Raw genomic sequence first — 57,671 nt, 5'->3', positions numbered from 1 at the left:
GTTGAAAGACGAGCTTCAACTTGTACCCCTGTCCGTTCTGAGTGACCAACAGAGTGAACAATTGGGTCAATCTTCAACATGTAACCTTGGTCTTGAAGGTCCTTAACGATCGCTTCCCGAGCTTCAAAGCGGTCCATACCTTCGTATTTACCAGCATTTTCGTTCATGGAAGCATCTTCGTTCATTGTATTCAGTTCAGGAAGATTGTGACGCTTACCTACCTTGAAGTCGTTTGGATCATGGGCGGGGGTAATCTTAACCATCCCGGTACCAAACTCAGGCGTTACATAGTCATCAGCAATAATCTCAATTTCCCGGTTGACAAGTGGTACCATGACCTTCTTACCAACTAATTCCTTGTAACGTTCATCATTAGGGTTAACGGCAACTGCTTCATCCCCGAACATTGTTTCTGGCCGAGTAGTAGCAATTTCAATATAATCTTTACCGTTAAAAGTAGTTCCATCAGTAAATGGATACTTGACATGGTAGAATGCACCCTTATCATCCTTATGAATAACTTCAATATCTGATAGGGCCGTCCGTGCTTGTGGATCCCAGTTGATGATGTAAGTTCCACGATAAATTAAGCCCTTATTGTAGAGATCAACAAAGACTTTCCGAACAGCCTTATTTAATCCTTCATCAAGGGTAAAACGTTCGCGGTCATAATCCACCGAAATCCCCATCTTAGCCCACTGCTGGTGAATAATATCAGCATATTCATCTTTCCAGTCCCAAACCTGTTGAACAAACTTGTCACGACCAAGGTCATAACGAGAAATTCCTTGTTTACGAAGACGGGCTTCAACTTTCGCTTGGGTAGCGATACCAGCGTGGTCCATTCCAGGAACCCATAATACATCATAACCCCGCATCCGCTTTTGTCGAATAATCATATCTTGTAAAGTTGTATCCCAAGCGTGGCCTAAGTGCAACTTCCCAGTAACATTTGGTGGTGGGATAACAATTGAATATGGGTGAGCCTTTTTGTCACCACTTGGTTTAAAGAATCCTTGGTCAATCCACCATTGATATCGGCCTTCTTCAACCACCGCTGGATCGTACTTGGTTGACATATCTTTTTCTGTCATGGCAGAAACTCCTTTCAGAAAACAATCTTCATTTTTATTTTGTGCATTAACTAAAAAAACGCCCTATCACAATCGATAGGACGAATCATCGCGGTACCACCTAATTTGAGTATAAAATACTCCACTTTATCATTTCATAACGGTAAATGAACCGGACATACCTACTATTAATTTCAGTATATCAGCTCCCGAACTACCTTCATAAAGTTTAACTAATCCTCTCTCACTATCAGGATCTCGCTTTTTAGGTGCCGCTTTACTACTCTTTCGGTCAATGCTTATTAAAGTGTATCATAGCTAAATTATCAAACCTCGTCAAGGCCTAATTAAAGTAATTCAGCAAAAACATCTTCATTTTGATTTAAATAATCTTCACCAGGATGAATTTCCGTAATTTCAATCCCATCAAGAGCTCGTTGCATTAGTCCTTCAATATCAAGTCGTTTTTCGTATTCACGAGCCCGCTCAACGTTTGGCCGGGTTTTCGGCGATGGCGGCGTAAAGACAGTACAACAATCTTCATATGGAAGAATCGAAAGGTCATAAGTATCAATATCTTGGGCAATTTTAATGATTTCAGTCTTATCAAATGACAATACTGGTCGCAATACCGGATAAGAAGTTACATCATTAATCGCTAGCATACTTTCCATTGTCTGAGAAGCAACTTGACCTAATGATTCACCATTAAAGATAGCCAGGCCATGACGCTTAATCATTAAGGCAGCTGCCAACCGAAGCATCATCCGCCGTTGAATTGTCATTAAGTAACCTTCAGGAACTTTTTCCTTGACTGTTTCTTGAATTTCAGCAAATGGCACCTGAATAAACTTAATACTTCCACTATATTTTGCAAGCCGTTCAGTTAGTTGCTTGGCCTTTGCTAAAGCTTGGGGACTAGTATATGGCGGACTAAAGAAGTGAACCATTTCCATTGAAACACCACGCTTCATCCCAAGGTAAGCAGCTACTGGTGAATCAATTCCCCCAGACATCATCATCATTCCTTTACCAGCAGTACCAACTGGCAAACCACCGGCACCCTTAATCGTTTCACTTGAAAGGAAAATCCCATTAAGACGGATCTCAACCCGTAAAGTCAGGTCTGGATGGTGAACATCAACTTTTAATTTATCAGGAAACTTATCTAAGAGGTATCCTCCTAGCTTGTTGTTCATTTCAAAGGTATCAATTGCAAATTGGTGATCTGACCGACGAGTTTCCACTTTAAAGGTAATTGGTTTATCAACTTGTTCAGCGATCATTTGCGCTGCTGCCTCTGCAGTCGCTTCAAATGTCTTATCAACTTTAATTGATGGAGAGAAGTTTTGAATCCCAAACACTAACTTCAAGCGATTCATTACTTGATCATAGTCAGCCCCATTTAATTCAACATGCAACCGATCACGTTGGGCATGCACCTTTACCTGGTCAAAGCTATGAAGGGCCTTTCGTACGTTTACCCCTAAACGATCAATAAAGGACTTTTTATTATGTCCCTTTGTCGAAAGCTCACCATAACGAACCATGATTTCTGTATATTGCACGTTATGTCCTCCTTTCAGATTTTATTCAATAATTTTCTTAAAGCCAGCGTATAATTCATCAAATGCTTTATTAAACTGATCAGCTTCTTCAAGGGTATTTTGATCCCCAAGGCTAATCCGAACTGCACTTGTCGCAACATTTTCTGGAACTTTCATGGCAGCTAATGTTCCGGCTTCGGAATGCTTTTTAGACGAGCAAGCACTAGTAGTTGAGATATAGATATCCTTGTCTTCGAAGGCATGAACAATCGTTTCACCCCGAACTCCTACAATCGCAAAGCATAGTACATGGGAAGCGAAACCTTGATCGCGGCCAGAAATCAATTTTACATGATCAAATTTACTTAAATGGTTGTAAATTCGTTCTTTGACTGCTTGTTCACGTTTTACTGATTCTGCCTCATTTTCTTTTACTGACCGAATTGCTTTTGCCATCGCAACATTACCTGGTGTATTTTCTGTCCCATTTCGTAGTGTCCGCTCTTGGCCACCACCAGCAATCAAGGGTTCTAACTTACGACCGCTCTTAACGTAAACAAAACCAGTTCCTCGTGGAGCATGAAATTTATGACCAGAAAAAGTGGCAAAATCAACGCGATCACTAAATACTTGGTTATCTAATCCTTTACCAATAGCCTGAACAGCATCCACCATAAAGTGAATATTTGGATAATCTTTAAGGATTTCTCCCACTTCTTTAATTGGCTGAATCGTTCCAATTTCATTATTAACGGCCATGATAGACACTAAAATAGTATCTCGGCGAATAGCGGCTTTAACATCAGCAGGATTGATCCGTCCTTCTTTATCAACCGGGAGATAAGTAACCTCAAATCCGAAGTCTTTTAGTTGCTCCAATGCATTTTTTACAGCCGCATGTTCAACACTGGTCGTAATAATGTGCTTGCCAAAACGGTGCTTAGCCATTGCAGTTCCTTTGATTACCCAGTTATCTCCTTCAGAACCACCACTAGTAAAAATAATCTCACTAGGCTTAACCCCGAATAGCTTTGCGATCTGCTGGCGTGCCTGCTCTTGAAGGTTCCAAGCATTTTCACCAAAATTATGTAAGCTGCTTGGATTCCCCCAAATCTTTTGACTCACAGTTTCGTATGTCGACAAAACATCCGGTAGTATCTTTGTCGTCGCACTATTATCAAAATAGATCATACTAATTTCCTTCCTAAAAATAATACACAGGGTTGTTACAAATGGGTAACCTACTCTGATTATGATTTCAACAGTATAGGATAGGCTACTGCTGAAGATTTCGACTCTTCTTAAAACGGTTTTATATTATAACAGAAAATTAGCTATTAGGCATTAATTATCACTATCATTAATAATGAAAAGAGGAAATCAGGATCCTTTGCCTAATTTCCTCTCAAGTCTTTTAATTTTTACCAATTTCACGATAATAAGTATCTTCAATTCGTTTGTAGCTACCAGGTTCAATCTCCTCTAAAACTGTCGCAATTGCCTCTAAACTTGCTGTGTAGTTAAATTGCTTAAAAAGTTCTTGGGATTTTTTAGCGGCTGCTGCAATCTTTTCGTTATCACTAAACCGGTTCGCATATTGTTGGAATCGTTCAGTTAATTCCGCACTATCCCGAAGAATATCAGTCTTGTCATTTAATGTGTCTAGGTCTGATTCAACGATAATTAGTTGCTTCGTAATTTCATCCATATTGATCTTATACTCATTCAATTCATCAGCTAACTTTTTAATCTCATCGCTGACACCAAAGAAGTAATCTAAGTAATCTTTAGGTAAGCCAGGAAGGTTCAACTGTTCTACTTGCCGATGAATTGTACGAATTTGGGTGGAATATTTTTGAAGCATTTGACGGGCGCGTTGCTCATCGGTCTGTAATTTAGCAACTTCATCGTTAAGTTTTTCTTGGCTTTTTTCAATTTCAGTCAAGTTCTTTTGGTTAGACTTTTGTCGATCAAGCACCTGACTATAAACAGCCGTTTTATTGGCAACTGCTTCTGTGTCATCACGATACTGCTTAATAATCGCTTTAATTTGTTCACCAAGTTCACGAACAGTTTCTTGTTCATGATTAGTAAGTGTGTAATTCAAACTTAACCGGTCTAATTCTACACCAAGTTCGTCATTTTGCCGTTGAGCGTGTTTTGTGAAGTCCTTCATCACTTCAATCAAATGAACAGCTTCATTCTTAGCATCAATTTCTTTTTGCATTACCCCGTATAAGTAATCAATCTGGTCACTAAGATCTTTATTAGATTGTTCCACAACATCTAATTGTAAATTGTTAAGTTGGTCAATCGTCTGATCCAGTTTAGCTTGGAGTTGCTCAATTTGCTTATCAATATTTTTCTCCGTAAAGTGGAAATTTTGCTTTACAAGTGTCTCATAACCACTTTTTAGCTCGGATAATTGTTCTGGAAACTCAGTTGCAATTGGCTTATAGAGCTGAGGAATCTTCTTAAGGTCTTGTTCAAATTTGTCGTTTTCAGATTGCAAATTGCTTAAAATTTCTTGAGCCGCCTCAATATCGCCCTTATTAGTTAAATCAGTAAATTGCGCGAATTGATCTTCCAATTCATTTAACCTGCTATTTAACTGCTTTTCACTGTCTCCATATTCGAAGCTCTTCTCATTTAGTTGCCGGTGGAATTGACGATATTTATTTTTAATCTGCTCGACCGCTTGCTTATGGGTATGTTGTTGTTGCCGAAGATGCTGCAAGTCTTTTTGGATCTGCTGAAGAGTTGTCGTTAACTTTGCTAAATCTGCTTGCAGGTCACGAATCTGAATGTTGATTGTCAGTAACTTGCTCGTCCGTGAATCTGCTAACAATTGGGGAGCTCGTTTATTAAAGGCCGTAATTGCTGGTCGCACTTGTTTTTCATACTTGTTTTTAATTGTTTCGAATTGCTTTTTAGCATCCCCGATTAGTTGCAATTCTTCAACATTTTTGATCTGCTGGTCAACTTCTTGATCCGCTAGCTTTTTCTCGCTTTCCATTAAGTCGTTGATCTGTTTAACAGCTCGTCGTTGATAAAAATATACGCAAGCTAATATTGCTACAACAATAATTAAAATACCAATCAATACTTGAAAAACCACTTTTTCCACCTACTACTTTTTATTGTTTATTGCTCTTGCACAATAATTATCCGTATAATCCTATTCAAAATTATAGCATACCACAATGAACGTGCTTTAAAAGATATGAAAAAACATCTACGTTTAATAAACTTTTATATTGTTCATCATTCTGCTAAAAAAGTTACGAGGTTTCTAAAGAAAAGATTGACTTATTATTACGAACCGTTGTACACTATACTTTGTGTAAAATAATGCAGCAGTGAGGAGCAAGCTCGTCAACAGACTGGTGCCAAGCGGTGTTTTTAGTAACCCGGCTGCTAGGGTGAAAGATTCAAATCAGCCTGCACGAATGCCAAGCTCACAATCGGATTATTTTACTCCAACTAAAATTATTGGAGGAATTTATTTATGTCTCGTTACACTGGTCCAAGTTGGCGTGTTTCACGTCGTCTTGGCGTTTCACTTTCAGGTACTGGTAAAGAATTAGCACGTCGGGCTTACGCTCCTGGTGACCACGGTCGTGATCGTCGCGGTAAGCTTTCAGAATATGGTACACAATTACGTGAAAAGCAAAAGCTACGTTTTATGTACGGTATGACTGAACGTCAATTCTCAAACCTTTTCGTTCGTGCCGGCAAGATTAAGGAAGGTACTCACGGTGCCAACTTTATGGCATTGCTTGAACGTCGTCTTGATAACATGGTTTACCGTCTTGGTTTAGCTACTACTCGTCGTCAAGCTCGTCAATTAGTTAACCACGGTCACATCACTGTTGATGGGAAGCGTGTTGACATTCCATCATACGAAGTTAAGGTTGGTCAAATCATCGCCGTTCGTGACAAGTCTAAGAACTTAGACATCATCAAGAACGCTGTGGAAGCTGTTGTTTCTCGTCCTTCATACGTTGACTTTGATGCCGACAAGCTTGAAGGTAAGCTTAACCGCATTCCAGCACGTGAAGATATGAACGCTGATATTGATGAAGCTCTTATCGTTGAATTCTACAACAAGTAATCACTAGGTATTACTTGTTGGTTCAACTCTAAAAAAGGAGGCTGGGAATTAACTATTAAATTCCTTCCTCTGAATATTAAAATCCGAACCATAATTTTTGATTTTCCAGAAATTATGGTTCGGATTTTTCCTTTTTTAATTAATTTTGTCCCTGCTTGAGCTACTAACTTTCCCAATTTTGTTAAATTCATAGCCATTAGTGTAAATCCGGTGTCATTTTCCACAGCGCGTTGCCCACGTAAATGTGTTCGGCGTACGCCAAAATCCCTCTTCATGTGACCGAAAACGGGTTCAACATCGTACTTACGTCGACGATAAATTGCCTTACCTTCGTCACTTGAGAGGGTTGCTTTAACTTTAGCTTTATAGTAATTCCAAGTTGGATTAACTTGCATATAGCGTTGACGTCCACTTGGTGTTTTCGCTAATTGATCTAATTGTACTGATAATTGATGTTTATCTGCCCGATAAAGTTTAAAATCACGTTTAAATCCATATTTATCAATTCTTCGACTGTAACGATAAAAACTAAAACGAACTCCTAGATGGTCAATATAATAATCATCTTCGGCATTATATTGCCAGTTTTGTGATTTAGTTGGATCAGTTTTGTATTCTCGTTTCTGTTCCTTTTGGTAAGTCGTATATGGAATAACAGGCTGTTTTTCAAACTGATCAATAATTGTCGTGTAATTATATTCACTACCATACCCTGCATCAGCCACGATATGATCAAAGAAATCTAAAGAATGAAATTGAGCAAGAAATGGTACTAATGTTCTAGTATCTGTCGGATTAGAATATAAGGCATAATCAAGAACAAATTGATTGTGGGTAGCGATTTGTAAGTTGTATCCAGGTTTCAATTCTCGGTTTTTCATTGGATCTTCTTTCATACACATGAATGTGGCATCATGATCTGTTTTTGAAAAGCTATTGCGGCCCTTAAAAATATCTTCTGCTTCTTCATACTTATTAGCACGAGGTATAAAGTCTTCTTTTAATTGTCGATGAATCTTTTTTAAGAAACGGCGTCGTCGTTTCTTAACTGAACCACCCTTGATTACTTTAGGTTCTTGAGCTATTTCTTCATTCAATTCACTGATTTTATCATCAATATTTTCAGCCATAAGAGCCATTCCATTAGCGGTTTCCACTAGTTCTGGACTCATCGCTTTAACTACCCGTTTTTCGACTAAATCTTCGTAAAGTTTGATTGTTTTTTCTTTTAATTTTGCATGATATTTTTCAACAGCTCGACGCCAAGTAAATGAATACTTATTGGCATCTGCCTCAAGCTTTGTCCCATCAATAAAGAAAGCATCACCTTGAATTAGTCCGTGATCCTTTAATGCCATCGTAAAGTACACAAAAGAACGTTTGATTAAATTATTAGCTTGTTGACTTTGGCGAAAATTATTAATTGTATGGTAACTATAGGTATGATCACGTGCCAACCAACGCATTGGTAAATTCCCTTCAAGCATCAACTCAATTTTCCGACCAGAATAAGTTTGACGTGAATAGGCAAATAATAAAATTTTAAGCATAATCGCTGGATGAGAAAGTGGGCGACCGGTAGTCGCTACTTTGTCATCCAATAAAATTTCTTGTGGAATCGAATCTACAAAAGCATCAATCATACGTACAATATGTCTTGATGGAACATTATAATCATAATTTAGTACGAATTCTGTTTGCACTGTGATATAATTTTGATACATGAAAATCGCTCCTCTTTGTTTGTTTTTAGGGGTAATTACATCATATCAGGAACGATTTCCTGTGTACATAAAAATCCGTACAATGAATCTTTGTAGAATTCATTGTACGGATTTTTATTTTCAACTAGGAGTTTTTCCCCGGCCTCTTTTTATGTATCACTCTAAACCAAAACGCCCTAAGATCGTTTAAGTTCAACAATCTTAGGGTGTTTTTTATTTCGGCAAAACATTCAAAATATACAGCAATGCAATAAAAACAAAGAACATACTCCACATCACAACGTTTATTTCTTTGCGGCGTCCTGCGGCAACCATTAAGATCGGATACGTAAGAAAACCAAATGCAATCCCATAAGAAATGTTATAAGTTAGCGGAATTCCAATAGCAACCAAGAATGACGGCAGTGCAATTTCAAATTTATCCCATTCGATATCTTTCAAGGCGGAAACCATCAATACTCCGACCACAATTAAAGCAGCGGCGGTCACTTGAGTAGTAACAACTTCGAGTAAAGGAGAAAAAGCCATACTTAAAATAAAAAGCGTTCCCGTTACAATCGCAGTCAGACCTGTTTTTCCACCAACCGCAATACCGGCTGAGGATTCAACATAGGCAGAAGTTGGAGTCGTTCCCATTACCGCCCCTCCTAACATCGAAAGCGAATCGGCCATTAAAGCACGACCAATACGGGGCATTTTATTATCTTTCATTAATCCTGCTTCTTGGGCTAACCCAACTAAGGTTCCAGCAGTGTCAAAGAAAGCTACCAATAAGAAGATTAAGACAACAGCCCACATCTTTGGATCAGTCATTGTTGGCAAGAACTTAATTCCCACCCCAAAAGTTGGTTCTAAACTAGGAGCCATTGAAATTAGATGATCCGGCATCTTAACCAATCCCGTTAATAAGCCAAGAAGCGTTGTTGCAACTAAGCCGATAAAAATTGCTCCTGGAACCTTTTTGACCATTAAAATTGCAATCAAGAAAATCCCAAAGATTGTAATCCAGGTTGTAGGAACTGTTAGCGATCCTAATTCAACTAGTGATGATTTACTTGAAACAATGATTCCACCACCCTGCAAACCAACAAAAGAGATAAATATTCCTATCCCCGCAGCCATTGCGTATTTCAAGTCTTTAGGAATAGCATTAATTACAATCTCCCGCACTTTAAGGAAAGACAAGATCGTAAACAAGACAGAGGCAACAAAAACACCAGCCATTGCCTTTTGCCATGGAATTCCCATTGCTAATACAACCGAATAAGTGAAGAAAGCATTATCACCTAATCCCGGAGCAATCGCAATTGGATAATTAGCCAAAATTCCCATCAAAAAACATCCAATAATTGCTGATAAAGCAGTTGCAGTAAAAACCGCCCCTTTATCCATTCCGGCTACTCCTAGTACGCTTGGATTAACAAAAAGAATATAGGCCATTGAAACAAAAGTCGTCAATCCAGCTAAACATTCTTGTTTAATATTCGTATTATTCTCTGACAAATGAAAAGTTCGGTCGAAAAAGTCGATTGTTCGTGTTTCTTCCAAAATACACACCCCAAATAAATATTATAGTGCGATTATTGCATATAATCATCTAATTTTCAACACCAATATTCGTTTTATATCACAAATAATTCTAAAAACAACCTAGAAACTAATATAAATATCCGCAAAAAGCGAACAATGCAGAAAGCTAAGATAGCTTTAAAGATGTAAAAGAGACCGAAAAATTCAATTTTCCGATCTCTTTTCTCTTATCAGCATAAATCACAGTTAATCCTTAATAACTTTTGTCCGCGGATTATGAGGCTTTTCTACTTTTGAGATTACGCCCTTAGCTACTAATTCTTCAATTTGTTCCGGATCATAACCAAGCGAAGATAGAATCTCCTTATTATTTTCACCAAGATCTGGGGCACGTTTATAGGTTGGCTTATAGTTTGACATCGTAAACGGCATCCCCACTGTCTTAAATTCGCCGCGATTTTCTCCCTGATTAATCTTAACCAGGCTACCATCTTCATTTAAATCTGGATCATTTTCGAGTTCATGCCAATCTAAAACCGGGCCGACTGGTATACCAGCCTCTCCAAGTTTTTTAGTTAACTCATACTTATCGTAATTCTTGGTATACGATTCAATCAAGGGGTAAATTTCTTGCTTATGGAGCTGGCGATGTTCCCAATCCTTAAAGCGTTCATCAGTAGCCCATTCAGGATGCCCCATCATCGTATTAGCAATTGTCTCCCAGCTTTTGTTTTTATTTTGAATAACAATATAAACATAGGCATTAGGATCCGTTCCCCAACCTTTTGCCTTATAAGTCCAGCCAATCACTTGTCCACCTTCACTATTTTCGGACCTAGGAATTGCTTTTCCCCATTTATAGTTAGGATAGACTGCATAAAATGGCAATGCTCCGAGATTATCTAACATCAATTGTTCCCGCAATTTAATTCGACAGAGGTTAATAACCGCATCCTGCATTGATTGATAAACATAGCTCCCTTTACCAGTGTGCTCTCGTTGTAGCAAAGCAGCTAAAATTGCAATCGTTAAATGCATTCCAGAGTTAGAATCTCCTAATGCAGCTGCTGACTGTGTTGGGATATTTGCACTTCCTTCATTCCATCCCGTTGCTGAAGCCGCACCACCAGCAGATTGCGCAACAGGTTCAAAGGCTTTTACATTGGCAAAACGTGATCCCTTATTAAATCCTTTTAAGGAGGCCATGATTAAACGTGGATTTAATTCGTGTACTTTTTCCCAGCCAAAACCTGCCCTAGTCGCCGCACCAGGCCTGATATTCTCCACAAAGACATCAGCCTTCTTGAGTAAGTCATACATTATTTTTTGACCTTCTGGGGTTTTAATATCAAGAGTTAATGATTTTTTATTTGCGTTTAATTGTAAATAATAAAGGCTCCATGAATCTTTAATATCAAGCAGCTCATTACGAGTTGGGTCTCCGGTATTAGTCCGTTCAATTTTAATCACTTCCGCTCCTAGCCATGCTAAAAGCTGAGTAAAGGAAGGCCCCGATTGAACCTGTGTCCAGTCCACAACTTTAATTCCTTTTAATGGTGCATTTTCACTTTGTTCAGTCATTATGATGGCTCCTCTCATTTTCTTCAAGTGGTTGTAAATTAAGCTTTGGATTTAGATTCCCAATATGGCCAGATTCTTTTCCCATCGATGGTGCAATTTGAACATTAATAATATTTGGGCGTCCCGAGTCAACAGCTCTTGCAAAGACATTTTTCATCTCATCGTAATTACTTACAAAATAATTATCGCCACCAAAGGCCTTAGCCATTAAATCATACCTTGCAGTTGGATCAAGAGTAGTTGGCCCAAGTTGATTGGGAACAACTTGGCCGATCCCGTTATAAATTCCGCCATTATTGATAATAACGACCGTAATCGGCAACTTATATCGACAAATCGTTTCAATCTCCATCCCATCAAAACCAAATGCACTATCGCCATCAAGCGCAACAACATGTTTTCCTGTTTCAACCGCCGCAGCAATTGTATAACCAAGGCCAACGCCCATGACACCCCAAGTTCCCGTATCGAGCCGATGACGGGGGAGCTGCATTCCAATCATATCGCGTCCAATATCAAGCGTATTAGCCCCCTCACTGACTAGATAGGTGTCTGGGTGTTGTTGGAAGTATTCAGCAATAGGCGCAATCGCTCCATAATAGCCAAATTTTTGTGCTACTTTACCATTAGCAATTCGTTGCGCAAACTTTTTGTCATTTTTCTCAGTATCTTGCGCAATTTGCTCTAACCATGCTTCTGGCGCTTGATATCCAGTTGCCAATAGCGCTGGAACCAATTTACCAAAAATCGACTTAAGATCTCCTTGGAGCGGGGCGCTAATTGGCTGTGAGGAATCAAACTGCGTGGCATCGATGTCTAGCTGAACAAATTTTGCATGCGGGTTAAATTGTGGGGCATCCCCATATGAAAGCATCCAGTTTAAACGGGCACCAATTACAATTACTACATCGGCATTTTGTAGTGAAAGAGAACGAGCCACTGCATCAGAATGAGGACTATCATCTGGAATTAGCCCTTTTGCCATCGACATTGGCAAAAATGGAATATTCGTTTCAGCTACTAATTGTTGCACTTGTTTTTCGGTCCGATCATAGGCAGCTCCTTTTCCTAAAATAATAAGGGGCTTTTTGGCATTCTTAATTAAATCAACCGCTCGTAATATTGCTTCATCATTAGGTACCTGTTTAGGGGCGGGATCAACTAACTTATAAACTCCCAAATTAGATTGATCAGCAGCATCATCTTCTTGAACAATTGTGTCAGCTGGAATATCAAGATAAACACCACCAGGGCGGCCTAAAACTGCTGTCCGAATTGTTCTTGCAACAGCTAATCCCATATCTTCTGCTCGATCAACCCGATAAGCTTTTTTGCAGAAGGGTTTCGCCGCATTATATTGGTCAAGACCTTCATAATCGCCCTGTGATAAGTCAATAATATGGCGTTCAGACGAACCTGAAATCATAATCAACGGAAAACAATTCTTAGTAGCTTGAGCTAAAGCTATTAATCCATTCAAAAAACCGGGTGCTGAAACAGTTAATGCAACGCCAGGTTTTTGCGTTAAGTAACCAGTTGCCGCGGCGGCATTAACTGCTGAATCTTCACGGCGAAAACCATAATATTTCATTCCGCGTAATTCAGCGAGCCGCGCTAAATCGGTTACCGGGATTCCAACTATTCCATACATCCGGTTAATATTATTCTCTTGCAAGGCCTTGATTAATAAATTGGCACCTGTCTTATTTAAAGAATCGCCTACCATAATTTGACTCCCTTCTATCATTAAAAATTTAATAGAATCAGTGCACTGTTGATAGTTTTGTATACAATTCTTTTATAAGACAATTCAAAAAGATTGGCAAATAATATGATTACTTTTACTTTACTAGTTCGAAAACTAATTTTTCATCAGTAGACAGATCTTCCCGAAAATGGTAACCGCCGATATTAAACTGCTTGACGCCTTCAATTGTTTGAATTTGATTTTCTGCTAAATATCGCACCATATTCCCACGAGCCATTTTAGCTAATGTTGCTTTTTGTTTTATCTTTCCATCTATTTCTTCGCCAAAAATACATTTGATAAATCGATCTTGAGTTTGTAGATAAGGAGTAATTGCCTTTTCGTATTCGACCGAGGCTAAGCTAATTACTAAATCATTATTTTTATAGAGTTCACGATAAAGTTGTTCTCCCCAAAAGTCATAAAGATTCTTATATCCATTTACTGGCGCCATGTCACCCATCCCTAAGCGATAAGGTATTATTCCATCAAACGGCCGTAAAATACCATAAAATCCTGATAATATCCGTAAATTGTCTTGAACGTATTTCAGCCCATCATCTGAGAAAACACTTGGCGCCATATATTGATATTGCAGACCAGTAAAGGCAATAATTGCTGGCGTCAGCTTTCGTTGAAGATCCATTTGTTGGAGCCATTGATAATTTTTCATCGCTAAACGCGAGCTGCAATTTCCCCATACTTTGTGTAACTCATCATAAGATAAACTCCTCATCCACCCTAAAATGTCTTTTGTCTGCTGAAGAAATTTCGGCAAATCTTTGTAAAGTAAGGAGTCGGTATCAACTTGCATTGTTCGTGCTGGAGAAATGATTATTTTCACATATCTCATCCTTTCAAAATTTTTTTGTAAGCTTTTTCAGCTAATTGGTCTAATTAGATTTATGTTTCCTACGCCCACTTAATGATTACGCTTTCAGTAAATCGTTTCAATAATTTTGGTATAGGATAAATCCCGTCATTTCAGCTTGTGAAGCGCTTGACAAGCTTTTTTGATGGTTGTAAATTAATTCATCGTAGAGAGAAAGTGAATAACTTCACCAAATGATTGGTCAAGTTGGAAGGGAGAATATAAATGGAACAAGAAAAAGTTCCAGTACAAGGTCAAGTTGCCGAGCGAACAATTTCATTAACTGCTAGTTGGGCATACTTTGCACTATCAATTGTTATTAACTCAATGGGGAACGTCCTAACACTTGTTACAAGTTCACACGTCCACCCACAATTTCTTGGCTCCGCTTATTGGACAGCCGCAGAAAACAACCTAGGGATTGCCGTTTTAGGGAATAATTCAATGACCCTTTTCTGGGCTTTCATGGTCTTAGGGATGTTAACTTCTGTCCTCAACGCAATTTTGATGCATAAGTGGGACTGGCGACGAATTGGTGGTAATTTTATTTTCATGTTGCCATTTTCTATTTTTATCCAGTGGTTCTCTGACATCTTTAACCGAATTATGCCGGACGCCACTACTTTACCGATGATTATCCCATATGTTTTCATTAACTTCTTAGGGGTTGCTTTCATCGGAACCGCCATTTCAATTTATCAGCGTGTCAACCTCGTGTTACACCCCGCTGATGACCTTTTCCAAATTATTCGTTTCCGTTATTGCCATGGTAACGCAACAATTGCGATGTGGTTATCATACATTCCACCAACAATTATGGCAATTATCGCTGCATTCATGCAAGGCGGTATTTATAACTTTGGATTAGGAACATTATTTGCCCTTGCCTTCCAAGGTGCAATTACTGGTTGGGCAGACCGTTATATCTTCCCTAAATTAAAGCACCAAGCACTTGATATTGGTAATTAAAATTTATACAGGAGTGATTTTATTATGGCATTTAACAAGAGTTTAGCAGGTTACTTTGACGCTGTACAACACATTGGGATTCCAACCGATGATATGGCAAAAACAATTGCTTTTTGGGAAAAGCTTGGTTTCAAAAAGCTTGGTGAATTTGATACTGATGACCAAGGAAATGAAGTTGTTTTCATGCAATATGGCCACCTCACTTTAGAAATCTGGACTGGTGACGGTGCCGTTCACGAAACAGGTGCTATTAACCACATTTCCCTTAATACTAGTAATGCTGACGCGGCTTTCAAGGCTGCTAAGGCTGAAGGTTTCAAACTAAAGGACGATGAGGTTCAACACCTTGACTTCTGGGATAAGGGAATTAAGTTCTTCAACATTGAAGGTCCTAACAGTGAAACAATCGAATTCTGTGAAATTGTAAAATAAAACACCAAAGGGGAGTGGAAAATAATCTCCTCGACAAGGCGGTGGGCTAAGGATAGAACGGTGATTGGCACGGCACAGGCTGATTATCGTTCGTACTTAGACTCAAGCCTTGTGATTATTTTCCACGTTATCTTACTATTGTTCATAAAAGCAGTTGAGGCTGAGAGAAAACAAAAGTTTTCTCCCAGCCTCGCCTTTTTATAAGATTTTTTAATTAGACCTATGATTTTTTACCACCATATTGATGTGGGCGGTATCCATTATAAAATTGAAAAATGGCAAGAACAATGTTAGTCCAATTCATCAACCGAAACCAAGGAGCAATTCCGCCCCCGCCATTGCTGGCAGCGTAAAACGTCCAAAAGCCAATTACTACTGCCACTACATTTATCCAGGCAAACGTTCTTGACATCATCCGATTATTAAGACGCGCAATTGTCCAGACTAGATTGACAATAAACCAAAATGCTAAAACCCAAAATACTGCACTAAACATAATAATCACTTCCCTTATATGTTAGCCTACTTTTGTTTTTTCATAGTCATGATATAACAAAAATTATAACATTATCAAGAAATATAGTTTTCTGCATTTCGTGTTACAATTGCATGATAAGGAGGCGTTCAATATGTCTGAACAAGAAAAAAGTGCTGCTCAACAGCGAATCGACAATGCTGTTTACGGTACACCAAAAATCAAGCCTGATGAACAGCAAAAATACCTCGGAACATTCCGTGAACGCGTCTGTCTAACAATTAGTGTTCAAGAACTACATGAACAAGATTGGACACCGGCATTAACTGCCGAGTTAGATCGTGGAATTGGCAACCTTGTTTTTATCAACGGTAATCTCCCTCACGACGAAATTCATCCATACATTCAAACTGCTGCTAAAGATAATGCTCAATTTACATTAAAAACTGATCCGGAATATAAAATTGACCCAGATTCATTAGCAGTTGTCGTAGCGGCAAAAACAGTTGTTTACCAATCACCAGTCGACGTCAAAAAACGATATCCCAATCTGGTAAATTCAAATAATAGTACGACTGAAAAAAACAATGATCAACATCAAAGTTTTTTCCACCATCTCTTCCATAGAAAGGATCGTGGCTAATATATGCAACAACCACTTGCTTATCGAATGCGGCCGCGAACGTTAGATGAAGTGGTCGGTCAACAACACCTTGTCGGACCAGGTAAAATCATCTCACGCATGGTTAAAGCAAAAATGCTTTCTTCAATGATTCTATACGGTCCTCCCGGAACTGGTAAGACCAGCATTGCTAGTGCGATTGCTGGTTCAACTAAATATGCTTTTCGAAAACTAAATGCGGCAACTGATACAAAAAAGGATTTACAAATCGTCGCAGAAGAAGCTAAGATGAGCGGAACGGTGATTTTACTACTCGACGAAATCCATCGATTAGATAAAGTAAAACAGGATTTTCTTCTTCCGCACCTCGAAAACGGACGAATTATCCTTATCGGGGCGACAACAGAAAATCCATATATTAGTATTAATCCCGCCATTCGCAGTCGGACGCAAATTTTCCCAGTTCACCCACTTTCAACTGATGAAATGAAGACCGCTATCCAGTGTGCATTAGTTGATAAAGAACGCGGTCTAGGTAATCTACCATTAGTCCTTGAAGAAAACGCTGAGGACCAACTAGTAGCAGCGACCAATGGTGATCTTCGAAGTGCCTTAAATGGATTAGAACTTGCTGCCAAATCAACTGATCCAAGTGAAGATGGGAAAATTCATCTTACGCTACCGATTATTGAAGAAAGCGTCCAGAAAAAGGCGCTATCCGCTGATAAAGATGGCGATGCTCATTATGATGTCATCTCAGCCTTTCAAAAGTCTATTCGCGGGTCAGATACTGATGCGGCACTCCACTATCTTGCTCGGTTAATTGAAGCTGGCGATCTTCCTATTATTGCACGGCGCCTAATGGTCACAGCCTACGAAGATATTGGACTTGCGAATATGCCTGCCGTGCAACGAGCTGTTACGGCAGTTCAAACTGCAGAACGAGTGGGCTTTCCAGAGGCACGAATCCCCTTAGCAGATGCTGTTATCGAACTATGCCTGTCACCAAAATCCAATTCGGGAATTAATGCAATTGATGAAGCTCTTGCTCAGGTCCGTCAAGGTGGCTTTGGTGACGTTCCAGCTCACCTTAAAGATGCCCATTATAAAGGAGCTGCTAAGCTAGGGCACGGGATAGATTATGCTTATCCTCATGACCACCCTCAAGATTGGGTAGCTCAGCAATATTTGCCTGACCGAATTAAAGATGCCCAATACTACCAACCCAAAAATAATGGTCGTTTTGAAGCTAGTTTGGGCCGACAATATTGGCAATTACGGAAGGCTCAACAGCGTACTTTACGAGGTAAACATCATCCGAGCAAATAATTGCACCAACCACTTAAAAATGCTATTATAAAAGTGAAAATTCTGTAGTGTACGCGTTGTCTAAACGCAGATTTGCCTTACAGTCTTATTACTTTGGGACTAGTGCATTGCCTTTTGGACAACATGCCTTTACACTTGGTAGTTGAATATTAGGCAGCCGTGTCCCACCTGTCTTAAACACAGGTCAACACTGAATGACAATTAACGGCACCAACGGAGTTTTCGTACATATTTAGTGAGGGTGAGAAAGATTTTTGCTTTTTCTCACCCTCATTTTAATTTCATTATAGATAGGATGGATTTTTATGTTGTTACCACTTCTAATGACCCTGTTTGGTTTGATTGCTCTTTTTGAAGGAATCTTCCTCTTAACTCACATCCATAAGCCATTTCTTGTTTTTGACCCTACTAAAAGCAAATATCTAGCTCCACAATTAAAAAATTGGGGAATTGTGATGACTATTGTCGGGATTCTAAGCATCATTTCCGGATGGACAAACAATACCGGCTTCCTAGTTATTATGGTAATCATCGGCTGTGTCAGCGAAACATTAATGGCTTTCGCAATTACTGCTGATTTTCGCGTAAATCATCGCAAGTAATATTTCGTAGGCGCTTTACGCTCAATAGTGAAAAAGTGTATAATAAGTATACAATATAAAGATTTCAGGAGGGCACTACAATTATGGCACAAGAATACAAACACATTTTAGTTCCTGTTGACGGTTCTAAAGAAGCTGAATTGGCTTTTAAGAAAGCTGTTGCTGTAGCAAAACGTAATGGTGCAGACACCGAATTACGTTTGCTTCACGTTGTTGACACACGTGCATTCCAAAACATTTCTAGTTTCGATACTTCAATGGTTGAACAAGTTACAGAAACTGCAAAGAAGACTTTAGACAAGTACATCGACTATGCTAAAGAGCACGGTGTTGAAAATGCTAGTTACTCCATTGAATATGGTGCTCCAAAGACAATTATTGCTCGGGACATGCCAAAGGAAATGGGTGCTGACCTCATCATGATTGGTGCTACTGGGCTAAACGCTGTTGAACGAATTTTGATCGGTTCTGTTACCGAATTTGTTACTCGAACAGCCATTTGCGATGTTCTAGTAGTACGGACCGATTTGGATAACAAGCCAATCGAAAATCCAAAGAAGCGTCGGTTCTAAATATCAAGATAAAATCAATCAAATGCTTCATAAGCGTTAGCGGGTTGCTAATTATATGGAGCATTTTTTATATATGGCAGATTGCAAGAAATAACTTGAACAAATTTAGTGACGTAGATTAAGTAAAAAGACTTCAATCGGCGTTCGCCAGTTTAAGCATTTGAGTGGTCTGGAGTTCAAATACCAGTTGATTTGAATTAACTCATCATCAGTGATTTCCTCAATCGGTTGACCTTTGGGGATAAAGCGTCGTAGTACTCGGTTGCGATTCTCATTACTGCCTCGTTCATGTGGAGAATAAGCATGCGCAAAGTAGAGGGGGAACCTGGCCTGCTCTTCAATTAGCTTGTAGTTAGCGAATTCTTTCCCATGGTCAACAGTAAGGGTCTTGAGATTATCTTCTAACTGATTAGCTAATTCTAAAATGGCCTTGGTCATTGAGGTACTATCTCGTCCCTGAAGCCGTTTAACGATGGTAAGACGACTCTTACGCTCGACAAACGTAGCTATTGCTTGACCTTTACGCTTTCCAGATAAAACTGTATCTGCTTCAAAGTGACCTGAGGTATGACGGTCAATAACTTCAGCGGGACGATCTTCAATGGAACGTCCATGGCTAAAAGTCCCACGGGTTTCTTTGGCTCGTCGGCGGCGAATTCCATGGTCAGGTAAATCAGCCACGCCAATATCCAATACTCCTTGATCAATCCAGTTGTAGATGGTCTTGTAGGCGATTCTAACTACATGAGCCACTTGTTCAATCGACCATTTTTGGATCTTAATCTTTTCTTCAATTAATCGCTTGAGGTTAGTCGTTAAGATGGTTTTACGCCCACGATGACTAAGTTTAGCTTCATGATCAGCTTGAGCTTTAACTGCGTGATATTCACCAGTCAAACGATGAACCTCATTAAAGATCGTGGTTTTACTGAAGCCAAGGTAATCAGCGATGTATTTAAGGGAGCGGTTTTCATAACGAAGAGTTTCGATGACAACACGGTCTTCAAATGATAAAATAGTGGTGCCCATAAAGGTCCTTCTTTCTAATGGAATGTTGTGGTGACACCATTAAAGACCTTTATGGGTTTTTATGTCCACTAATATGTTCAACTTAAATTTTACAATCTACCATATTCAAAACTAATTTTATTAAGATAGGAGCGCAAAGCATTGGAAGTGAAATATGAAGCAGTAAAGCAAACTTTACGAAACGAAATTATTGATGGAAAATATAAAATCAATGAAAAACTGCCAACTGAAAGTGCCTTAATGAAACGTTTTAATGTATCACGTTATACAATTCGTCGCGCTGTTGGTGACCTTGAAAACGAACACTATATTTACCGTATTCAGGGTGGTGGAATGTTTGTTCAAGACTGGCAACGCGATTGGACAAAAAGTGAAAAGAATAAAATCATTGGGGTAATCAGTACTCATATGGCTGACTATATCTTCCCTCCAATCATTTCTGGAATTGATAGTGTGGTAACAGAACAAGGTTACTCAATGATTGTCGGAAATACGCTTAATGACCATAAACGCGAACGCCAAACAATCTTAAATATGTTGGATCTTCAAATCGCTGGGTTAATTATTGAGCCGACTGAAAGCGCCATGCCTAATCCTAACTTAGATCTTTATCGGCAAGTCCAGAAATATAAAATTCCAACAATCCTATTTCACTCTACTTATCCTGGCTTTAATTTTCCTTCTTTACTGACAAAAGACCGGGAAGCAGAGGAGAATTTGGTAAAATACCTCTTTAGCCTTGGACATACTAATATTTTAGGAGTATTCCAAATAGATGATCAACAAGGCGTTGACCGCATGGCTGGAATGATCAAAGCCTATCAAGGTAACAATATCCCCACCACTAAATCAAATGTTATTATGTACCAATCAAGCGAAGACTATGAAGATATTATCAAAAAAGTCGACATGATGCTTAATAGTAATAATGATATTACTGCGATTGCCTGCTATAATGACCGCCTTGCAACTAGAGTTATTAGTCATCTTCAGAAACAGGGAAAACAAGTGCCGACTGATATTTCAGTAATAGGTTTTGATAACTATGAAATGGCGCAAATTATCTCCCCTAGCCTCACTACAGCTAATCACCCCAAACGTCAACTAGGTGAAGATGCTGGGAAAATGATCTTAAAAATGATTGCAGGCGAAGAAGTCACTTCAAAAATTTATACCCCAACGATAATTAAGGGACAATCGACTGCTCCGCTTATTACAAAGGAGAATTCCAATGAATAACGATGTAAAACAATTATTACTTGCTGATGGGCAATTAATGCCTCAAGAAGGATTCGGCTTATATAAAATTACTGATCAAAGTACGATTACCTCCGCGATAAGGTATGCCTATGATGCTGGCTATCGTCTTTTTGATACCGCGCAATTATATAAAAACGAAGCAGAGGTTGGAAATGCCTTACAGGAGCTTGGTTTACCTCGTGAGGATCTTTTTATTACCACAAAAGTATCTGAACCTAATCAAGGGTTTAAGCAAACAATTGCCTCTGTTAAAGACTCCCTTCAAAAGTTGAAGCTTGATTATGTTAACCTTTTACTTATTCATTGGCCAATTGAGCGAGCTTTCTTTGATACTTGGTCAGCCCTTGAAGAATTAAAAAAGGAAGGGCTGACCCGTTCAATCGGTGTTAGTAACTATCAAATGATTCACCTTCAGTATCTTGCTACTCAAGCGCATGAGATGCCCGTTATTAATCAAATCGAACGTCATCCTCGCCTAAACCAACAACCATTGCTCCAATACGATAAGGAACATGATATTGTTACCCAGGCGTGGAGTCCGCTTGGGCGTGGAACCATCCTTAATAACCCACTCCTCAATAAAATCGCTGCTAACCATCATAAGTCTGCTGCTCAAGTTGTCCTCCGCTGGCATTTGCAAAGCGGGATCGCCTTCATTCCAAAGTCAGTTCATGAAGCGCGAATCAAGCAAAATATTAACATCTATGACTTCACATTAAGCAACGAGGAAATGACTGCTATTAATAACTTAAATAACTTTACACGTGTCGGTAAAGAACCAGCACTAGTTTACGAATATAACCTTAAATATTAAGAATGATAAAGGGAACCAAGATAACGGCCATCACATGACCATATCTTGGTTCCCTTTTTGCATTAAAAATAACCCGGGAAATAATCAATTATTCTACATATGGATTCTCTTTAATGATTCGTGCTGGATTACCCGCAATCACAACATTCTCACCAAACGACTTTGTCACTACACTTCCAGCACCAACAATTACATTATTACCCAAAGTTACACCTGGACAAATAATTGCCCCGCCACCAATCCACGCATCATCCCCAATAATGACATCCTTACTTTGGCCATAAACTCCATTGCGTCGTAATCGTGGATCCAAGAGATGATTGACAGTATAAATCTGCACTCGCGGTCCCAATAAACAATGCTTCCCAATCCGAATTGGACTGACATCAAGCATGACACAATCATAATTAGTGAAAAAATCATCATCTACATAAATGTTATAACCATAATCACATTTGAATTGCGGATGAACTTCACACTTTTCGCCAACGTGTCCAAACAATTGACGAATCACAGTATTGCTTGCAGTCAGATTCATCTCGCCAAAAGCATTAAAGCGCTCAACTAATTGGCGGGCATATTGGCGCTCTTTAACTAATTCGGGATCGTAAACGTTAAAAACTTCTCCTGCTAGCATTTTCTCTTTTTCAGTTTTCATTTTTCCATCTCCTGAGAAAAAATGGTTCTACTCGTCTCGAGGTTTGCCGAGTAGAACCATTTTGAGGATTTTTGATTAAAATTAACTATTCAATAAAATCAACTTTAACATCTAACATTCCGAAAAGATCTTTAATTTGTTGTGGTTTCAAACTGAAACTCAAGATTGTATGGTGACCACCACCAGCATGCATCCAGCGTTCGGCACCTTCCTTTAAGCCAACAGTTGGTGTCCATAACTGCTTAGCAACTGGAAGATGAGGCGTTTCAGCTTCTGGCTTGTGACAATCAACTGAGTAACCAATAACCTTGTAACCATCGTTGAAGTATGAAAGGGTAACATCGACAGCCTTACCTTCACGACCAGTAAATACTAACCGTGCTGGGTCATCTTTACCACCAATGTCTAATGGGTGAACTTCAACCCGTGGCTTATCTGAAGCAATTGTTGGGTCAACTTCAAGCATGTGTGAACCAAGAATTGCTTGGTGACCTGGACGAAGGTCTAATGTGTAGTCTTCCATAAAGGCAGTAGCAACATTATCAGCAGCAATCTTCAATAAGCGATCCATTCCGGCAGACTTCCAATCACCTTCAGCACCAAAGCCGTAGCCATCACGCATCAATAATTGAGCAGCTAACCCAGGTAATTCTTCAAGGCCATGCAAGTCTTCAAAGTTGGTGGTAAAGCCAGTGTAGCCTTTTTCATCCATAAACTTCTTCAAACCAAGATATTCACGAAGTTGGTAACGAACTGAGTGTTCATAGTGTTCCTTAGTATTATCACCTTGGACCATTTCGTAACGACTTGCTAAGTCCTTGTAAGCAGCATCAATTTCTTCTTCACTGATACCATTTATATATTCTACTAAGTCACTTACTGGCCAGTAGTCAACAGTCCAGCCAAGGAACATTTGGGCTTCAACTTTGTCACCTTCAGTAACGGCAACGTTCCGCATTGTATCACCAAAACGAACAATCTTAATGTTAAAGCTTTCGTTGTAAGCAACCGCAACATTTTGCCAGTCAGCGATTTCTTCTTGAACTTCTTCATCTCCCCAGAAGCCGTAAACAATCTTGTTATGCTTTTGTAAACGAGCGTTAATGTAAGCATATTCACGGTCACCATGAGCTGATTGGTTTAAGTTCATGTAATCAAAGTCAATGGTGTCATATGGAATCTTGTTCAAGTATTGAGTTGCTAAGTGAAGCAGTGGCTTTTGTAAAAGCTTAGTTCCCCGAATCCAGTTCTTTGCTGGTGAGAAGGTGTGCATCCACGTCATAACACCGGCAACGTTGTCATTGTAGTTAGCTTCCTTCATAAACTTAGTGATTCTTTCAGCAGTTGTCATCACACCCTTGAAGACAACTTTGTAAGGCAACTTACCACTTTCGTTTAACTTATTAACAATATCTTCAGCATCAGCAGCAACTGACTTTAATTGTTCTTCACCGTAAAGGAATTGACTACCAGTAACAAACCAAAATTCGTAATTCTTAATATCCATGAGATTACACTCCTTTTATCCTAAAAAGTTTTTAAATGTAGCTACCAAATTAATTAAGCGTGAGCTGCATGATCTTTTGAATGCGCATTATTTTGTCCGTAATATGCATTCGCACCATGCTTGCGGTAATAGTGTTTGTCCAACAAGTATTGAGGTAAGTGAAGGTCTTGGTGCGTTAATTGCATTGCATGATAATCTTCTTCTGCCACAACTTCTAACACCTTCGCATTATAAACTGCTTTGTCAGGTGTTGGCCCCCAGGTAAATGGACCATGTTGCATTACTAATGCCGCTGGGGTTGCTTCATAGTCCAAACCCCGTTCCTTGAATGAACGAACGATTACCTTTCCTGTATTACCTTCATAGTCTTCTTCAATTTCTTCCTTCGTCAAAGCATCAGCAGCTGGGACATCAGTATAGAAAGTATCAGCGTGAGTGGTATTCATTGCTGGAACATCCATCCGTGCAGCTGCAAACGCTACTGCCCATGGTGAATGAGTATGAACAACTCCACCAATCTTTGGGAAATGATTATAAAGGTAAGTGTGAGTAGGAGTATCACTGGATGGATTCAAGTCACCCTCGACTATCTCACCATCCAAGTTGACAACAACCATGTCTTCCGGCTTCATCTCTTCATATGGAACTCCAGAAGGTTTAATAACAAACAATCCTTTTTCACGGTCAATCCCTGAAACATTGCCCCATGTAAAGGAAACAAGGCCTAGTTTAGGAAGCCGCATATTTGCTTCATAAACTTCTTTCTTTAACTCTTCTAACATGTACTATTTACTCTCTTTCTCTTCACGTTCTTTAATGTCATCACCGGCTAATGCTTCAACAGGTAAGCCTGCTTGGTAACGAGTAATAAAGCTTTCATATCCTTTTACACCAGCAGGTTCTGGTGTAAGGGTCATACTTTCTGGATTCTTAAAGACTTTTTCGTCAAGGTAATCTGCTAGGGATTCTTTTACGTACGTCTCAGCGTACTTAGCAAGAACCGCCATTCCCCATGGTCCACCTTCACTGGCAGTATTCATGATTGTAATTGGGATATTTAAGGCATTAGCCAAAACTTGTTGCCCAATAACTGGTGTCCCAAAGAGTCCCCCTTGTGCAACCATGACATCGGTTTGAACATGTTCTTCATTTAGCAAGATGTCCATCCCAATCTTCAATGGCGCAAACGCTGCATAGAGTTAAGTAAGGAAGAAGTTAGCGAGGTTCATCTTACTATTTGGAGTACGAACAAATAAGGGACGTCCTTCTTGAATCTTGGTGATATTTTCACCAGAAAGATAACTATAATTAATCAATCCACCAGCATCTGGGTCGGAGTGAACCGTTGAATCAAATAGGGTCTCGTAAAGCGTATTGGTATCGATCTTGGCTCCAATTGCATTAGCAAAATCTCTAAATAATCCAACCCAGGCGTTGATATCAGAAGAACAATTATTGATGTGAACCATGGCTACTGGATCACCAGTTGGCGTAGTAACAATGTCAATATCACGGTGGAGTTTCTTTAATGGAGTATCCAACACATTCATTGAGAAGGCTGAAGTTCCAACTGAAATATTTCCTGTCCGTTTTCGAACACTGTTAGTCCCAACCATTCCAGTTCCTGCATCCCCTTCTGGAGGGGCCATCAAACTACCAGCTTGTAAAGTTCCACTTGGATCAAGTAATTTCGCTCCATCAGCAGTTAAGTGCCCAGCATCACGGCCAGCTACAAGGACGGCAGGCAAAATATTCTTAAGTTTCCATAGGTATTGTTCAACTTCTGGTAATGAATTGAACTTGTCAATAAAGTCTTGACGATAAGTTAATGTTTGATCATCGATTGGAAATACTCCTGAGGCGTCTCCAATTCCTAAAACTTTTTCACCCGAAAGTTTCCAGTGAACATAACCAGCTAAAGTTGTAATGAAATCAATGTCTTCAACATGCGGTTCCTTGTTCAAAATTGCTTGGTAGAGGTGAGCAATACTCCATCGTTGTGGAATATTAAAATCAAATAAATCAGTTAACTTATCTGCGGATTCCTCAGTGATGTTATTCCGCCAGGTTCTAAATGGAACAAGCAATTGGTTATTTTTATCAAATGGTAGGTACCCATGCATCATGGCACTGACACCAATTGAACTAATTTCATCCAAGCTCACATGGTACTTGCTTTGGACATCTGCCTTAATCTTGGCATAAGCAGCTTGAATCCCTTCCCAAACTTGATCCAGCGGGTATGTCCAGATCCCGTCTTTCAATTGGTTTTCCCAGGTATAACTCCCAGAAGAGATTGTTTCAAAATCTAGATTAATCAAGACTGCTTTAATTCGGGTAGAGCCTAACTCAATTCCTAGTGAAGCCTGACCATTTTTTATTTGTGTCGCTGTTTCACGTAAATTCATAGAGTATTCCTCCTAGTTTTCAGGATTGCTGGCCTTTACTCGACCATGGTTTGTTCCTTGCTCTTCAATTTCTTCAAGAGTGTGACCACGAGTTTCTGGAACACAAGTCTTAACAAAGATAACTCCTAAGATACAGATAATTCCGAAGATCGCGAAAACAGCTTCTTGTGGCATACTTGCCGTCATAATTGGGAAGATAAGACCAACTAACCATGATCCAATCCAGTTAAATGATGAAGCTAAACCAGAGGCACGACCCCGGATAGCTAGTGGGAAGATTTCACCAACAAGCACCCATGTTAACGGAGCCCATGTGAAGGAGTAGAAAGCAACATAGATACATAAGAACACAACAATTGTCATCGGATTCATATTTGGCATCATCCAATTAATAACGACTGGAAGAATGAAGGAAAGTCCCATGACAGCACCACCAACCATCAACAATGTCCGCCGGTTAAATTTATCAGCAATCCACATGTAAACTAGGGAACCAACAACTAAGATAACCCCTTGAACAATTGGCCACATTAAGTTTGAAGATGCAGCTTGGCCAGTTGCTTTTTGAACAATTAATGGAATGTAGTAGAAGATCGCGTTTGCACCTTGGAATTGTTGGAAGGCTGCAACCCCAACCCCCGCAATAACTAGGTAACGATACTTGCCATTGAATAAGGTTGACCAACTTGTCTTTTGATTTGCTTGTCGCTCTTCTTTAGCAGTTTCTTTAATACTTGCTAATTCTTGGTCAATCTCAGCTGGATTTTTACGAATGTAAGAAAGAACCTTCCGTGCTTGTGCTTCATCACCTTTACGCAATAAGAACCGTGGAGATTCTGGCAAACGAAGAACACCAAGGAATAAGATTAAAGCAGGAACAGCTGCCAATCCTAACATAAGACGCCATGCCCATTCACCAGGAAGGTCTTTCAATAGGAAGTCAACAACATATGACAATAACATTCCGGAAACAATCATTGTTTGGTTAAGTCCAGATAAACGTCCACGCGCTTTAGCTGGTGCCATTTCGGACATATAGGCTGGTACCAAGGCTGACGCAGCCCCAACCGCTAAACCTAAAAGCATCCGAACAATAATCAGATAGTAGGCACTTGCTTCGCCCATGTCTGGTGAAACACCAGATAAAACGGAGAATACCATGAATACAATTGCAGACATTAAAATCATTTTCCGCCGACCAAACTTATCAGAAAGCTGTCCGGCTAATGCGCCCCCGAAGATTGCCCCAAACATAACTGCTGAAGTAATCCAACCAACGAGAGAAGCCGCATTTTCAAGGTGCCAATCAGCTTGCAAGAAAGGTAAGGCACCAGTCATAACACCGATATCGTAACCAAATAGGATGCCCCCAAATGATCCGAAGAAGTAGATAAATGCACTTGATATTTTCTTCTCGGCTTTAGCCATTACATTCATCCTCCTTAAAAATTAAAAAGTAATAGTTTTTATGAACATGAACGCGCTTTCATTGAACGATTATTACTATAGAATATTTGTACGTATAAATCAAGTGAATTATTTAAAATTAGTCATAACCAATTGTGGAAAATCATTTTATACATTTAACAATTTCATGTCTATCTTGTATTTAGAAGCAGTTATGCATGTGAAAAATATTTTTATTTTTTACTACCAAAAAAGACTAATTCTCGTTTAATTCACATAAACTGGAATTAGTCTTTAATAATCAATTAAGTTTTTATTAATTATTTATACGGATAAATATTGAAATTTATACTAAAAAACGAAGCTAAGACATATCAATCATCTCTCAGCTTCGTTTTTCAGTTACACCTATTTTAATTAAATTTCTAGATTCTTTAACTCTAGTAAAATTGTATCTTCCGCTACTGATCCATTACGAGCAATGCTAAGGCTTTCAGCAATCTTTAATGCTTTTTTAGCTTCTTCCTTGTCGTTCTTTAGGATGTGGCTACGACCTATACAAAGATATAGTTCATCTAATAAGAATAATGAATCATGTTCCCGACAAAGTTCAATTCCCTTATTAGCAACTTCAATAGCATTATCAGGATCTTCAAGTTGAAGATATAATGCTGCAATTTGACAATCAATTGATGCCCATTGATGAAGGCTCCCAATCAATTTTTTATTGTCAATCAGTTTTACAGACCGGTTAGTTAACCGTGCTGCCCGTTCTTTATCACCACGTTTTAAGTAAGCAAGTGCCATTCCTGCAGTTGTCATGGCTAAATAAATATTAGCACTAGTAGTAGCAAATTGGGTTAAAACAAGTTCAAAATTAAAAATAGCTTCATCAATTTGATTATTTTCAACTTGAACCATTCCTACTAGATAGTAGTAACGTTGTTTATCAAAATCACTTTCTAAATTTTTTACATGAACCTTCTTCAAAAGTGCTGAAGCATCTTCAAAATTGCGGGAAATCAAATTATCAACAATTTGGTTGAATGTTTCATTAATTCCACTAACTTCATTTTCGACAATTCGATCAGAAGAAATATTTAAGCGTTCACATATTGCCGTTAAAATATCCATTTTGGGTAAGCGATTTTGTTTTTCCATTAGGCTGATTGTCGCTTGAGTACAAATCCCTTCAGCTAAAGCCGTTTGGGACAATCCACGCTTGCGACGAATTTGTTTTAATACGTCTCCTCGTAGTCTCATTGTTTACCTTCCTTAATCATAATTGTTGAATATAAAATATGTACTCTATGAACTGTACCATTGCCAATCGTATTATACCACCATTAGCAACAAAAATTACTTTGATTTTACCTAGGTCTTTTATTATAGACGCAAAATAAATCAATACTATTTTTACCTAAATTTCAAGAATAAGTTAGCCACTGGACTCAAATAAATAATACTGACCAATTGATTATTGGTTGATGGAGCTGTGATATCTCTTGGTAGAAGGCCTTACGATAGATATCCATTGACGAATGTCCATTAAACATAGCTCGTGGATAGTGATTCATCCAATCATTAGTCGCTATGATCTGAGCACTACTATAGTTATTTATAGCTTCACCTTTGGTAATCTCCTTGCGGAGAAACCGGTTATTGATCTCATTGGATCCACGTTCCCAAGGGGAATACGGATCAGCATAGAAAACATGATCGTGAACTTGTGTTAACTCACTAAATTCTGAACCGTTGTCAGAGGTTATTGTCTTAAAGATGCGATAGTAAGCATCTGTGCCCATTTTCTGGCGTAAATTTATAAAGAACTGATTTACTGCATGCGCAGTTTTACCAGCAATTTTACTCGTGATATTAACTCGTGAAAGGCGATCAGTCATTACTAGTACAACACTGTCATTACCGTTTTTCTGTCCCTGAACTGTATCTAGTTCCCAATGGCCAATTTCGGACCGTTGGTCCGCAGTTTGAGGTCGTTGAGCAATATTAGGCCCTAAGCACCTTTTAGCTTGCGGATGAGTTCGATGATGCTTACGTTTAGGTTTTTCAAAGAGGTCTAAATTGGACGTACGAAGCACACCCTCATTAATCCATTGATATAAAGTTACAACCGACTTTGGGATCAGGGTGCCATCATTCATTAAATCTCGAGCCTTATAAATAACCGCTTGTGGGGAGTAATGGTGGTCGTCAAACTCACCAAGCATTAGCTGATCAGCTAATCGTAAAAATTGCTTTGAAGAATAATATAAGCGACGACGACCAGAATGGCGGTGATGTTCAAGATATGTGGCCTGACCAGCTTCATAACTATAGATGTAGTAAGAATATTCGTAAATCTTACCATTAGATTTTTGACGACGAAGTTGGCGGACCGTACCACGGTTGAGCTCGTTATTAATTGTTTGATGATTAACTCCTAATTGGCGACCAATTGCGCGATTGGAAAGTCCTTGCGACTTTAAAGTCGCAATCATCACACGTTCTTCTTTAGTAAGATGAGCATTCTTTTTATGAGTAGTCAATAAACTAGTAGACATGGTATCATTTAAGTGCGTCATTTGACGGACATCCTTTCATATAGGTTTGGTTCACTTAATATGATACCTGATGTCACGCCGAATGGCGTTTTTTATTTACCACCAACTGGGTGGCTAACTTCATTCTATAATCCACCAATACTATTTTTATGATTAAAATGCAATAAATTTTATAAAAAATAAATGCTTATAACCATCTTCACCCCCGCGATGGTTATAAAGTACTGAAAGTAGCGTGACTGTAGGCTAGTCTAACGCTTGCAAAAACTGCGTATCTTCATTATATTATAAATTGTTCTTACTGCAATACTAAACCACAGATTTTATACCATTATGATAACATTTACTTTCTATTATGCGTTTAATAACGTCGTTTGTAAAATTAAGTTAGAAAAAGTAAAAAGCCATTTGTGATAGACTTTTGAATATCCCTAATCAAAAGAAAGGCAATCACAAATGACCTATAAACATCTTACCACACGTGAATTAACTCTCATAGCTGATTTTTGGTATCAAGGTACTAAAGCTTATCGGGCTGCTAAATTACTTCAGCGTAGTCAAGAAACCATCTATCGTGTTTATCGTTTCCTCAACGACGGTAAAACCATCGACCAATATCTTCAGACTTATCAGCGACATAAGCGTCGTTGTGGTCGGAAGCAGACCCAACTGCCAACTATCGAAGTTAACTATATCCATGCGCAAATCAAGGCAGGTTGGACTCCTGATACTATTATTGGTCGTCATGAACACCCAATTAGCTGCAGTATGCGCACCCTTTATCGCATGTTTGCCCGCAATCAGTATGGCTTTTCCGTTAAACAGCTACCGATGAAAGGAAAACGCCATCCCAATGGCTATGTGGAACATCGTGGTAAAGCTGGCCAATTAGGACGCAGTATCTATCAACGATATCGTGATTTTCCGCATTACCAACATGAATTTGGGCACTTTGAAGCTGATACAGTTCAAGGTAAAGCTCACCGCGGAGCGGTAATGACGCTAGTAGAGCGACAATCCAAAGTAATGATTGTCCTTAATATTCATCATAAAACAGACGAAGCAGTGAATTGCCAGCTTGATCAATGGCTCGCTAAACTGCCACGTCACTTTGTTAAATCAATTACTTTTGATAACGGGAAAGAATTTGCTGGATGGCGAGAAATAGCCAATAAGTATGATCTTCACACCTATTTTGCGGAAGTCGGTGCTCCCAATCAACGAGGGCTAAACGAAAATAATAACGGCCTCTTGCGTCGTGATGGTCTTAGTAAAAAGCTAGATTTTCGCGATTTACCAGACGAACTAGTCACTCAGCTAATGCATCGTCGCAACAATATCCCACGAAAATCTCTTAATTATCGTACACCATTAGAAGTATTCTTGAGTCATGTCACAGAAGAACAACTTTCACCTTTTTTCTAATTTAAATTGACATTTCAGGTAATAAAAATAGTTAGCACATTATACTCACAACATCCTAACCATTAAATAATTATTCTTTAGTCTTCGTTATATTTCTTTTGACCAACACGTTCGGTACCAAGCTTACGGAAATCATACTTAATCTTGCTGTTCCGTTCAAATTCTTGTAATCCTAATTGAATTAACCGATCAATCAAGTCGGAATATGAAATACCAGAAACTTCCCACATTTGAGGATACAAACTAATGTTAGTAAAGCCTGGTAAAGTATTTGGTTCACCAAGATAAGGGACATTGTTGCTGTCAACTAAAAAGTCAATCCGAGCCATTCCCTTCATTCCTAATGCCTTGTATGCCTTCAAAGCCATATCTGTAATTTCATCAACTAAGTATTGTGGTAATTTAACAGGAAGTTCAAAAACAACCCCGCTGGCATCCACAAACTTATTTTCGTAATCATAGAATGGATCATCCTTAGGTACACGAACAGCTCCTAACTTAGAGGCAATTGGATGTTCATTTCCTAAGATTGAAATCTCAATTTCTTGCGGATTAGCGATCCCCTGTTCTACTAAGATCTTGTAATCATACTTAAAAGCATCGTCTAACGCTTTTTCATATTCTTCAGCGTTAGTAACTCGATGAATTCCAACGGAGGAACCTTGCTTAGCTGGCTTTACAAAAGTGAGATTACCTAATTTTTCTTCAATCCGCCCCCATGAATAATCATCCCGGTTTTCTGGCGTAACTACTACATAAGGGGTGTTGCGAATACCAGCTTGACTAATAATCTTCTTAGTAAGATCCTTGTCAAAAGACATCGCACTAGCTGCAATATTTGAACCAACGTATGGCTTATTAAGGAGTTTAAAGAGGCCTTGAATTGTACCATCTTCACCTAAATTACCATGGATAACAGGGAAGAAGAAATCAATTTCCTTTTGTTCGTTTAAGGCCATAATTGGTGCTAATGGACTACTCATATCCATCTTTTGATATGCTTCTGCTACTACTTGGTCTTCAGGTTCACCATCAAAGATCTTTTGAGAATCCTCATTGCCTAATAGAATTCCATCCTTTGTAAACATAAAAAGACTTACATCATATTTTTCCTTATCAAGAGCATCATAGATATTATGTGCTGATCGCTTTGACACATCATGTTCAGAGGAGTTACCACCAAATAATAAAGCGATGTGTAATTTTTGGGTCATAATAAATACCACCTTAAATATTTTTATCTTAGCCGTTTTCCTAGAGCCTTAAGTATAACACGAACTGGAAAGATCCGCCAATACTAAAATAGGAGACTAGAATCAAGTGCCCCTAATCCTAGTCTCCTAATTTTTTATTTAACTTCAACAATCCAGTTTTTTTCCATATCGCTTGAACTTAATCCAGCTGGATCATCAATAATAGCTTCATTTATTTTGGTAATCTTACCATCAATGGGGCTATCCACATCGGTAACTGCTTTTTCTGCTTCAACCGCAATAAACTTGTCAGCTTGTTTCAAGGTTGTCCCTACTGCCGGCACATCAATGAAACTTACTTCTCCTAACTCATCACGGCCTTCATCGTTTAAGCCGACACGCTTAGTACCATCAGCTTGTTCTTTTACCCAAAAATAATCTTTTGCCATTTTATGACCCCACTATCTAAATTCACGATTACTGCTAAACATATACGAATGATGGTGGTAACGCATCGACATTACCATCCCAATCCCAATCAGGTTACCAATTAATGAAGATCCCCCAGCACTAATAAAAGGAAGCGGAATACCTGTTAATGGTAATAGACCGATGTTCATTCCAATATTTTCAAAAACGTGGAATAAAATCATCATGATAACTCCGGTTGAGATATAAGCATAGAATTCGTTCTTGGTATCGAATGTTACTCGAATCATTAAGTAGATCAGTAACAAATAAATAAGGATTAATAAAACCCCACCAATGAACCCAAAATTCTCACCAATAACGGAAAAAATCATATCTGATTCACGAACCGGAACATAAACCTTTGAGTTATTAAAACCAGTTCCAGTAATACCACCAGAACCAACCGCTTTAATACTCTGCCATAACTGATACCCTTGGTTAGTTGTATCCTGTTCTGGATGAAGCCAGGTATCAACCCGATCAAACTGGTATGCTTGAAACCCAACATGTTCAAGTATTTGTCGCCCAACCGAACTAGTTACCATCGCTAAGGCTGAACCCCCAACAACAACTAATATCGTAGCTGCTGGCGCTAAAATTCGCCAAGTAACTCCAGAAACTAAGACCATTCCACAGAAAATAGCGAAGAATACTAACCCAGTCCCAAAGTCATTTTGAAACTTCAGCGAAATCAAAATTGGTAATAGCCATAAGAACATCGTCCCAATTAATCGCCAATCTGAATCAACAGTATGCACACTATATCGATTATTATGGGTCGTAATAACACGCCCCATCATTAAAATATAGGCAGGCTTCATTATTTCCGAAGGCTGAAACGTAAATGGTCCAATTGCAAACCAACTCTTAGCCCCTGTACTAGCATAATAGGCTCGACTATAAAAGACTAGGATTGCGAACATTAAAAATACACTTAGCCAGTATACAATTGGTGCTAATTTCCATAATTGTTCAGCATCAAATTGCATAATGACAATAATAAGGATTGTTCCAACCGCATACCAAACCAACTGGGTAATAACCTGTCGTGCTACACTAGTTTGCTGCCGATCATGAACTGCCGCTACATAGATTGAAGCAAAACCAATCAAGGCTAACAAAAGAACACAGAATATAATTCCCCAGTCAATCCGACTTTCTACATCATTTTGCGAACGTTGCATTACCAAACTCCTTTACAAATTATTAATCAAAGAGGATGGTTCACCAAACTAATGCTGGTGAAGATGATATTGTTGAAGGACTATTTCTAATCCCTCTTCTTGAGAACGAACATAAAATTCGCTCTGGTCACTTATCAGCATCGCTTTGAAACGTTCATTATCGGTTACAACTTCACCAATCAATCGGTCTCCAATAAAAATTTGTTGAACCGATTGATTACGACGTTCAATATCTTTAACGCTGACTTCTACTTTTTTATCTTTCTTTGACACTTTTTCACCCTTAATAACTATTATTACCCCTGACGACGAAAAGTAAAATGATTAGGTACCGGATCATAGCCACCACGAGAAAACGGCTGACAACGAAGGAGCCGCCAACTTCCGAGCAATATTCCCTTTAAACCAAAGCGTTGTAAAGCTTCTAACATGTACTGTGAACATGAGGGGGTAAAGCGACATACGCGAAATGGTCGTTGAGCGGAAATGCCTTGTTGATACCAGCGTATAAGGTCACATAAAATCCTTACCATTTCAACTTACTTCTTTCGTTCAGTTTTTTGCATCCGTTCTAACATTTCACCAGCACCCTTAGCAACATTGTCTAATGGGTCTTGTGAAACAACAACCGGTACCTTTAGACGAGCACTGAATAATTGATCAACACCCTTTAATAAAGAAGTACCACCGGTTAACATTATTCCTCGGTCAATAATATCACTAGCTAACTCTGGTGGAATTGTTTCTAATACATTTACAGCTGCCGAAACAATTTGTTCAAGCGTATCATGTAATGCTTCTTCAATTTCATTTTCATTAACAGTGATTTGCTTTGGCATTCCAGTAACTACATCTCGACCACGAACATCCATCGTTTCAGGATCATCAACCCGTAATGCAGTCCCGAGTTCCATTTTGATCTTTTCAGCAGTATGTTCACCGATTACTAAGCCGTGCTTATTCTTAATATAAGAAGCAATATCACTATTCATCTTATCACCGGCCATTCGAATTGACTGGCTTGAGACAATATCGCCTAATGAAAGAATGGCGATATCACTGGTACCACCACCCATATCAATGACCATGTTTCCACGAGGTTTAAAAATATCTAATCCAGCACCAATTGCTGCTACTTTTGGCTCGTATTCAAGGTAAACTTTACCACCACCAGATTGTTCAGCGGCTTGAATAATTGCCTTCCGTTCAATCTCAGTAATATTCGTTGGTGCGCAGATCATGATGTTTGGCTTTGACATGAACCCTTTAACGCTTAGTTTACCAATAAAGTAGGAAAGCATTTCTTGAGTAACATCAAAATCAGAAATAACTCCATCCTTTAATGGACGAATAGCCCGAATGTTACTAGGAGTACGTCCAACCATTCGGTATGCTTCTGAACCAACAGCCAATACTTTATTGGTTTTTGTATCAACCGCCACAACTGACGGTTCATTTAGAACAATACCCTTGCCTTGAACATAAATCAAAACATTGGCAGTTCCCAAATCAATTCCAATATCCTTTGCCATTAATTTCTTCTCCTTTTAGCTAGTTAAGTTTTAACGCTAAACCCGTTAATATCGTTCGTAATTATACCACAAAATAGGGATACAGATAGATGTCGCTTACGAATCTTTAATCTTGATTTGTTTTATTCTTAGAAGGCTTTACCGCCAATTTAATTTTATCCTCGACATCAATTCGATCAATCTTAGCCCCTAATTGTTGTAACTTTTGGTGAAGATGGTAATATCCCCGATCAATATATTTTAGGTTACGAACCTGGGTAATTCCATCAGCAGCTAACCCGGCCAGCACTAAAGCAGCCCCCGCTCGTAAATCAGAGGCAGCTACTTCAGCGCCACTAAAGCGCGTGGGACCGTTTAAAACCGCAACTGGACCATTAATTTGAAAATCAGCATTCATTCGTCGTAATTCTTCTAAATGCATAAAACGTTTCTCAAAAATCGTCTCATCTAGGGTACTGGTCCCATTTGCCAAAAGCTGGAGAACGGACATTTGCGGCTGAAGATCAGTAGGAAACCCCGGATATGGGAGGGTCTTAATATTCGTAGGGATTAAAACCGAAGTCCCCAGAACACGAATCCCATCTTCTTGAACGATGACTGTCACACCCATTTCCTCCAACTTAGCAATCAATGAGGTGTTATGCTCAGCAATTGCCCCTTCAACCACAACATCACCATTAGTAATGGCTGTCGCAATCATGAACGTCCCCACTTCAATCCTATCTGGCATTACTGTATGTTCACAGCCATGAAGGAAATTAACCCCTTGAATCCGGATAATGTCTGTTCCAGCGCCATGGACACGTGCACCCATTTTATTCAACATATTTGCTAAATCAACAATTTCAGGCTCACTAGCAGCATTTTCAATTGTTGTAATTCCTTGCGCAAGTGTTGCTGCCATCATCAGATTTTGCGTTGCACCGACACTAGGAAAATCTAAATAAATGTGATCACCAATTAAGTGCTCAGCCCGTGCCTCTAAGTATCCATCGTGTTGCTCAATAATTGCTCCTAATTGACGTAATCCTTTAAGATGTAAGTCAATCGGCCGGGATCCAATCGCACATCCACCAGGAAGCGCAATTTGCGCATGCCCTGTCCGAGCTAGCAAGGGTCCTAAGACTACCATCGACGCCCGCATCCGACTAACATATTCTAATGGTGCTTCAGATGACACAGGATCAGCTGCATCAATTGTCAAAACGTGCTTATCCTTATCAAAATCTACTTTTATATTTAAGAACCGTAGTAACTGATTCATTGTCGTTACATCCGATAAAATTGGAACATTTGATAATTTAATGTTTCCGCTAGAAGCTAAAATAGATGCTGCTTGAATTGGTAAGACTGCATTTTTTGCTCCTTCAACTTTAACTCGACCAGTTAACTTCTGACCGCCCTTAACAACAATTTTTTCCATAAGTTCCTCCAGTAAATACTATCGAATTAAATATGTTAAATTCCCAATTGCACTTAGGATATTTAAGAAAAATGTCGCACATAAATATCCCAGTCCAGTAGCCATTAAAACAATGAGTAAAGGTAATGTGCGTGGTGGTCGGTTAAAAAAATGCTCAAAATGTATTCCTTGAATAGCAAAAAACGCTAACCAGACAAATGCCAATTGCACTATTATTTCTATTAGCGCTCGTAATCCTGTAATTTGCAATCGATCACCCTCTTTTAAATTAAATTCAATCATATCATATCACATGATTAAATTATTAATTCGTAAAAAAGCTTAATGATCTTTTAAACGAAAAGGAGTGGGACTAAACTCGCTTGCGAGTTTTTAGTCCCACCCCTGCAAGGATGGCTAGGCATCTACTGTGTTTTGGCAATTTACACTTTAAAATAGTAAAGAGGTTGGATTATTTTCTCCAGCCTCTTTGTAATATTATACCTTAGATATTGCGGCTCTACAATTTTAAGTACTGATGAATTTAACATCAGTGCTTTATTTGTTTAAAATCCCGAAATGTCAATTTAAGTTAGAAAGAAAATAGTTGCTCATCAGTGACGTAAGACATGAATACTTCATATGGAGTTCGATAGCCTAGTGATTTACGGGGCAGGTTATTTCGCTTACTCATCAGTTGGGTTACCAATTCATCAGGAAGATTGCGGAAATCTAGCTGTTTCGTTAAGCCATCCCGGCGTAAAAGACCGTTGTTGTTTTCGTTCAGCCCTCGTTGATTGGGAGCACCAACCTCGGCAAAGTAAGTGTGAAGGTCAAATTGATTGGCAATCTCGCGCCAGCCGGCGAATTCTTTTCCGTTGTCAAAGGTAATCGATTTGAAGAAGTGCCGCGGGAATTTCCGAAGCCACTGACTTAAGTGTTGGTTAATCGCATCAGCCGTCTTTTCGTGCACATTGAGTACAATTTCGACCTTCGATTGGCGTTCGGTCAGGGTCATTACCGCCCCTTGGTGCTTTTTGCCTTGGACGGTATCAGCTTCAAGGTGCCCAAATTCAGTGGCATAGTGCGGAAAGTCCTTGGCACGCTCGTGAATACTTCGCCCCAATTGGCCAGCCTTCCCACGGCGCTCGACATAGCCATTCGGGTGCCGCTTACCTCGCATCGGCAAGGAACGGACATCGAAGCCGAACTGGCCACGTTCAAACATCCGGTAAAGAGTTCGCCGGTTACAACTAATTGGGCGCTCAGCGCGCCCAATAATGGTATCAGGCGTCCACCCCTGGGCAATTTTGTCGTTGATATAAGTGAGTTCAGCCAGTGACAACTGAGTACGTTTTCGGCCACAACGTTGCTTATTGCGCATATAGTGATCTTGATAATCAGCAATTGAGGCACCGGTTTCCAGGTAACGATAAACGCGATAAACGGTTTCGGCGCAACGTTTGATCATTTGGGCCACTCGGTACGCTTTAAGCTTTTGCACGAAAGAATGGGCGATGATTGTCAGCTCGTTTGTGGTAAGATGGGTGTAAGTCATTTGTGGTTTCCTTTCTTTTGTTTAGGGGTATTCAAAAGTCTACCACAAATGGCTTTTCTATTTTTCTAACTTAATTTTACAAACGGCGAATTTAAAATAAAAAAGCGAAAGATGGTTGGACCCCGTCTTCGCTAAGAAAGGACCATCTTTCATGAACAATTCTATCAAAACTATCTTAGGAATTAAAGATCCTTACCTCAAACTAGATTTTGATAACCCAATTGAAGATCAACCTAATCAAATCATTGTCCATCTTATTCAAACTTACCCCATGCATTGCCCAAAATATGGACACTTAATGTGTAAAAATGGCTATAAAACAGTTAATTGCTTGGGACCAGAGCTTCACTTTAAGCCAACAATCTGGTCGATTAAAAAGCAAAAATATATCTGTAAAGCTTCTTCTTCTTGTCCTGAAGTGGTTACTAAATTAGCAGCCGTTGAAGATATTCATTATCGTAATCATATCTCTTTAGCGATAAAACAACGGGCAATGATGCTTCTAACAAAAAACGAATCACAAAGTGATTTAGCCAAAGAATTAAATGTCTCTGACTGGACAATTAGACGAGTCATTACAAATCTTGATCAGTTTTTAAGCCTAACTATCATTGGTTACCTCGCCATATTGCCTTTGATGATTTTAAGTCTGGTCGCTTTGCCCCCAGCGGAATGAGTATGATTCTAATGAATATTGAAAATAAGCGGACGCTTGATATTATCTTGTCACGTAAAAATAGCTATCTGCGAAAATACTTTCTTCGATATGACCGTTCAGCACGCTTAGCAGTTCAAACAGTAACGGTTGACTTGTACACTCCTTACCGCCATTTGATTCATGAGCTTTTCCCCCAGGCTTTAATTATCGCTGATCATTTTCATATTGTTGCTCAAGCATATCGTGCATTTAACAAAATTAGGATCCAAGTAATGAATCGTGCCGGTGCTGGCATTCATAAATGGCGTGCACTTAAGCACTTTTGGAAATTACTCCTAACGCCTGCTAATGAGCTTAAATATGATAATTATTGGTCAAGGCGTAACTTTAGTTACGCTCAATTAACCGATGTGGAAGTCATTCATCGTCTTCTAAGCTTTGATAATGAACTAAAAAGGGCTTATGAATACTATCAAAACTTAATTCTGGTGATTGCTCATCGTAGCAAGAAAGAATTAAAAAACTTACTCGCGATTAAATGGACGCAGCTTCCCCAAGCACTGCAAAAAGTTCAGCATACTCTTCGCAGACATAAACAAGAAATTTACAATAGTTTTAAATATGATACCTATACAAATGGTCCCGTTGAAGGAACTAACAATAAAATTAAAGTTATTAAACGAACTGCTTATGGCTTTCGTAATTTCTTTAATTTCCGAATTAGAATCCTCCTTGCATTACCAAATACCTACATTGCAATAAACTGGAGAAATAAACAAACAGCTCATGCCAAAGTCCAGGCACAAGCTGCTTAGTAAAATTATTTTATTTTCTCATCAGTACTTCTTGACGAAGAGCCGATATTGCGTTGCTTAGAAGCAGCATTCAAACGGTTAATTGCACGCTTGAGGTGAACTTCTGCACGTGATAAGTCGCTTTGGTTATGCTTCTTCTTTGCTTCTGCGATTGCAGACTCAGAACGCTTTTTAGCTCTCTGTGCCCGCTCAACGTCAATTGCTTCAGGCATTTCAGCACTATCAGCTGCGATTGTAGCATTTTGACCATCAAATTGAATGATCCCACCGTTAACCGCTGCAACTTCATCAGTGCCTTCAGAATGTTTAATTCGAACTGTACTGATTTCAAGCGCGGCAATTAATGGTACGTGGTTAGCCATGATTCCCATTTGTCCACCAGCAGTGTTCATAATGAGCATGGTAACCTTATCATTATCATAGACGGTGCCATCTGGAGTAATAATAGTGACCTTAAAAGTATTTTCAGCCATAATTATCCCTCCTAGTCTTCTGAGCTATCTTCGTCAGTCTCAGCCTTCATTTTCTTTGCCTTTTCAACAACGTCTTCAATTGGTCCAACTAACCGGAAAGCTTCTTCTGGAAGATCATCATACTTACCAGCAAGAATTTCCTTAAAGCCTTTAATTGTTTCCTTTAATGGAACATATTTACCAGGTAAACCTGTAAATTGGGAAGCAACACTAAAGCTTTGGGAAAGGAAGTTTTGAATCCGCCGTGCACGAGCAACGATTGTCTTTTCTTCGTCAGATAATTCATCCATACCTAAAATAGAGATGATATCTTGAAGTTCATGGTATCGTTGAAGAACGTGTTGAACCTGTGTAGCAACTTCATAGTGTTCCTTACCAACAATTTCTGGGGTAAGAGCAGTAGAAGTTGAAGCTAGTGGGTCAACGGCTGGATAAATACCAATTTGGGTTAATCGACGTTCCAAGTTAGTAGTTGCATCCAAGTGGGCAAATGTCGTAGCTGGTGCAGGGTCGGTATAGTCATCGGCTGGAACATAAACGGCTTGGATAGACGTAATTGATCCCTTCTTAGTTGAAGTAATCCGTTCCTGTAACTGACCCATTTCAGTAGCTAATGTTGGCTGGTAACCAACGGCAGAAGGAATCCGACCCAAGAGGGCAGAAACTTCTGAACCAGCTTGTGTAAACCGGAAGATGTTATCAATAAAGAGCAAAACATCTTGTCCCTTTACATCACGGAAGTATTCCGCAATTGTTAAACCAGTTAAGGCAACCCGCATACGGGCACCAGGTGGTTCGTTCATCTGACCATAAACCATGGCCGTCTTTTCAAGAACTCCAGAGGCCTTCATTTCATAGTACATATCATTACCTTCACGGGTACGTTCACCAACCCCTGTGAAGACAGAAATACCATTATGACCTTGAGCAATGTTATGAATCAATTCCTGAATCAAAACGGTCTTACCAACACCGGCACCACCGAATAGACCAATCTTACCACCACGAACATATGGAGCTAGTAAATCAATAACCTTGATCCCAGTTTCCAAAATTTCGGTAGCATTATTTAAGTCATCATACTTTGGTGCATCACGGTGAATAGGCATCCGCTTTGCATCAGGACCAAATTTCGGTCCGTTGTCAACAGGTTCCCCTAAGACGTTAAATACTCGTCCCAGAGTATCATCACCAACTGGTACACTAATTGATGCACCAGTGTTTTCAACTTCCATACCACGTTGAAGACCATCAGTACCGTCCATGGCAATTGTTCGAACAACACCATCACCTAATTCCAAGGCAACTTCAGTTGTTAAAGTCTTACCATCGCTTTCCTTAATCTTCAAAGCGTCATTAATTTCAGGAAGTTTTTCGTCTAAGGGAAATTCAACATCAACAACTGGTCCGATAACTTGTAAAACTTTACCAGAACTCATGTTGTTTCCTCCTACGTTAGAAAAAATTATTCTTGAGCAGTCATACCACCAGTAATTTCTGTAATTTCAGTGGTAATTGCTGCTTGCCGTGCTCGGTTATATTGCAATTCGAGAGTAGAGATAATGTCATCAGCATTATCTGTAGCTGAACGCATTGCATTCGCACTTGAAGAGTGTTCTGATGTCTTGGCATCAAGAATCGCTCCATAAATCAAACTTTCTGCATATTGGGCAACCAATGCAGAAATGATTTCTGTATCTGACGGTTCAAATTCATACTCGGCTGAAACATGCGCAGTACTTACATCAGAATTATTTAATTTTGTATTTTCTTGTGCTTCATTTTCGTCATCGAGTAATGACTTTTCAGTAATTGGAAGTACATCATGAACAATAACATTTGATGTAATTCGGTTAACGTAATGGCTGTAAACCATGTACATTTCATCAAATACTTGGTCACTGTACATTTGAACAGCGGTCTTCACAATACTGTGAACTTCCCGATAGGTAGGAACATCGCTAACGCCTGAATATTCGTAAACGACATTCATTCCCCTCTTCTTAAAGAATTCTGTTCCAGTTTTACCGACCGTCAAGAATACTGTGTTGTCTTTATCAAGATTGTGCTTAGCCATCATATCTAACGTTTGCTTGATAATATTACTATTGTAACTACCAACCAAACCTCGGTCAGACGTAATCACAAGCACCCCAGTCTTTTTAACTGCGCGCTTTTTAAACAGTGCAGCGTAAACATCATCTTGCGAAGCTGCAGATGTTGCGCTGTGAGATTTAACCAGATCAGACAACATTTGCTTAACCTTCTCAGCATATACTTCGTAGGTCTGAGTGTGGTGTTGAATTTGATTCAGTTTTGCGGTTGAAACCATTTGCATTGCCGAAGTAATCTGACGCGTACTCTTAGTGGAATCAATCTTATGTTTAACTGCAGCGAGTGAAGCTGGCACTAAATCTCACCGTCCTTTCGACTAATCATCATTAACTATTTTTCTTCAGCGACTTGCTTTTTTGTCCCTTGAAATGTTTCAGAGAACTTAGCAACAGCATTTTGCAAGTCATCGCCTTCTGGTAGCTTACCAGTCTTCTTGATGGTGTCGTAGAGGTCTTGGTGGTTAGCATGCATGTAAGCAGCCAATTCACTTTCGTAACGTTGAACATCTTCAATTTCGACTTTATCGATAAAGCCACGTGAAAGAGCAAATAATGTTACAACTTGTTCTTCTACTGGTAGCGGATCATGTAATCCCTGCTTTAAGACTTCCATAGTCCGTTGACCACGAGCCAACTTAGCTTGCGTAGCTGCATCAAGGTCGGAACCGAATTGAGCAAAGGATGCTAATTCGTTGTATGAAGCAATATCCAGACGCAAAGTACCAGCAACTTTCTTCATTGCTTTGATCTGAGCGTCACCACCAACACGAGAAACTGAAGTACCAGCATCGATAGCCGGACGTTGACCTGCATAGAATTCATCTGAATCTAAGAAGATCTGACCATCAGTAATAGAAATAACGTTAGTAGGAATATATGCAGAAACATCACCAGCTTGCGTCTGAATGATTGGTAAGGCGGTCATTGAACCACCACCAAGGTCATCAGACAAACGAGCAGCACGTTCTAGCAACCGTGAGTGAGTATAGAAAATATCACCAGGGTAAGCTTCACGACCAGGAGGACGACGAAGAATTAATGAAAGTTCACGGTATGCATCTGCTTGTTTTGATAAATCATCATAAACAATAAGAACATCTTTACCGTTGAACATAAATTCTTCACCCATCGCAGCCCCTGCATATGGCGCAATGTATAACATTGGAGCAGGATTTGAAGCACTAGCTGAAACAACAATTGTGTAATCTAATGCTCCATACTTACGAAGAGTTTCAACACTAGCCCGAACAGTTGATTCTTTTTGACCAATAGCAACGTAAATACAAATTACGTCTTGGTTCTTTTGGTTAATAATGGTGTCTAACGCAATGGCAGTTTTACCTGTCTTACGGTCACCGATAATCAATTCACGCTGACCACGTCCAATTGGAACTAAGGCATCAATAACCTTAATACCTGTTTGAAGTGGCACACTAACACTCTTACGCTCCATAACACCTGGAGCTTTACGTTCAATTGGACGAGTTTTATCTGTCTTAATCTCACCAAGACCGTCAATTGGACGACCTAATGAGTCAACAACCCGTCCTAATAATGCATCGCCAACGGGTACTTCCATGATTCGACCCGTCCGCTTAACGGTGTCTCCTTCACGAATGCCTGTGTAATCCCCTAAAATAACAATACCTACATCATTACTTTCGAGGTTTTGAGCCATTCCGTAGACCCCGTTACTAAATTCGAGCAACTCACCAGCCATAGCATTATCTAAGCCATCGGCACGAGCAACCCCATCACCAACATAGGTAACAGTACCGGTTTCTTCGACAGATACTTTGTCTTGGTAGTTGGCGAGTTGTTTTTTGATGAGTGAACTGATTTCCTCAGTTTTAATGCTCATAAAGGTCTCACCTCTTTGAAAAAAGATATATTATCTAACTAGTAAACGACGAATTTGCTTAATCTTTGAGCTGAGACTACCATCTAATGTCTTATTATCAACATGGACAATAACCCCACCTAAAATTTCTGGATCAACATGTTTCGTTAAGGTAACTTCATTAGCACCAAAACGTTTTGCAAGATTAGCCTTCAGTTGATCCTCTTGTTGTTTATCGAGTTGGATCGCTGTGGTAACGTCAGCATGCATCCGCTTCATTTTACGGTCATACCGCCGTTCAAACTCATCAATAATTGCGACCATGCAGTCAATACGGCCGTAATCGAAAACCATTTGAATTAAGTTAGCAACATACTTTGAAGCACCTTGCTGTAAATATTTAATCAATGATTTCTTTTCATCAAGTGACAGTTGAACTCCCGCAAGTGCGGCGTCCAATCCCTCGTTGTCCTCAAAGACTTGGCGTAAAGCAATCAATTCTTGACAAGTTTGATCGAGTTCGTTATCAGCATCGACCAATTCAAACAGTGCTTTCGCATAACGATCAGCAACTGTCTTCTTATCAAGACTCATGTTCTACCAACCCTTCGATATAGGAATCGATCAATTCTTTTTGATCGTCTGCCTTTAATTCTTTTTGGATGAGTTTGGAAGCAATCTCAATAGATAAGTTTGCAATGTCATCCTTAGCACTATTTAATGCATCGCGACGTGCTTGCTCAGCATCTTTTTGTGCCTGTTGCTTGAGAGCTTGGGCATCTTTTTGCGCCGTTTCAACAATCTGTGCTCGCTGAGTTTCCCCAGACTTTTTAGCATTACTTACAATCTCAGCAGCTTCTTGCCGTGAGCTTTGTAACTCCGCTTGTCGCTTTGCAGCCATCTTTTCAGCACTTTCACGTGAACGAGCAGCATTATCAATGTCATTAGCAATCTTATCTGCACGTTTCTTCATCATATCTGTTACTGGTTTCCAAGCAAAATGCTTAACTAATAGCATTAAGATGATAAAAGTAACGATGTAGAATACCAAGTCACCAATGTATAAACTGTTTGATTCAGCTAACACACTGTTTACAAACATCTATTGACACCTCCTTATCTTAAAATAAAAAACTTAAAATAATTACTTGTTCATAACAAGGAAGCCAATAACGATGGCAATAATAGGCATGGCTTCAATCAAACCAACACCAATAAACATCGTTGCTTGTAATCTACTTTGTAATTCTGGTTGACGTGCGATACTGTCAACTGTGTGTCCGATTAAGATACCGTCACCGATACCACCACCGATAGCGGCACCCATAGCCGCGAGTCCTGCAGCAATTGCTCCTAATGCCATTTTAAAATTCCTCCTTAGGGATTATTATTCGGAAATCTTCCGAGAAATATAAACCGTCGTTAATGTTACAAAGACATATGCCTGAATCGAACCGATAAATACGGAGAACCCTTGCCATGCTAGTTCCAAAAATAGTCCTGGAATAATAGTTAGGATTCCATGTGAGAATGCCATATTAGCAATCAAACTCATTAAAAGTTCACCGGCAAAAATGTTACCAAAAATACGGAGACCAAGAGTTAAGAAGTTAGCAAAGTCTTCGATAATGTTAACAGGAAGCATTAAAGTAAATGGTTTAGTGTATCCTTTCAAGTATCCACCAAGGCCATTATGTGCTACTCCAGCAGCGAATGCTAATACCATTACCATTAAAGAAAGTGTTAACGTAACAACTGGATCTGCCGTTGGACTTCTAAGCACTTCAGCTCCGTTCCAATGGAATTGGAAAATTAAACCGAATTGGTTTGCAAAGAAAATGAAAACAAACAAAACAAAGGCAAAGAAACTATAGTGCCCTTGTTCGGATGCTGGCATCTGACTTCGCACAATTCCATTAGTAAAGTCAACTAGCCATTCAAATACATTTTGTGCACCAGTAGGCTTCATTTGGATCTTTCGTGACATCCCGTAAAGAGTGAAGAACACGATTGCGTAGATAATCAGTCCAGAAACAATGTTCGTAGTATTGAACGTGAGTCCGAAAAGCTTAAAAGTTAAAGCATCACCGCCCATTCATATTCCACCTCTTTCCTTATAACAATAATTTGGCTTGTAAATTGGATGAACGTTGCAAATAAAACGAACTACCCCAAGTTACGAATGTTAATATATCATTAATTTCGTTAAAATTCAAAAAAACATTAGGTTTATATACACCTACTAATCAATTGATAAGAGCAGAAAGAAAACGCTTTCATAGCTTCGATAAACTTTTTATTACAATCTGTTTTTTCCACGACCTCTTAATTTTTTTGTTTTGTTATCATACGAAAAAACAGAGTAAGAGGCCGAATACCTTGTCTCACTCTGCTTAAATAAGCTAAAAAATTCAAACTACATTTCACTTTTGGCTTTTTGGGGAAGAATTAAATTCATTATTATTCCGAGGACAGTTGCAACTGCTAATCCAGAGAATTGATATTTTCCCAATTGAAGATAGGCATTCCCAATCCCAATTACTAAAATAACGGATGAAATCATCAAATTTCTTTTTTCATTAAAATCAATTTTGTTCTCAATCATTACACGCAATCCACTAGAGGCAATCACACCAAATAACAGGAATGAAATCCCACCAATAACTGGTGAAGGAATAGATTCAATCAAGGCGCTTAATTTACCAATAAAGCTAAAGAAGATGGCAAATACAGCTGCTCCAGCAATAACGTAAACTGAATGGACACGCGTAATTGCCATTACCCCAATATTTTCACCATAACTAGTTACGGGAGGGCCGCCAACGAAACCAGCAATAATCGAAGCCGTCCCATCTCCTGCAAGCGTATGGTTCAACCCTGGTTCCTTGAAGTAATTTCGTTCAGTCAACTCGTTTAGAACCATAATATGACCTAAGTGTTCTGTCATGGTAACAAAAGCGATTGGGGCCATACTCAAAATCGCACCCCAGTATAATTGGGGATGATAATCAACAAATGGAATCTGAAAGTCTGGCAAACTAAACCAATGTGCATGCGCAACTGGAGAAAAATCCACAATACCAAATAAGACCGCAATAATATAACCAGCGACAATCCCCATCAAAATCGGAATTAAACCAAGAAATCCTTTAAAATACATATTGAAGATAACTGTTATTGCCATCGTAAGCATTGCGACTGCAAAAAAACGTAAATCATAATGACCAGTAGCCGAATTGATGGTAGCATCTTTAGCGGCTGTTCCTGCTAATGACAATCCAATTACAACTACAATCGGACCGACAACAATTGGTGGCAAAATGCGGTCAATCCATTGCGAGCCAACCAACGTTACAATTACTGATACGATTAAATACACGCACCCAACGGCAATGGTACCCTGTGCAATTCCCGGAAAACCGGTAGTTTTCATTAAGGCCATCATCGGGACGACAAATGAGAAACTAGATCCCATATAAGCAGGAATCTTATGCTTAGTAATAAGTAAGTACATCAGGGTTCCTACCCCCGAACTAAACAAGGCAATTCCTGGATTTAATCCTACCAAAATTGGGACTAAAACAGTGGAACCAAACATAGAAAACATATGTTGTAAAGATAAGCCAAACCACTGCCAAGGTGCCGGCCGTTCGTCTACATCTAATACAACATTATCACGGTGCGCCATATAAATCCTCCTAAAGAAAAAACGACCTTGGAATCCCTGCTCCAAAGTCGTCTCTTCCCTACTCAATCCTAACTATGGAAAAAGTATTGAGAATTTATCCGCACCTTTGAAGCCTCACAGGACTCCGATTAAAGGTCTATTTATAAGTTATTCGTATATTACTTTGTTTTAGGATGATTGTCAATAACTGATTTACGTCGCTTTGTCATCACCCAAGCGGTCATGGGAACAGTGATCAGCACCCCAATGAAAGAGATTAGAATTTCAATCATTTCTGCCACAAAAATTTTATTATTCATAATTGTACCAAAGGAATAGTGGAGACCTAAGAACCAAATAAATAGTGCTAAGAATCCTCCAAAGAAGCCAAAGAAAAGCGTATTAAACGTTGTTCCAATAATCTGTCGCCCAATTGCCATCCCGCTATGAATCAATTGACGATTAGTTCTTTCGGGATGATTCTCAAGGATTTCCGTAAGGCCAGAGGAGATCGCCATTGCCGCTTCTGCAATTGCGCCGAGCGAACTCAAAATAGTCGTAGTAACAGAAACTTTGAAATAACTAATTCCAATTAAAATTGACATCCCTTCTAACTCATCGCTATCTTCTGTTCCAAAGCCCTGCACCATTGCCCAGTGCTCGACAATAAAGATCAGCACTAAAATTAAACATAGCACGATGAGTGAAGCATAAAAGGCTGTCACGGTTGTCCGCAAATCATCTTCCCCCATGAAAATGGTTATCGCCAAAATTGTAATCCCAATAGTCACCGTTACAAATAGCGGGGAAACATGAAACGCGACTAAAATAATTGCAAAATATAAAAAGCCAAAGTTAAGAAGCAAGCTTAAAAAAGCAGTCCAGCCCTGTTTTCCTCCCACAAGGACCATCAAAATTAGCAAAACCAAGCCAAGGCCCGTAATTGTCGTCATCTTTGCACCTTCTTCCCTAATAATGCCCCAAATAGACTTACAAGGGGAACTGAAAGGACAATTCCAATCCCACTAATCAGGCTCTGAATGGTCCCTAAACTCATATTCATTGCATAGGTATATCCCCACGAGTTACCGTTTTTGATATACAAAAGACTACCGGTAAAGGTATCCACCATAAAAATTAAAAACAAAACATTTATTAACGGTCCCATAATTGATTTACCAACATTGCGCCCAGAGATAAATAACTGTTTGCGGGTAACAGCGGGATTTAACTGCTTTAATTCAAAAAGGGTGGCGATAATATCGCTTGATTCATCCATTACCGCTCCTAAAGACCCCAATAATGTTTCAGCTAAGAAAAGTGACCGGGGGACCTGCGTAACATACTCCATTGATTCATAGTAAATCCCCCGTTCATGCGTCCACGTAAATACAAGCATGCTTACTCCTAAGGCAACAAATGTCCCAATAACCGTTGCTGCAAAAGTTGCCAGCATCTTTTTACTAAAACCAAGAACTAATAATAAGCTAATAAACGTAAAAATTATGGCAAGAACACTAAAAAGCAGCATGATATGCTGACCATTTTGCTTTAAATCAATCTCAATTGCAATTATAAACAAAAGAGCATTAATTACTACGCTTAAGAATGCAAACAGTCCTGAACGTCCCATAAGAAGAAGCAGCATCAAGACAACAAGCCAAAGTAAAAAGACGATTACTGTGTCCCGCTTATAACCGTTAACATTGGCGGTTAGTTTTCCGCCTCGCTTACGAAGCTGGGTTAAAAACACTTCATTCCCTGCCCGATAACGTTGATCCATCGGTTGCGAATCGCTATATGTATTTTGGACTGTTAATTTTTGCCCGCAATATTTACCATTCATTAGTTTTACTTGGAGTTGTTGATTATATTGGTGGTCAACATTGGCAAACTGGTCTTTTACCCTTTGCCTACTCACTGTTTTTTCACTGATTACTTTAGCGATTGGTTGTTGATAGAACTGTTCATTATGGCTGGTAAATAAGAGCGTACCAATCCCAACAACCACTAAAAAAATTAACAACCAGATTCTTTGCTTTGTCCAGTATTGCTTAATCACAACTTTACATCCCCTTAGTACAGCAAAACTATTGCCATTTTACTCTTAACAAGCAACAAAAAAAGGATTTAAGAAAAATCTTTACTTTTCCTAAATCCTTTTTAGTTTGTTACCAACCAATCTTGAACTAACTTCTTCACACCCGTCATTGAATCACAAGTTGTAACAGCTTGCTGGTAGAGTTCCTGGCATTTCTTGCTATCTAATTGTTTCATCATTGAACGTGTCCGTAAAATAGAACTGGCACTCATCGAATAGACATCCAATCCCATCCCGATTAATAGTGGCAAGGCATAACGATCTCCTGCCATTTCTCCACACATCGCCACAGTTGTGTCATGAGCATGCCCAGCATCGATAATGTGCTTAATTAATTTTAAAAAAGTTGGATTTAGCGGCTGGTAAAGGTACGAAACTGAATCATTACCACGGTCAGCCGCAAAACAATATTGGATTAAATCATTAGTTCCAATGCTAAAGAAATCAACTTCTGCAGCTAAGCGTTCAGCATTTAACGCGGCTAATGGAACTTCAATCATTATCCCAAGATGGACATCACGGCCAATCCCTGGATGATCGACAGCTAATTTCTGCTGCTCCTCATAATAAATTTTCTTAGCTGCTTGTAATTCTTCAAGCGTGGTAATCATCGGAAACATAATATTAATCTTCCCAAACTCAGATGCTCGGAGCAAGGCCCGCAGCTGAGTCCTAAACATTTCAGGCCGATCAAGCGCAATCCGAATAGCCCGGTACCCAAGGAATGGATTCATTTCTTTGGGTAAAGGCATAAATTGAAGTGGTTTATCGCCACCGATATCTAAGGTCCGAACAACTAACCGTTTCCCATTTAACTGTTCAACGGCTCGGCGATAGGCATTAACTTGCTCGTCTTCGGTTGGGAGGTGATCGCTTTTCATATAAAGAAATTCGGTTCGAAATAGGCCAACACCATCAGCACCATTTTCCATTGCTGACGAAATATCCACTGAAGAACCAATATTAGCTGAAATCTTATACTGCTGGCTATCAGCGGTTACCGAGGGCTGGTTAATCATTTTTTTCCATTGCTGACGGACATTCATAAACTTATCCGCAATTTTTTGGTATTGTTTAACATCACTTGTTGATGGTTCAATGATTGCACTGCCCTCAAAGCCATCAACAATTACTCGTCGGCCATTCTGTACCTTTTTGGTTATATCGTTACATCCAACAATTGCTGGAATCTGTAAAGAACGAGCCATAATCGCTGCATGACTAGTTCGGCCACCCAAATCGGTAATAATCCCCTTAACAAAGCGACCATCCATCTGTGAAGTATCAGCAGGGCCAATTGAATGAGCAACTACAATGACGGGGTGATCTAATTCACGTAAATTAGGGAGCTGTTTGCCTTCTAACTCTGCTAAAACCTGATCTTGAATATTTTGAAAATCAGTTGCTCGCTCTTGCATATATTCATTTCCAGTCATTGCCTGAAGGGTTTTGATCATCTTAGTAATTACTTCTGCAAAAGCTGATTCTGCATTTAAGCGTTGATTGGTAATCCGATTTTCAACTTGTTTAATCATTTCCGGATCGTTTAAGATTGCAATATGAGTATCAAAAATTGCCAAATCTTCTGCACTAAGTTTATCAACAAGTTTCTTCTTGGTCTCCTTTAATTTCTGAATAATCTTATCAAAAGCATGATGCAATCTTGCTTTTTCACTATCAGGATCACTAATATGATATTTTTCAAAGTTAAGATTAGGCTTCGTTAATAAGTAAGCAGGTGCAATTCCTACTCCATCACTAGCTGCGATTCCATTAATTTGGGTCTCCATTAATCAATTCCCCTTTTCTGGTATAGTACCTATTATAAGCGAAAGCCTTTTCAACACAAACAAAAAATAAAAGCAAGATTTGCGAAAGCTAAAAAGTTTTCTGCAGATCATGCTTTTAATCCTTAATAATCTACTTAGTACCAAAAAGACGGTCACCAGCATCGCCTAATCCAGGAACAATATATCCATCTTCATTAAGATGATCATCAAGTCCTGCTGTATAAATATCGACATCTGGATAAGCGTTGCGCACAGCCTTAACTCCTTCAGGGGCTGCAACTAAGCAAGCAAATTTCATATTCTTTTCTGAACAACCGCGCTTCTTTAAGGCTTCGATTGCCATCATTGCTGAACCACCAGTTGCCAGCATTGGGTCAACGATGAATAATTGCCGTTCTGTAATATCATTAGGTAACTTAACAAAGTATTCATGTGGCTTTAAGGTTTCTTCATCCCGGTACATTCCGATAAAGCCAATTTTAGCTGCTGGGATAAGGTCAGTCATCCCATCAACCATTCCGATTCCTGCCCGCAGAATTGGAATAATCGCTACCTTTTTACCAGCTAATTCTTTCTGGGTCGTTTTAGCAATTGGCGTTTCAATTTCAACATCCTTTAATGGCATATCGCGTGCAACTTCATAAGCCATTAAAGTTGAAATTTCCTTGACCGTTTCCCGGAAAAATTTTGTCCCAACATTTTTATCCCTAATCATTGTTAGCTTGTGCTGAATCAATGGATGATCTAACACTTCAAGTTTACCCATGCCTATATACACTCCTTTAAATTTCTTCACTATTCTACCAAAAAAATCAAGTCATGACAAAGGATCTTAACAACTTTTTACGTTCTAATTTTTTAGTTAATCGGATACTTTGTGGTTAGCTCATGCACATCTTTTGCTACTTCTTGTAAACGCTCTTCATCGGTAGGGTTAGTTAAGGCTGTACTGATTAATTCCGCAACCCTTTGCGCGTCTTCTTCTTTAAATCCACGGCTGGTAATAGCAGGAGTACCAATCCGCAAGCCACTTGTGATAAATGGACTTCGTGGGTCATTCGGAATGGCCTCCTTATTAGTTGTAATGTGAACACGGTCAAGGAGATTTTGCGCATCTTTTCCTGTTAAACCAGTCTTAGTAAGATCTAGAACGAGAAGGTGATTTTCGGTTTTTCCTGAAACCACCCGAATTTGTTTACTAGTATTAAATACTTTTTCCATTGCTTGAGCATTTTTTACAATTTGTTGGATATATTCCGCATATTCCGGTTGCAAGTCCTCATAAAGTGCTTGAGCTTTCCCCGCAATTACATGTTCCAGTGGTCCGCCTTGGATTCCAGGGAAAACTGCTGAATTAATTTTCCGTCCTAACTCAGTCGATTTAGAGAGGATCATACCTCCCCGCGGGCCCCGTAGTGTTTTATGAGTAGTAGTAGTAACGACATCAGCAATTGGAAGTGGACTTGGATGGGCACCAGTTGCTACTAATCCGGCGATATGAGCCATATCAACCATCAAGTAAGCCCCAACTTCATCAGCAATCTTACGAAATGCCTGCCAATCAATAATTCGACTATAGGCAGAGGCTCCCGCAACGATCAATTGTGGTTTTACCTTCTTAGCTAAAGCCATAATTTCATCATAATCAAGCTCTTCAGTATCTGGATTTAAGCCATAGCCATACGTCTTATATAATTTTCCACTAAAATTAACTGTTGCACCATGAGTTAGGTGCCCACCAGCATCCATCCCCATCCCTAAAATCACATCTCCAGGTTTGAGAAGTGCTTGGTAAACTGCCATATTAGCTTGTGATCCGGAATGAGGTTGAACATTAGCATATGCTGCATTGAATAACTTTTTAGCATAATCAATTGCTAATTGCTCAACTTGATCGATAAACTCACAACCACCGTAATACCGCTTATTAGGATATCCTTCAGCATACTTATTTGTTAGAACTGACCCTTGCGCTTCACGAACAGCATCTGAAACGATATTCTCGGAGGCAATTAGCTCAATCGTATCTTGCTGGCGTTGTTCTTCATTTTCAATGGCTGCCCATAATTGGGGTGATTTTTTACCATAGTTCATTTACAACATCTCCTCTGGTTATAAATAAAGAGGCTGGGAAGCTACTCAGTCTCTTTATTATTTTATTGAGATTTTAATTAGGGAGTGGTACCTCTTCCACTATGTTCCCTTATTATTTTACCGCATTCCTATCAAAGTGCATACCACCAGCAGACTTATTTAACCGATTCATGTATGCGCCCCCTAAATCATGAGCTGGAAATGCTTGAGTGACAATCGCTTTAACATTAGGCTGGTCATCAAATTGCCGTAAGCCATCAAATAGACGAGCACTGGCATCTTGAACATTTTTTCCTAATGAAAATTGAATAGCGTTCATTGGCAATACTTCTTGTTGGAGGACCTTTTCTTCAGCCATCATCCCAACGTCAAATGGCTGTTGTCGTATCCATTCAACAACTTTATCCCAATCAGTATCTTCATCAACAATATATACTTGGGCCTTAGGTGCATAGTGCTTGTATTTCATTCCGGGTGCTTTAGGAGTTTCATTTTTGCCTACTTTATGATGATTAAGGTCAATGGATCCAATCACTTTTTCAATGTCCTTCTTCGTAACAGCACCAGGACGTAAAATTACAGGGTGGTCTGTTGACATATCAAGGACAGTGGATTCAACTCCTACCCGTGTCGGACCATTATCCACAATTCCAGAGATCTTACCATGCAAGTCATGATAAACGTGTTGGGCAGTAGTCGGGCTCGGTTTCCCAGAAGTATTAGCAGATGGTCCCACCATCGGAACACCAGCTTCTTCAATTAAATCAAGGGTTGGTTGACAGTCAGGGTAACGAAAGGCGACAGTTTTTAAACCACCTGTGACGGTTTTTGAAAGCGCGCCCTTCTTAATCTTCAAGATAATGGTTAAAGAACCAGGCCAAAATGCATCCATCAACTTTCGGGCATTATCAGGAATCTCGGCAGCATACTTTTCAACCATTGTGATGGAGTTAACATGAACAATCAATGGATTATCACTTGGCCGCCCTTTTGCTAAATAAACATTCTTAACGGCTTTTTCATTGGTCGCATCAGCCCCTAATCCATAAACAGTTTCGGTTGGAAAAGCCACTAATTCACCGCGCTTAATTTCAGCTGCTGCTTGGGCAATCTCACCATGTCGAAAAATCTTCGTATCCATTCTTACTATCTTCCTCCTGCGTTTGAAAAATCCCATGCGTGTATCATCCTCATTTTTCCTGCCACATCATGTCGTGGGCATATCTGTGTGTGTGCATCGGTTTGATGTAGTAATTCTTGAATTGACTCCTCTTGATCATAACCAGTTTCGCCAAATATTTGACCAGTCGTAGTTAGGTACTGCCCTGCTTGCTTGAATAAGCGATGATAAAATCCTAACCCATGTTCACTAGCAAATAAGGCTAGGGCTGGTTCATTTTCAAGGACCGCTTGATCAATTTTACCAGTATCGTCTGGGTCAATATAAGGCGGATTAGTCACTATTAAATCATATTGCTGATCAATATTTTCAAATAAATCGCTTTTAATTAACGGCAATTCCAGGTTAAACTTAGTCATATTTTCCTGAGCAACAGCAAGCGCAGCTGGTGAAATGTCACTTAAACTTACATTCCAGGCTGGCCGTTCAAGCGCAAGCGTAATACCTATTACCCCACTCCCCGTTCCTAAGTCAAGAACCCTTAATGGGCGAGATGGCATTTCTTGCAATACCCAATCAATCAATTCTGCTGTCTCAGCTTCTGGAATCAAAACATTTTTATTAACCTTAAAAGTTCGTCCATAAAATGGGGCCTGCCCAACAATATATTGAGCAGGCTCATGATTAAGCAATCTTGTTATAGCATCCTTCCACCAGTCTACTTCGTCAGCCGGCATCTCATCACGATTGTGTAAAAGTAAGTGAGTCGCATCCCAACCATGTGATTGCTGAAGCAAAAACTGGGGGGCACTTGGATCAATATCTGTTCCTTGTAATTGTTCTTTTGCCCATCGCTGAGCCATAAAATAGTTGGTCGGTACGAAACTACTCATTCCGTAATTGCTCCAACTTTTGCGTTTGGTCAGCAACAATCAATGCTTCAATAATTTCATCGAGGTCACCAGCCATAATCTTATCAAGCTTGTTTAATGTTAAGCCAATTCGGTGATCTGTTACCCGGTTTTGTGGGTAGTTGTAAGTACGAATCCGTTCTGAACGATCACCTGTCCCAATCGCGTCTTTCCGCTTTTGATCATAGGCGCTTTGTTCTTGTTGTTGGTAATAATCATAAACCCGTGACTTCAAAATCCGCATTGCCTTAGCCCGGTTTTGCTGTTGTGAACGTTCATCTTGCATTGCAACAACAATCCCTGTTGGCAAGTGGGTCATTCGAACAGCTGATGAAGTCTTGTTAACGTGCTGACCACCGGCACCGCTTGAACGGTAAACATCAACCCGGATATCTTTTGGATCAATGTCCACATCTACGTCTTCAGCTTCTGGCATTACCCCAACTGTCGCAGTTGACGTATGAACACGTCCAGCAGATTCAGTAACAGGA

General features: G+C 39.4%; 53 protein-coding genes, 2 pseudogenes and 1 other annotated feature (2 of these 56 only partly in view). Of the genes and pseudogenes, 11 read left to right on the top strand and 44 right to left on the bottom strand.

Annotation, left to right across the window (positions count from 1 at the left end; all coding sequences use genetic code 11):
- From SH603_RS03890 to ezrA, 4 genes are all read right to left on the bottom strand, one after another.
- On the bottom strand, positions 1-1,094 hold the start of the coding sequence (locus SH603_RS03890) for a valine--tRNA ligase (RefSeq protein ID WP_321534119.1). It extends 1,561 nt beyond the left edge of the window; 1,094 of the gene's 2,655 nt are visible here — the first part of the coding sequence; the start codon lies at positions 1,092-1,094; its stop codon lies off the left edge, out of view.
- A 73-nt stretch (positions 1,095-1,167) separates the two neighbouring features.
- Positions 1,168-1,378: a binding site (T-box leader), on the bottom strand.
- Between the two features lie 42 nt (positions 1,379-1,420).
- Positions 1,421-2,641, bottom strand: a complete 1,221-nt coding sequence (thiI, locus tag SH603_RS03885; RefSeq protein WP_003666641.1) for a tRNA uracil 4-sulfurtransferase ThiI — start codon at positions 2,639-2,641, stop codon at positions 1,421-1,423.
- 21 nt (positions 2,642-2,662) lie between these two features.
- A complete protein-coding gene (locus SH603_RS03880) occupies positions 2,663-3,811 on the bottom strand; it encodes a cysteine desulfurase family protein (RefSeq protein ID WP_169473410.1) in 1,149 nt (382 codons plus the stop codon).
- A 223-nt stretch (positions 3,812-4,034) separates the two neighbouring features.
- On the bottom strand, positions 4,035-5,738 hold the full coding sequence (ezrA, locus tag SH603_RS03875; protein WP_321534118.1) for a septation ring formation regulator EzrA: 1,704 nt from the start codon (positions 5,736-5,738) through the stop codon (positions 4,035-4,037).
- Positions 5,739-6,128: 390 nt separating this feature from the next.
- Between ezrA and rpsD the strand changes: the two genes are divergently transcribed.
- Positions 6,129-6,734: a 30S ribosomal protein S4 gene (gene rpsD / locus SH603_RS03870; protein ID WP_003666632.1), complete on the top strand. Its 606-nt coding sequence runs from the start codon at positions 6,129-6,131 to the stop codon at positions 6,732-6,734.
- On the opposite strand, the gene SH603_RS03865 is transcribed toward rpsD, so the two are convergent.
- From SH603_RS03865 to yaaA, 5 genes are all read right to left on the bottom strand, one after another.
- A complete protein-coding gene (locus tag SH603_RS03865) occupies positions 6,722-8,458 on the bottom strand; it encodes an IS1182 family transposase (protein WP_321534117.1) in 1,737 nt (578 codons plus the stop codon). The two genes, rpsD and SH603_RS03865, sit on opposite strands and share 13 nt — an antisense overlap.
- A 213-nt stretch (positions 8,459-8,671) precedes the next feature.
- On the bottom strand, positions 8,672-10,006 hold the full coding sequence (locus tag SH603_RS03860) for an NCS2 family permease (protein WP_169473160.1): 1,335 nt from the start codon (positions 10,004-10,006) through the stop codon (positions 8,672-8,674).
- A 228-nt stretch (positions 10,007-10,234) separates the two neighbouring features.
- Positions 10,235-11,569 carry a formyl-CoA transferase gene (gene frc, locus SH603_RS03855; RefSeq protein WP_321534116.1) on the bottom strand — a complete coding sequence of 445 codons (1,335 nt, stop codon included), beginning with the start codon at positions 11,567-11,569 and terminating at the stop codon, positions 10,235-10,237.
- Entirely contained in the window at positions 11,562-13,295 is a 1,734-nt protein-coding gene (oxc, locus tag SH603_RS03850; protein ID WP_321534115.1) for an oxalyl-CoA decarboxylase, read from the bottom strand. Before oxc ends, frc begins: the two co-directional genes overlap by 8 nt.
- Positions 13,296-13,410: 115 nt before the next feature.
- Positions 13,411-14,160, bottom strand: a complete 750-nt coding sequence (gene yaaA, locus SH603_RS03845) for a peroxide stress protein YaaA (RefSeq protein WP_169471184.1) — start codon at positions 14,158-14,160, stop codon at positions 13,411-13,413.
- Between the two features lie 252 nt (positions 14,161-14,412).
- On the opposite strand from yaaA, the gene SH603_RS03840 reads away from it, so the two are divergent.
- Entirely contained in the window at positions 14,413-15,156 is a 744-nt protein-coding gene (locus SH603_RS03840) for a fructose permease (protein WP_169473157.1), read from the top strand.
- Positions 15,157-15,180: 24 nt separating this feature from the next.
- Positions 15,181-15,588, top strand: a complete 408-nt coding sequence (locus SH603_RS03835; RefSeq protein WP_321534114.1) for a VOC family protein — start codon at positions 15,181-15,183, stop codon at positions 15,586-15,588.
- Between the two features lie 220 nt (positions 15,589-15,808).
- Here SH603_RS03835 and SH603_RS03830 read toward each other — a convergent pair whose 3' ends face one another.
- The gene (locus tag SH603_RS03830) at positions 15,809-16,084 is read right to left on the bottom strand and encodes a hypothetical protein (RefSeq protein WP_113896672.1); all 276 of its coding nucleotides are present in this window, start codon (positions 16,082-16,084) and stop codon (positions 15,809-15,811) included.
- 133 nt (positions 16,085-16,217) lie between these two features.
- Between SH603_RS03830 and SH603_RS03825 the strand changes: the two genes are divergently transcribed.
- From SH603_RS03825 to SH603_RS03810, 4 genes are all read left to right on the top strand, one after another.
- Entirely contained in the window at positions 16,218-16,706 is a 489-nt protein-coding gene (locus SH603_RS03825; RefSeq protein WP_321534113.1) for a YueI family protein, read from the top strand.
- Positions 16,707-16,709: 3 nt separating this feature from the next.
- A complete protein-coding gene (locus SH603_RS03820; RefSeq protein ID WP_169473156.1) occupies positions 16,710-18,014 on the top strand; it encodes a replication-associated recombination protein A in 1,305 nt (434 codons plus the stop codon).
- Between the two features lie 305 nt (positions 18,015-18,319).
- Complete coding sequence (locus SH603_RS03815) at positions 18,320-18,616, top strand: hypothetical protein (RefSeq protein ID WP_019254211.1); 297 nt, start codon at positions 18,320-18,322, stop codon at positions 18,614-18,616.
- 83 nt (positions 18,617-18,699) lie between these two features.
- Positions 18,700-19,188, top strand: coding sequence for a universal stress protein (locus tag SH603_RS03810; RefSeq protein WP_003666602.1), 489 nt, complete (start codon positions 18,700-18,702; stop codon positions 19,186-19,188).
- Positions 19,189-19,293: 105 nt separating this feature from the next.
- On the opposite strand, the gene SH603_RS03805 is transcribed toward SH603_RS03810, so the two are convergent.
- On the bottom strand, positions 19,294-20,217 hold the full coding sequence (locus SH603_RS03805; protein WP_321534112.1) for an IS30 family transposase: 924 nt from the start codon (positions 20,215-20,217) through the stop codon (positions 19,294-19,296).
- A gap of 141 nt (positions 20,218-20,358) precedes the next feature.
- Between SH603_RS03805 and SH603_RS03800 the strand changes: the two genes are divergently transcribed.
- Complete coding sequence (locus SH603_RS03800; RefSeq protein ID WP_169471181.1) at positions 20,359-21,456, top strand: GntR family transcriptional regulator; 1,098 nt, start codon at positions 20,359-20,361, stop codon at positions 21,454-21,456.
- Entirely contained in the window at positions 21,449-22,291 is an 843-nt protein-coding gene (locus SH603_RS03795; protein ID WP_169473328.1) for an aldo/keto reductase, read from the top strand. Before SH603_RS03800 ends, SH603_RS03795 begins: the two co-directional genes overlap by 8 nt.
- Before the next feature lie 88 nt (positions 22,292-22,379).
- Here the strand turns inward: SH603_RS03795 and SH603_RS03790 are convergent, their stop codons facing one another.
- The 7 genes and pseudogenes from SH603_RS03790 to SH603_RS03760 form a co-directional block, all read right to left on the bottom strand.
- Complete coding sequence (locus SH603_RS03790) at positions 22,380-22,949, bottom strand: sugar O-acetyltransferase (RefSeq protein WP_321534111.1); 570 nt, start codon at positions 22,947-22,949, stop codon at positions 22,380-22,382.
- An 85-nt stretch (positions 22,950-23,034) separates the two neighbouring features.
- Positions 23,035-24,456, bottom strand: coding sequence for an L-arabinose isomerase (gene araA, locus SH603_RS03785; RefSeq protein ID WP_113896679.1), 1,422 nt, complete (start codon positions 24,454-24,456; stop codon positions 23,035-23,037).
- A gap of 53 nt (positions 24,457-24,509) precedes the next feature.
- A complete protein-coding gene (locus tag SH603_RS03780) occupies positions 24,510-25,238 on the bottom strand; it encodes an L-ribulose-5-phosphate 4-epimerase (protein ID WP_169473332.1) in 729 nt (242 codons plus the stop codon).
- A 3-nt stretch (positions 25,239-25,241) separates the two neighbouring features.
- Positions 25,242-26,864 (bottom strand): annotated as a pseudogene (locus SH603_RS03775) (xylulokinase).
- A gap of 12 nt (positions 26,865-26,876) precedes the next feature.
- A complete protein-coding gene (locus SH603_RS03770; RefSeq protein ID WP_419182122.1) occupies positions 26,877-28,301 on the bottom strand; it encodes a sugar porter family MFS transporter in 1,425 nt (474 codons plus the stop codon).
- Between the two features lie 387 nt (positions 28,302-28,688).
- Entirely contained in the window at positions 28,689-29,534 is an 846-nt protein-coding gene (locus SH603_RS03765) for a helix-turn-helix domain-containing protein (RefSeq protein WP_169471475.1), read from the bottom strand.
- A gap of 188 nt (positions 29,535-29,722) precedes the next feature.
- Positions 29,723-30,853 carry an IS30 family transposase gene (locus SH603_RS03760; RefSeq protein ID WP_013923736.1) on the bottom strand — a complete coding sequence of 377 codons (1,131 nt, stop codon included), beginning with the start codon at positions 30,851-30,853 and terminating at the stop codon, positions 29,723-29,725.
- A gap of 435 nt (positions 30,854-31,288) precedes the next feature.
- Between SH603_RS03760 and SH603_RS03755 the strand changes: the two genes are divergently transcribed.
- Entirely contained in the window at positions 31,289-32,257 is a 969-nt protein-coding gene (locus SH603_RS03755) for an IS30 family transposase (RefSeq protein WP_003668074.1), read from the top strand.
- Between the two features lie 77 nt (positions 32,258-32,334).
- On the opposite strand, the gene SH603_RS03750 is transcribed toward SH603_RS03755, so the two are convergent.
- From SH603_RS03750 to SH603_RS03710, 9 genes are all read right to left on the bottom strand, one after another.
- Entirely contained in the window at positions 32,335-33,471 is a 1,137-nt protein-coding gene (locus SH603_RS03750) for a D-alanine--D-alanine ligase family protein (RefSeq protein ID WP_321534109.1), read from the bottom strand.
- A 134-nt stretch (positions 33,472-33,605) separates the two neighbouring features.
- Positions 33,606-33,899 carry a glycine cleavage system protein H gene (locus tag SH603_RS03745; protein WP_113896686.1) on the bottom strand — a complete coding sequence of 98 codons (294 nt, stop codon included), beginning with the start codon at positions 33,897-33,899 and terminating at the stop codon, positions 33,606-33,608.
- Between the two features lie 12 nt (positions 33,900-33,911).
- Positions 33,912-35,105, bottom strand: coding sequence for an FtsW/RodA/SpoVE family cell cycle protein (locus SH603_RS03740; RefSeq protein WP_169477918.1), 1,194 nt, complete (start codon positions 35,103-35,105; stop codon positions 33,912-33,914).
- Between the two features lie 48 nt (positions 35,106-35,153).
- Complete coding sequence (locus tag SH603_RS03735; protein ID WP_169471093.1) at positions 35,154-35,378, bottom strand: DUF2969 domain-containing protein; 225 nt, start codon at positions 35,376-35,378, stop codon at positions 35,154-35,156.
- Between the two features lie 23 nt (positions 35,379-35,401).
- Entirely contained in the window at positions 35,402-35,638 is a 237-nt protein-coding gene (gene yidD / locus SH603_RS03730; RefSeq protein WP_011953410.1) for a membrane protein insertion efficiency factor YidD, read from the bottom strand.
- Between the two features lie 6 nt (positions 35,639-35,644).
- Positions 35,645-36,637 carry a rod shape-determining protein gene (locus SH603_RS03725; RefSeq protein WP_169473542.1) on the bottom strand — a complete coding sequence of 331 codons (993 nt, stop codon included), beginning with the start codon at positions 36,635-36,637 and terminating at the stop codon, positions 35,645-35,647.
- 106 nt (positions 36,638-36,743) lie between these two features.
- Positions 36,744-38,060, bottom strand: coding sequence for a UDP-N-acetylglucosamine 1-carboxyvinyltransferase (murA, locus tag SH603_RS03720; RefSeq protein WP_169477917.1), 1,317 nt, complete (start codon positions 38,058-38,060; stop codon positions 36,744-36,746).
- An 18-nt stretch (positions 38,061-38,078) separates the two neighbouring features.
- Positions 38,079-38,342 (bottom strand): DUF1146 family protein, encoded by a 264-nt coding sequence (locus SH603_RS03715; RefSeq protein WP_321534108.1) that lies wholly within the window; start codon positions 38,340-38,342, stop codon positions 38,079-38,081.
- Between the two features lie 289 nt (positions 38,343-38,631).
- Complete coding sequence (locus SH603_RS03710; protein ID WP_321533671.1) at positions 38,632-39,597, bottom strand: IS30 family transposase; 966 nt, start codon at positions 39,595-39,597, stop codon at positions 38,632-38,634.
- Between the two features lie 151 nt (positions 39,598-39,748).
- Between SH603_RS03710 and SH603_RS03705 the strand changes: the two are divergent.
- A pseudogene (locus tag SH603_RS03705) lies at positions 39,749-41,070 on the top strand (ISL3 family transposase).
- Between the two features lie 5 nt (positions 41,071-41,075).
- On the opposite strand, the gene SH603_RS03700 reads toward SH603_RS03705, so the two are convergent.
- From SH603_RS03700 to prfA, 17 genes are all read right to left on the bottom strand, one after another.
- Positions 41,076-41,543, bottom strand: coding sequence for a F0F1 ATP synthase subunit epsilon (locus tag SH603_RS03700; RefSeq protein ID WP_169472687.1), 468 nt, complete (start codon positions 41,541-41,543; stop codon positions 41,076-41,078).
- Between the two features lie 11 nt (positions 41,544-41,554).
- On the bottom strand, positions 41,555-42,982 hold the full coding sequence (atpD, locus tag SH603_RS03695) for a F0F1 ATP synthase subunit beta (RefSeq protein WP_003666573.1): 1,428 nt from the start codon (positions 42,980-42,982) through the stop codon (positions 41,555-41,557).
- A gap of 26 nt (positions 42,983-43,008) precedes the next feature.
- Entirely contained in the window at positions 43,009-43,953 is a 945-nt protein-coding gene (locus SH603_RS03690; protein ID WP_321534107.1) for a F0F1 ATP synthase subunit gamma, read from the bottom strand.
- A 35-nt stretch (positions 43,954-43,988) separates the two neighbouring features.
- The gene (gene atpA, locus SH603_RS03685; protein WP_003666568.1) at positions 43,989-45,518 is read right to left on the bottom strand and encodes a F0F1 ATP synthase subunit alpha; all 1,530 of its coding nucleotides are present in this window, start codon (positions 45,516-45,518) and stop codon (positions 43,989-43,991) included.
- Positions 45,519-45,548: 30 nt separating this feature from the next.
- Positions 45,549-46,091, bottom strand: coding sequence for an ATP synthase F1 subunit delta (gene atpH, locus SH603_RS03680; RefSeq protein ID WP_321534106.1), 543 nt, complete (start codon positions 46,089-46,091; stop codon positions 45,549-45,551).
- The gene (gene atpF, locus SH603_RS03675) at positions 46,081-46,599 is read right to left on the bottom strand and encodes a F0F1 ATP synthase subunit B (protein ID WP_169477915.1); all 519 of its coding nucleotides are present in this window, start codon (positions 46,597-46,599) and stop codon (positions 46,081-46,083) included. Before atpF ends, atpH begins: the two co-directional genes overlap by 11 nt.
- A gap of 42 nt (positions 46,600-46,641) precedes the next feature.
- Positions 46,642-46,860 (bottom strand): F0F1 ATP synthase subunit C, encoded by a 219-nt coding sequence (gene atpE / locus SH603_RS03670; RefSeq protein WP_003666561.1) that lies wholly within the window; start codon positions 46,858-46,860, stop codon positions 46,642-46,644.
- Between the two features lie 24 nt (positions 46,861-46,884).
- Positions 46,885-47,592 (bottom strand): F0F1 ATP synthase subunit A, encoded by a 708-nt coding sequence (gene atpB, locus SH603_RS03665; RefSeq protein ID WP_003666558.1) that lies wholly within the window; start codon positions 47,590-47,592, stop codon positions 46,885-46,887.
- 321 nt (positions 47,593-47,913) lie between these two features.
- Complete coding sequence (gene uraA, locus SH603_RS03660; RefSeq protein WP_169472689.1) at positions 47,914-49,185, bottom strand: uracil permease; 1,272 nt, start codon at positions 49,183-49,185, stop codon at positions 47,914-47,916.
- A gap of 158 nt (positions 49,186-49,343) precedes the next feature.
- Positions 49,344-50,117, bottom strand: coding sequence for a YibE/F family protein (locus SH603_RS03655; RefSeq protein ID WP_035155209.1), 774 nt, complete (start codon positions 50,115-50,117; stop codon positions 49,344-49,346).
- Positions 50,114-51,226, bottom strand: a complete 1,113-nt coding sequence (locus SH603_RS03650) for a YibE/F family protein (protein WP_321534105.1) — start codon at positions 51,224-51,226, stop codon at positions 50,114-50,116. Before SH603_RS03650 ends, SH603_RS03655 begins: the two co-directional genes overlap by 4 nt.
- A 101-nt stretch (positions 51,227-51,327) precedes the next feature.
- Positions 51,328-53,055, bottom strand: a complete 1,728-nt coding sequence (gene ptsP / locus SH603_RS03645) for a phosphoenolpyruvate--protein phosphotransferase (RefSeq protein WP_321534104.1) — start codon at positions 53,053-53,055, stop codon at positions 51,328-51,330.
- 130 nt (positions 53,056-53,185) lie between these two features.
- Positions 53,186-53,821, bottom strand: coding sequence for a uracil phosphoribosyltransferase (gene upp / locus SH603_RS03640; RefSeq protein ID WP_321534103.1), 636 nt, complete (start codon positions 53,819-53,821; stop codon positions 53,186-53,188).
- A gap of 92 nt (positions 53,822-53,913) precedes the next feature.
- Entirely contained in the window at positions 53,914-55,149 is a 1,236-nt protein-coding gene (glyA, locus tag SH603_RS03635; RefSeq protein ID WP_113896694.1) for a serine hydroxymethyltransferase, read from the bottom strand.
- A gap of 112 nt (positions 55,150-55,261) precedes the next feature.
- Positions 55,262-56,290, bottom strand: a complete 1,029-nt coding sequence (locus SH603_RS03630; protein ID WP_169472693.1) for an L-threonylcarbamoyladenylate synthase — start codon at positions 56,288-56,290, stop codon at positions 55,262-55,264.
- Positions 56,291-56,295: 5 nt separating this feature from the next.
- On the bottom strand, positions 56,296-57,162 hold the full coding sequence (gene prmC, locus SH603_RS03625; protein WP_169472694.1) for a peptide chain release factor N(5)-glutamine methyltransferase: 867 nt from the start codon (positions 57,160-57,162) through the stop codon (positions 56,296-56,298).
- Positions 57,155-57,671, bottom strand: partial view of a peptide chain release factor 1 gene (prfA, locus tag SH603_RS03620; RefSeq protein ID WP_321534226.1) — the end only. 566 nt of this gene lie beyond the right edge of the window; 517 of the gene's 1,083 nt are visible here — the last part of the coding sequence; its start codon lies beyond the right edge, outside the window; its stop codon occupies positions 57,155-57,157. Before prfA ends, prmC begins: the two co-directional genes overlap by 8 nt.

It is taken from the genome of Limosilactobacillus reuteri, assembly GCF_034259105.1.
Taxonomy (GTDB): domain Bacteria; phylum Bacillota; class Bacilli; order Lactobacillales; family Lactobacillaceae; genus Limosilactobacillus; species Limosilactobacillus reuteri_G.
The sequence above is the reverse complement of the archived record's forward strand: the minus strand, read 5'-3'. Positions and strand labels throughout refer to the sequence as shown.

Excerpts from the sequence above, each read along its gene's own strand:
- SH603_RS03750 (WP_321534109.1), bottom strand. The coding sequence starts at position 33,471 with ATGACCCAAAAATTACACATCGCTTTATTATTTGGTGGTAACTCCTCT.
- atpE (WP_003666561.1), bottom strand. The coding sequence starts at position 46,860 with ATGGCATTAGGAGCAATTGCTGCAGGACTCGCGGCTATGGGTGCCGCT.
- atpA (WP_003666568.1), bottom strand. The coding sequence starts at position 45,518 with ATGAGCATTAAAACTGAGGAAATCAGTTCACTCATCAAAAAACAACTC.
- yidD (WP_011953410.1), bottom strand. The coding sequence starts at position 35,638 with ATGGTAAGGATTTTATGTGACCTTATACGCTGGTATCAACAAGGCATT.
- araA (WP_113896679.1), bottom strand. The coding sequence starts at position 24,456 with ATGGATATTAAGAATTACGAATTTTGGTTTGTTACTGGTAGTCAATTC.
- SH603_RS03700 (WP_169472687.1), bottom strand. The coding sequence starts at position 41,543 with ATGGCTGAAAATACTTTTAAGGTCACTATTATTACTCCAGATGGCACC.
- SH603_RS03815 (WP_019254211.1), top strand. The coding sequence starts at position 18,320 with ATGTTGTTACCACTTCTAATGACCCTGTTTGGTTTGATTGCTCTTTTT.
- atpB (WP_003666558.1), bottom strand. The coding sequence starts at position 47,592 with ATGGGCGGTGATGCTTTAACTTTTAAGCTTTTCGGACTCACGTTCAAT.
- frc (WP_321534116.1), bottom strand. The coding sequence starts at position 11,569 with ATGACTGAACAAAGTGAAAATGCACCATTAAAAGGAATTAAAGTTGTG.
- SH603_RS03810 (WP_003666602.1), top strand. The coding sequence starts at position 18,700 with ATGGCACAAGAATACAAACACATTTTAGTTCCTGTTGACGGTTCTAAA.
- SH603_RS03835 (WP_321534114.1), top strand. The coding sequence starts at position 15,181 with ATGGCATTTAACAAGAGTTTAGCAGGTTACTTTGACGCTGTACAACAC.
- SH603_RS03725 (WP_169473542.1), bottom strand. The coding sequence starts at position 36,637 with ATGGCAAAGGATATTGGAATTGATTTGGGAACTGCCAATGTTTTGATT.
- ptsP (WP_321534104.1), bottom strand. The coding sequence starts at position 53,055 with ATGGAGACCCAAATTAATGGAATCGCAGCTAGTGATGGAGTAGGAATT.
- SH603_RS03790 (WP_321534111.1), bottom strand. The coding sequence starts at position 22,949 with ATGAAAACTGAAAAAGAGAAAATGCTAGCAGGAGAAGTTTTTAACGTT.
- SH603_RS03760 (WP_013923736.1), bottom strand. The coding sequence starts at position 30,853 with ATGACGCACTTAAATGATACCATGTCTACTAGTTTATTGACTACTCAT.
- SH603_RS03840 (WP_169473157.1), top strand. The coding sequence starts at position 14,413 with ATGGAACAAGAAAAAGTTCCAGTACAAGGTCAAGTTGCCGAGCGAACA.
- oxc (WP_321534115.1), bottom strand. The coding sequence starts at position 13,295 with ATGGTAGGCGATTCTTTAAATAAGACAGGTGCCAATTTATTAATCAAG.
- SH603_RS03805 (WP_321534112.1), bottom strand. The coding sequence starts at position 20,217 with ATGGGCACCACTATTTTATCATTTGAAGACCGTGTTGTCATCGAAACT.
- uraA (WP_169472689.1), bottom strand. The coding sequence starts at position 49,185 with ATGGCGCACCGTGATAATGTTGTATTAGATGTAGACGAACGGCCGGCA.
- SH603_RS03830 (WP_113896672.1), bottom strand. The coding sequence starts at position 16,084 with ATGTTTAGTGCAGTATTTTGGGTTTTAGCATTTTGGTTTATTGTCAAT.
- SH603_RS03740 (WP_169477918.1), bottom strand. The coding sequence starts at position 35,105 with ATGCAACGTTCGCAAAATGATGTAGAAAGTCGGATTGACTGGGGAATT.
- atpD (WP_003666573.1), bottom strand. The coding sequence starts at position 42,982 with ATGAGTTCTGGTAAAGTTTTACAAGTTATCGGACCAGTTGTTGATGTT.
- SH603_RS03655 (WP_035155209.1), bottom strand. The coding sequence starts at position 50,117 with ATGACGACAATTACGGGCCTTGGCTTGGTTTTGCTAATTTTGATGGTC.
- SH603_RS03780 (WP_169473332.1), bottom strand. The coding sequence starts at position 25,238 with ATGTTAGAAGAGTTAAAGAAAGAAGTTTATGAAGCAAATATGCGGCTT.
- SH603_RS03770 (WP_419182122.1), bottom strand. The coding sequence starts at position 28,301 with ATGAATGTAATGGCTAAAGCCGAGAAGAAAATATCAAGTGCATTTATC.
- SH603_RS03820 (WP_169473156.1), top strand. The coding sequence starts at position 16,710 with ATGCAACAACCACTTGCTTATCGAATGCGGCCGCGAACGTTAGATGAA.
- SH603_RS03745 (WP_113896686.1), bottom strand. The coding sequence starts at position 33,899 with ATGGCAAAAGATTATTTTTGGGTAAAAGAACAAGCTGATGGTACTAAG.
- SH603_RS03710 (WP_321533671.1), bottom strand. The coding sequence starts at position 39,597 with ATGACTTACACCCATCTTACCACAAACGAGCTGACAATCATCGCCCAT.
- SH603_RS03825 (WP_321534113.1), top strand. The coding sequence starts at position 16,218 with ATGTCTGAACAAGAAAAAAGTGCTGCTCAACAGCGAATCGACAATGCT.
- SH603_RS03765 (WP_169471475.1), bottom strand. The coding sequence starts at position 29,534 with ATGAGACTACGAGGAGACGTATTAAAACAAATTCGTCGCAAGCGTGGA.
- SH603_RS03630 (WP_169472693.1), bottom strand. The coding sequence starts at position 56,290 with ATGGATACGAAGATTTTTCGACATGGTGAGATTGCCCAAGCAGCAGCT.
- upp (WP_321534103.1), bottom strand. The coding sequence starts at position 53,821 with ATGGGTAAACTTGAAGTGTTAGATCATCCATTGATTCAGCACAAGCTA.
- SH603_RS03880 (WP_169473410.1), bottom strand. The coding sequence starts at position 3,811 with ATGATCTATTTTGATAATAGTGCGACGACAAAGATACTACCGGATGTT.
- SH603_RS03865 (WP_321534117.1), bottom strand. The coding sequence starts at position 8,458 with ATGTATCAAAATTATATCACAGTGCAAACAGAATTCGTACTAAATTAT.
- SH603_RS03755 (WP_003668074.1), top strand. The coding sequence starts at position 31,289 with ATGACCTATAAACATCTTACCACACGTGAATTAACTCTCATAGCTGAT.
- atpH (WP_321534106.1), bottom strand. The coding sequence starts at position 46,091 with ATGAGTCTTGATAAGAAGACAGTTGCTGATCGTTATGCGAAAGCACTG.
- murA (WP_169477917.1), bottom strand. The coding sequence starts at position 38,060 with ATGGAAAAAATTGTTGTTAAGGGCGGTCAGAAGTTAACTGGTCGAGTT.
- SH603_RS03715 (WP_321534108.1), bottom strand. The coding sequence starts at position 38,342 with ATGATTGAATTTAATTTAAAAGAGGGTGATCGATTGCAAATTACAGGA.
- atpF (WP_169477915.1), bottom strand. The coding sequence starts at position 46,599 with ATGTTTGTAAACAGTGTGTTAGCTGAATCAAACAGTTTATACATTGGT.
- prmC (WP_169472694.1), bottom strand. The coding sequence starts at position 57,162 with ATGAGTAGTTTCGTACCGACCAACTATTTTATGGCTCAGCGATGGGCA.
- rpsD (WP_003666632.1), top strand. The coding sequence starts at position 6,129 with ATGTCTCGTTACACTGGTCCAAGTTGGCGTGTTTCACGTCGTCTTGGC.
- glyA (WP_113896694.1), bottom strand. The coding sequence starts at position 55,149 with ATGAACTATGGTAAAAAATCACCCCAATTATGGGCAGCCATTGAAAAT.
- SH603_RS03795 (WP_169473328.1), top strand. The coding sequence starts at position 21,449 with ATGAATAACGATGTAAAACAATTATTACTTGCTGATGGGCAATTAATG.